The 45,129-nt window shown below is 45.6% G+C and carries 38 protein-coding genes and 1 pseudogene; 11 read left to right on the top strand and 28 right to left on the bottom strand.

The annotated features are described in order from the left end of the window. Window positions 1–95: 95 nt before the first annotated feature. Window positions 96–485 carry a hypothetical protein gene (locus LGT40_RS05890; RefSeq protein WP_226070010.1) on the bottom strand — a complete coding sequence of 130 codons (390 nt, stop codon included), beginning with the start codon at window positions 483–485 and terminating at the stop codon, window positions 96–98. A gap of 501 nt (window positions 486–986) precedes the next feature. Continuing rightward, window positions 987–2,348 carry an MBL fold metallo-hydrolase RNA specificity domain-containing protein gene (locus LGT40_RS05895; RefSeq protein ID WP_226070008.1) on the bottom strand — a complete coding sequence of 454 codons (1,362 nt, stop codon included), beginning with the start codon at window positions 2,346–2,348 and terminating at the stop codon, window positions 987–989. 379 nt (window positions 2,349–2,727) lie between these two features. On the opposite strand from LGT40_RS05895, the gene LGT40_RS05900 reads away from it, so the two are divergent. Next, complete coding sequence (locus LGT40_RS05900; protein WP_226070006.1) at window positions 2,728–2,943, top strand: hypothetical protein; 216 nt, start codon at window positions 2,728–2,730, stop codon at window positions 2,941–2,943. Between the two features lie 75 nt (window positions 2,944–3,018). On the opposite strand, the gene LGT40_RS05905 is transcribed toward LGT40_RS05900, so the two are convergent. From LGT40_RS05905 to LGT40_RS05920, 4 genes and pseudogenes are all read right to left on the bottom strand, one after another. Then, window positions 3,019–3,768, bottom strand: coding sequence for a YcnI family copper-binding membrane protein (locus LGT40_RS05905; protein ID WP_226070005.1), 750 nt, complete (start codon window positions 3,766–3,768; stop codon window positions 3,019–3,021). A gap of 59 nt (window positions 3,769–3,827) precedes the next feature. Then, on the bottom strand, window positions 3,828–5,840 hold the full coding sequence (rep, locus tag LGT40_RS05910) for a DNA helicase Rep (protein WP_226070003.1): 2,013 nt from the start codon (window positions 5,838–5,840) through the stop codon (window positions 3,828–3,830). Window positions 5,841–5,846: 6 nt separating this feature from the next. Further along, window positions 5,847–7,349, bottom strand: a pseudogene (locus LGT40_RS05915) (YifB family Mg chelatase-like AAA ATPase). A 163-nt stretch (window positions 7,350–7,512) separates the two neighbouring features. Then, window positions 7,513–9,627, bottom strand: a complete 2,115-nt coding sequence (locus tag LGT40_RS05920) for a TonB-dependent siderophore receptor (RefSeq protein WP_226070002.1) — start codon at window positions 9,625–9,627, stop codon at window positions 7,513–7,515. 428 nt (window positions 9,628–10,055) lie between these two features. Between LGT40_RS05920 and LGT40_RS05925 the strand changes: the two genes are divergently transcribed. Beyond that, window positions 10,056–11,219: a DUF481 domain-containing protein gene (locus LGT40_RS05925; RefSeq protein WP_226070000.1), complete on the top strand. Its 1,164-nt coding sequence runs from the start codon at window positions 10,056–10,058 to the stop codon at window positions 11,217–11,219. 336 nt (window positions 11,220–11,555) lie between these two features. Here the strand turns inward: LGT40_RS05925 and LGT40_RS05930 are convergent, their stop codons facing one another. From LGT40_RS05930 to LGT40_RS05970, 9 genes are all read right to left on the bottom strand, one after another. Continuing rightward, window positions 11,556–12,431 carry a LysR substrate-binding domain-containing protein gene (locus tag LGT40_RS05930; protein ID WP_226069999.1) on the bottom strand — a complete coding sequence of 292 codons (876 nt, stop codon included), beginning with the start codon at window positions 12,429–12,431 and terminating at the stop codon, window positions 11,556–11,558. Next, window positions 12,419–13,435 carry a phosphonate dehydrogenase gene (locus LGT40_RS05935; RefSeq protein ID WP_226069997.1) on the bottom strand — a complete coding sequence of 339 codons (1,017 nt, stop codon included), beginning with the start codon at window positions 13,433–13,435 and terminating at the stop codon, window positions 12,419–12,421. The genes LGT40_RS05930 and LGT40_RS05935 overlap by 13 nt, the downstream gene beginning before the upstream one ends. A 9-nt stretch (window positions 13,436–13,444) precedes the next feature. After that, window positions 13,445–14,251, bottom strand: a complete 807-nt coding sequence (gene phnE, locus LGT40_RS05940) for a phosphonate ABC transporter, permease protein PhnE (protein ID WP_226069996.1) — start codon at window positions 14,249–14,251, stop codon at window positions 13,445–13,447. 9 nt (window positions 14,252–14,260) lie between these two features. Continuing rightward, a complete protein-coding gene (gene phnD, locus LGT40_RS05945; RefSeq protein ID WP_226069994.1) occupies window positions 14,261–15,124 on the bottom strand; it encodes a phosphate/phosphite/phosphonate ABC transporter substrate-binding protein in 864 nt (287 codons plus the stop codon). Continuing rightward, window positions 15,124–15,972, bottom strand: coding sequence for a phosphonate ABC transporter ATP-binding protein (phnC, locus tag LGT40_RS05950; RefSeq protein ID WP_226069993.1), 849 nt, complete (start codon window positions 15,970–15,972; stop codon window positions 15,124–15,126). The genes phnD and phnC overlap by 1 nt, the downstream gene beginning before the upstream one ends. Before the next feature lie 183 nt (window positions 15,973–16,155). Next, window positions 16,156–16,470: a pyrimidine/purine nucleoside phosphorylase gene (gene ppnP, locus LGT40_RS05955; RefSeq protein WP_226069992.1), complete on the bottom strand. Its 315-nt coding sequence runs from the start codon at window positions 16,468–16,470 to the stop codon at window positions 16,156–16,158. Between the two features lie 45 nt (window positions 16,471–16,515). Then, entirely contained in the window at window positions 16,516–17,268 is a 753-nt protein-coding gene (locus LGT40_RS05960) for a hypothetical protein (protein ID WP_226069991.1), read from the bottom strand. A gap of 38 nt (window positions 17,269–17,306) precedes the next feature. Beyond that, the gene (ubiK, locus tag LGT40_RS05965) at window positions 17,307–17,555 is read right to left on the bottom strand and encodes a ubiquinone biosynthesis accessory factor UbiK (RefSeq protein ID WP_226069990.1); all 249 of its coding nucleotides are present in this window, start codon (window positions 17,553–17,555) and stop codon (window positions 17,307–17,309) included. 77 nt (window positions 17,556–17,632) lie between these two features. Next, window positions 17,633–19,093, bottom strand: coding sequence for a helicase HerA-like C-terminal domain-containing protein (locus LGT40_RS05970; protein WP_226069989.1), 1,461 nt, complete (start codon window positions 19,091–19,093; stop codon window positions 17,633–17,635). Window positions 19,094–19,283: 190 nt separating this feature from the next. Here LGT40_RS05970 and LGT40_RS05975 point away from each other — a divergent pair, with 190 nt between their 5' ends. Then, entirely contained in the window at window positions 19,284–19,721 is a 438-nt protein-coding gene (locus tag LGT40_RS05975) for a Z-ring associated ZapG family protein (protein ID WP_226069988.1), read from the top strand. Here the strand turns inward: LGT40_RS05975 and recD are convergent. The 6 genes from recD to LGT40_RS06005 all read right to left on the bottom strand — a co-directional run bounded on the left by recD (window position 19,718) and on the right by LGT40_RS06005 (window position 30,178). Next, on the bottom strand, window positions 19,718–21,466 hold the full coding sequence (gene recD, locus LGT40_RS05980) for an exodeoxyribonuclease V subunit alpha (protein WP_226069987.1): 1,749 nt from the start codon (window positions 21,464–21,466) through the stop codon (window positions 19,718–19,720). The two genes, LGT40_RS05975 and recD, sit on opposite strands and share 4 nt — an antisense overlap. After that, window positions 21,463–24,942, bottom strand: coding sequence for an exodeoxyribonuclease V subunit beta (gene recB, locus LGT40_RS05985; RefSeq protein WP_226069986.1), 3,480 nt, complete (start codon window positions 24,940–24,942; stop codon window positions 21,463–21,465). Before recB ends, recD begins: the two co-directional genes overlap by 4 nt. Beyond that, the gene (gene recC / locus LGT40_RS05990) at window positions 24,939–28,139 is read right to left on the bottom strand and encodes an exodeoxyribonuclease V subunit gamma (protein ID WP_226069985.1); all 3,201 of its coding nucleotides are present in this window, start codon (window positions 28,137–28,139) and stop codon (window positions 24,939–24,941) included. The genes recB and recC overlap by 4 nt, the downstream gene beginning before the upstream one ends. A 75-nt stretch (window positions 28,140–28,214) precedes the next feature. Beyond that, complete coding sequence (gene blaOXA / locus LGT40_RS05995) at window positions 28,215–29,015, bottom strand: class D beta-lactamase (RefSeq protein ID WP_226069984.1); 801 nt, start codon at window positions 29,013–29,015, stop codon at window positions 28,215–28,217. Window positions 29,016–29,093: 78 nt separating this feature from the next. After that, window positions 29,094–29,384, bottom strand: a complete 291-nt coding sequence (locus LGT40_RS06000; RefSeq protein WP_226069983.1) for a DUF5640 domain-containing protein — start codon at window positions 29,382–29,384, stop codon at window positions 29,094–29,096. A gap of 11 nt (window positions 29,385–29,395) precedes the next feature. Next, window positions 29,396–30,178 carry a hypothetical protein gene (locus LGT40_RS06005; RefSeq protein WP_226069982.1) on the bottom strand — a complete coding sequence of 261 codons (783 nt, stop codon included), beginning with the start codon at window positions 30,176–30,178 and terminating at the stop codon, window positions 29,396–29,398. Between the two features lie 200 nt (window positions 30,179–30,378). Between LGT40_RS06005 and LGT40_RS06010 the strand changes: the two genes are divergently transcribed. The 5 genes from LGT40_RS06010 to LGT40_RS06030 all read left to right on the top strand — a co-directional run bounded on the left by LGT40_RS06010 (window position 30,379) and on the right by LGT40_RS06030 (window position 33,778). Next, window positions 30,379–31,173: a metallophosphoesterase family protein gene (locus LGT40_RS06010; protein ID WP_226069981.1), complete on the top strand. Its 795-nt coding sequence runs from the start codon at window positions 30,379–30,381 to the stop codon at window positions 31,171–31,173. 40 nt (window positions 31,174–31,213) lie between these two features. After that, window positions 31,214–31,354: a hypothetical protein gene (locus LGT40_RS06015; protein WP_226069980.1), complete on the top strand. Its 141-nt coding sequence runs from the start codon at window positions 31,214–31,216 to the stop codon at window positions 31,352–31,354. A gap of 15 nt (window positions 31,355–31,369) precedes the next feature. Beyond that, window positions 31,370–31,825 carry a DUF4112 domain-containing protein gene (locus tag LGT40_RS06020; RefSeq protein ID WP_226069979.1) on the top strand — a complete coding sequence of 152 codons (456 nt, stop codon included), beginning with the start codon at window positions 31,370–31,372 and terminating at the stop codon, window positions 31,823–31,825. A 91-nt stretch (window positions 31,826–31,916) separates the two neighbouring features. Next, on the top strand, window positions 31,917–32,684 hold the full coding sequence (locus LGT40_RS06025) for a type 1 glutamine amidotransferase domain-containing protein (protein WP_226069978.1): 768 nt from the start codon (window positions 31,917–31,919) through the stop codon (window positions 32,682–32,684). Between the two features lie 107 nt (window positions 32,685–32,791). After that, window positions 32,792–33,778, top strand: coding sequence for an alpha/beta fold hydrolase (locus tag LGT40_RS06030; RefSeq protein WP_226069977.1), 987 nt, complete (start codon window positions 32,792–32,794; stop codon window positions 33,776–33,778). 69 nt (window positions 33,779–33,847) lie between these two features. Here the strand turns inward: LGT40_RS06030 and LGT40_RS06035 are convergent, their stop codons facing one another. Next, window positions 33,848–34,390 (bottom strand): cytochrome b, encoded by a 543-nt coding sequence (locus LGT40_RS06035; protein ID WP_226069976.1) that lies wholly within the window; start codon window positions 34,388–34,390, stop codon window positions 33,848–33,850. A gap of 29 nt (window positions 34,391–34,419) precedes the next feature. After that, window positions 34,420–34,992 (bottom strand): hypothetical protein, encoded by a 573-nt coding sequence (locus LGT40_RS06040; protein WP_226069975.1) that lies wholly within the window; start codon window positions 34,990–34,992, stop codon window positions 34,420–34,422. A 434-nt stretch (window positions 34,993–35,426) separates the two neighbouring features. Here LGT40_RS06040 and LGT40_RS06045 point away from each other — a divergent pair, with 434 nt between their 5' ends. Genes LGT40_RS06045 through LGT40_RS06055 form a run of 3 tightly spaced genes read left to right on the top strand, consistent with a single transcriptional unit; the run spans window position 35,427 to window position 37,818 of the window. Further along, on the top strand, window positions 35,427–36,200 hold the full coding sequence (locus LGT40_RS06045; RefSeq protein ID WP_226069973.1) for a 5-oxoprolinase subunit PxpA: 774 nt from the start codon (window positions 35,427–35,429) through the stop codon (window positions 36,198–36,200). Further along, window positions 36,200–36,892, top strand: coding sequence for a 5-oxoprolinase subunit PxpB (gene pxpB / locus LGT40_RS06050; RefSeq protein ID WP_226069972.1), 693 nt, complete (start codon window positions 36,200–36,202; stop codon window positions 36,890–36,892). Before LGT40_RS06045 ends, pxpB begins: the two co-directional genes overlap by 1 nt. Further along, a complete protein-coding gene (locus tag LGT40_RS06055; RefSeq protein WP_226069971.1) occupies window positions 36,889–37,818 on the top strand; it encodes a 5-oxoprolinase subunit C family protein in 930 nt (309 codons plus the stop codon). Before pxpB ends, LGT40_RS06055 begins: the two co-directional genes overlap by 4 nt. A 72-nt stretch (window positions 37,819–37,890) precedes the next feature. Here the strand turns inward: LGT40_RS06055 and LGT40_RS06060 are convergent, their stop codons facing one another. The 5 genes from LGT40_RS06060 to LGT40_RS06080 all read right to left on the bottom strand — a co-directional run bounded on the left by LGT40_RS06060 (window position 37,891) and on the right by LGT40_RS06080 (window position 44,941). Next, entirely contained in the window at window positions 37,891–38,466 is a 576-nt protein-coding gene (locus LGT40_RS06060; RefSeq protein ID WP_226069969.1) for an antibiotic biosynthesis monooxygenase, read from the bottom strand. Between the two features lie 211 nt (window positions 38,467–38,677). After that, window positions 38,678–40,144, bottom strand: coding sequence for a hypothetical protein (locus tag LGT40_RS06065; RefSeq protein ID WP_226069968.1), 1,467 nt, complete (start codon window positions 40,142–40,144; stop codon window positions 38,678–38,680). Window positions 40,145–40,296: 152 nt separating this feature from the next. After that, complete coding sequence (locus tag LGT40_RS06070) at window positions 40,297–41,001, bottom strand: NYN domain-containing protein (RefSeq protein WP_226069966.1); 705 nt, start codon at window positions 40,999–41,001, stop codon at window positions 40,297–40,299. Between the two features lie 170 nt (window positions 41,002–41,171). Beyond that, entirely contained in the window at window positions 41,172–42,938 is a 1,767-nt protein-coding gene (locus LGT40_RS06075) for a UvrD-helicase domain-containing protein (RefSeq protein WP_226069965.1), read from the bottom strand. Next, a complete protein-coding gene (locus LGT40_RS06080) occupies window positions 42,935–44,941 on the bottom strand; it encodes an ATP-dependent nuclease (RefSeq protein WP_226069964.1) in 2,007 nt (668 codons plus the stop codon). Before LGT40_RS06080 ends, LGT40_RS06075 begins: the two co-directional genes overlap by 4 nt. Window positions 44,942–45,129: the final 188 nt, after the last annotated feature.

Below are 45,129 nucleotides of genomic sequence, written 5' to 3' on the forward strand. Positions count from 1 at the left end.
CTCACTGAATTACATGTCGCCAGTTGAATATGCAAAACAGGCCGCATAAAGTAACCAAATCTCATCAAGGGATTGGTACTAACTCAGGGGAAAGGTCAGTCAGAGAATGAAGATGAAAATTCCTTACTGCTGACAAGTGTAAAGTTTTCATCCATCAGGTCGAATATATTGGCACAGCTCTTCTTTAGAACAGCAAGGTAGTTGCCAGTCTCAATGATCAATATAAATGCATAAACCGTGTCTTCGAAATCATCGTCCAAGAAGTAAACTGGCCGATTAGAAGGAAACACTCTGACCGAATAGACAAAACTTAAATTTAGATCATCTACATTCCTTTCCTGCCTAAATTGATCAATTACAAATTCACTATCGGGATTCATATTATCAGAGGCAGTGTCGATGATACTTCTAACTAATTCATCCTCTACAGGCTCATCGACTCTGTAAAATTGTGCATTCTTAGTCAATCTGAGTCTTTCTGGCACTATCCTGCCTCCTTCCTAACAATATAAATGAGGTCTGCGACCTCATAATAATTATTAACGTGAATGGGTCATAATTATGCCGAACCAAATTCGCGTCAAATAATGCTATGAAATAGTTAATTTTATTCAGGTGGATTTTTACCGATTTCATTAATCGTGAATGATTTACGATTAATTTTCTGCCTGAGCAGGCTTGGAATAGTGATGTGAGTTGAATATCCATATCGGTCTCAAAAACGTGAGATGGCTCACAATTTATAGTTTTTTCAAGATCAGCACAAGTATCTGATTTGTTTGGAGTAAAGCATGGCAAAGTCGATATTCAACACACGCATCACGCCATATTCCAAAAATATCTGCCCTACGTGGCTCTGTGGTTAACCTCAAAAGCGGTTGCATCCAAAGATGTATTTTCAAAAACTCATCGGCACATTGTTTGTAATGAGAGGCCGGGCCCGGTTGATGAAAAGCCTAGCCAGTTTTTTCGCCTGAGTTAGGCAATTAAATATCCACTTCTTCAAACAGTTCTGGCACTTCGGCATCCCAGCCGAATTTTTCGGTGATGTGTTTACGCATGGTGTCGCTGGCGACTAATTCGCCGTGGGTGACGTAGACTTTATCCGGCTTGAGATTGCCCTGCCCTAACCAGGTCAGAATTTCGTTGTAGTCACCATGGGCAGACATGGAATCCAGATTATGGATTTCGGCTTTTACTGGCCAGTAAGCACCATGGATTTTGACGGATTGGGCCCCATTTACCAACGCATCACCACGGGTGCCAGGGGCTTGGAAGCCCGCGAAGACAATACTGTTGCGTGGATTCGGTAATAAGGTTTTAAGGTGATGCAGCACTCGACCGCCGGAGGCCATACCGCTGGCCGATACAATCACACATGGATAGCGCATGGTATCCAGTTCGATGGCTTCTTCTACGGTGCGGATGTACTGAGTTTGATCATCAATCAGCGCGCACTGGCTTTGATCCAGCTTATGTTCTTTGTGGTGTTTGATGAAAGCTTCAGTGGCCTTGATAGCCATCGGGCTGTTCAGGTAGACCGGCAATTCGGGGATCTTGCCTTCTCCCATGAGTTTATGCACCACATACAGCAGCATTTGTGCTCGGCCCACGGCAAAGGCTGGCATCAGCGTGATACCACCACGAGCTGCGGTTTTAGTAATGATTTCTGCCAGTACAGCTTCGGGATCTGATTCACCATGGAGGCGATCACCGTAGGTGGATTCACATACCAGTACATCTGCGTGCTGCAGTGGTTCGGGCGGTCGCATGATAATGTCGTTTTGTCGTCCCACATCACCCGAAAATACCACTGTTCGGTCTGAGCCTTTGTGATGAACATGCACACAGGATGAGCCCAGAATATGTCCCGCGGGGGTAAAGCTGACTTCAAAGCCTTTTACCGGCTCAAATATTTCGTGGTAATGCAGGGATTCGAAATGTTTTAAGGCTTCTCTGGCGTCTTTTTCGGTAAATAGCGGTTCAGGATTTTTGTGTTTTGAGAACTTCTTACGTGCAGCATATTTGGCATCTTCTTCTTGCAGATAACCAGCATCTGGCAGCAGCACATTACACAGCTCGTGTGTGGCCTGAGTGCAGTAGATTTTGCCTTTGAAACCGTTTTTTACCAGCGCTGGCAAATAGCCGGAATGATCTATATGAGCATGGGTGAGTACCACGGCATTGATGGTTGAAGGATCGACCGGAAACGGTGCCCAGTTACGCCGCCGCAAGGTTTTCACCCCTTGATACAAACCACAGTCCACCAGTAATCGGTGGTTATCATCAGAAAGCAGGTAGCGGGAACCGGTTACTGTGTTTGTACCACCGAGAAAGCGAAGTTTCATGTACGTTTGATCCTTGTCTGGCAATTGCTGTTAGCTAATGAACAAGTTTACTGTGATTAAGCTTATTAACTTTTGATATGGGTCAAATCTTTGGTGAACACCTTTTTCTCAATTTATACGCCAAACAGTAATCATGATAAAACTGTTTTCCGTATTACCACTTTCTTAAACTCGCCGGATATTGATCATATTGATGCAGATTAAGTGTGAATCTATTGATATGTAGTACCGTCTAATTGAAACAGCATTTACTTGTTGTGATACTAGAGCGTGGTTATTTAACTTCATCTGTTCTGGCTAAATCCAGAAATCAAAGCGTTTCAGCCTTCTATTACTGCAAGATAGATGTTCTCTTTAATAACCTTAAGGAATCAACATCATGACACTACAGCAAATAAATCAACAAAAATCAGCTAGCATTTCGACGCTTATTGCCGCTTCTTTGCAGCTCTCTAAAGACGAAGACAAAGAAGAGAAAAAATCGCCTCAAGTTCCGGATCCTTCGGAAGGCACTTATCAGCCGGCAGATGACCCGGATGATGATAAACAGAAAGAGGCCGAAAAAGCGCCTCCTATGCCGCAGCCTCCCGCTTGAGTGCTAACAATAGAAATAAAAAAAAAGGCCCAGTTTTAGTTCTAAAACCGGGCCTTTTTATTTAGCTAATATGAATTAGTGATGATGATGGTGATGTTCACCTGTGCCATCCACCACTTTTACAAACGGTGCCGGGTATTGCAGTAGGGATTGTCCATGGCCAGCATGAGCAGAATGATCCATTTCATCCGCTTTGTCCGTCATATCCATTTGCTGATCATGCTGATGTTGATGGGCTTTCGCGTGATCATGTTCAGCAGAAGGTTCTGGTTTTTTCTTGGGCTGATCTTGCTGATATTCTTCGTCCAGCTCTTCCACATCTTCCATCATATCGATCACGCCTTCCGGAGCAGGTTCTTCTGGCATGGTCTTTTTGGCTGGTTCGGTTTCCGCAATCTGATCCCATTGTAATTCACCAGATTCACATTTTTGGGTGACAGGAAAATACAGCACACTGGTCGCACCAACGCCAACACGGCCCCGGAAGATAAATTCATCAAAATGATTATCGCTTAATGTATTTCCCGACCAGGTAATTTGTCTGACGGCTTCGGTTATTTCGATACCATCGCGAAAGAACGGCCGTTCGATCGGCTTTTTCACAATTTCCACCTGCCAGCCAGCTTTGGGCATTGGTTGGGTAAATTGCAGTCCTTCAGGAATATCTACAGTAATCGCTGTGGTCGCAGAAGCATCACAGCCTTGGGTAACAGTCAGCACACCTTTATAGTAGCTGCCACTTTCGGCTTCTGTTTGTTCCAGCATGACATGTGCATTTGCCAAACCTGGAATCAGCATCGCCAAATAGAGAAGTTTTGTTTTCATATTTTCCACCTTAGCCGTGGGCGAGATAACGCCCACAAATGAATAATCAGATCAATATGTTACTTAAGCATATCGCGAATATTGGATAAATGGGCTTTGCCACGCTCTTTTCGTTCTTCTGGATCAACCTGTGTTTTTTCGGTCATCCAAATCAAATCTTCTGGTGGTAACTCTCGAAGGAAACGACTTTCTTCACAATCCACCTTTTCGCCATAACGCTTACGGGTGTTTGCCAGTGTCATGACCAGGCTGCGTTGCGCCCTTGTAATGCCAACATACGCAAGACGGCGCTCTTCTTCAATGGAGTCTTCTTCGATACTGGTGCGATGCGGCAGAATTTCCTCTTCCATACCGACAATAAATACATGTGGAAACTCCAGTCCTTTTGCCGCATGTAACGTCATTAAATGTACTGCATCCGCCTGATTTTCATCAGCCTGCCGATCCATAATATCCATCAGCGTTAAACGGGCAGCAATATCGCCAATCGATTTTTCTTCGGTATCCTGATCAATCATTCGTTCGATCCAACCGACCAGCTCATCAACATTTTCCATGCGGCGATTGGCTTTATTGGGATCGCCACTGACTTCTTCCAGCCAACCACGGTAATTGATTTCCTCAATCATATCCTTGATGGCATCGAGCAGATTGCCACGGGCAGCGCGATCAGCAATATCAATTAGCCAGCGGGTAAAGATTTCCAAGTTCTGCACAGATTTAGCCGGCAGGCTTTCGGCGAGTCCCATTTCAAAGCAGGCACCGAACATGCTGGTGTTACGTTTGGCTGCGTATTCACCCAGTGCCTGTAATGTAGATGAACCAATACCGCGACGAGGGGTATTTATGACCCGTAAAAAAGCATTATCGTCATCCTGATTGGCCAGCAGACGCAGATAGGCCATGATGTCTTTGACTTCGACCCGTGAGAAAAACGAGGTGCCACCGGTCAAAAAATACGGCACATTATGTTCACGTAAGACTTTTTCCAACGAGCGGGATTGATGATTGCTGCGATACAGAATCGCATAATCCTTGAAACTCGCCTGATGTTTGAGCTTGTGATAGAGCAGTTCGGAAATGACTTTTTCCGATTCATGCTCATCATCACGACAACCAATAACCCGAATCGCATCACCCTCACCCATCGCGCTCCACAGTTTCTTTTCAAAAATATGGGGGTTATGACTTATTAATGTGTTGGCAACACGCAGAATACGGCCCATCGAACGATAATTCTGTTCAAGTTTGATCAATTTTAATCGGGGAAAATCCGTTTGCAGTTGCACCAGATTTTCGGGTCGGGCACCACGCCAGGAATAAACTGATTGATCATCGTCCCCTACCACGGTGAGCTTTTCACGGATGCCGACCAATTGTTTGACCAGTTCGTACTGACAGCCATTGGTATCCTGGTATTCATCGACCAGCAGATAATGGATTTTCGCCTGCCATTTCTGCAAAACATCACGATGTTCACGAAACAGAAGCACCGGTTTTAAAATCAGATCATCAAAATCCACGGCGTTATAGGCCTGCAAAGCCTGCACATAACGTGGATAGACCTTGGCAGCAAATTCTTCCTGGGCACCATCGGCTATCTGGGCGGCTTGCTCGGGCAGGATCAACTGGTTTTTCCAGTTGGAAATCATGTTTTGCACTTCCTGAGCATGATCGCTGTCGGCGGCAAAATCCCGCCCCATCAAATCGCGAAACACGGCCAGTGAATCCTGGGCATCAAAAATAGAAAAACCGGGGCGATAACCTAATGATTTACCATCACGACGCAGAATGTTCAAACCAAGCGTATGGAATGTTGAGACCATCAGACCACGTGCTGAAGCCTGTCGGGTAGACATCAGATCAGAAACCCGTTCTTTCATTTCACGAGCCGCTTTATTGGTAAAGGTTACGGCGGCGATATTGCTGGCTTTGATGCCGCATTGCTCGATTAGATAGGCAATCTTACGGGTAATCACCCGCGTCTTGCCACTGCCGGCACCGGCTAATACTAACAACGGTCCATCGATGTAACGCACAGCTTCCCGCTGTTGCGGATTGAGATCTTTCACTAAATATTAATTCGCTGTGTCGAGGCGTCGATAGCCGATGGCTTCTGTTAAATGAACTGTTTGAATGGTGGATGAACCGGCCAAATCCGCAATGGTGCGGGCAACTTTTAAAATACGATGATAGGCCCGAGCCGATAGTCCAAAACGGCTGATGGCATTTTCTACTAATTGAAAATCCTGATCTGACAAGGTGCAAAAAACCTCTAGTTCTTTATGTTGCAGGGACGCATTGGCTTTGGAGGCACGTTCCAGTTGAATCTGTCGCGCTTGAATAACCCGCTGCCGAACCACTTCACTGGACTCCGGTGGCACATCATCAGGCTTAGGCCGCAACAGTTTTTTATCCACTGCCGGCACCTCCATCAACATATCAATGCGATCCAATAACGGGCCGGAGATCTTACCACGGTAACGCCTGACTTGCTCCTCTGTGCAATAACATCTTGCCTGCCCCAGATAACCGCATGGGCAGGGATTCATTGCGGCAACCAATTGAAATCGTGAAGGAAATTCTGCCTGATTGGCAGCGCGGGATATCGTGATTTTTCCTGATTCAATTGGCTCGCGTAAAACTTCTAATACTTTACGATCAAACTCCGGGAGTTCATCCAAAAATAATACGCCTTGATGTGCCAGCGAAATCTCTCCCGGTTTAGGCTGGCTGCCGCCACCAACTAAAGCCACAGCAGAAGCGGTGTGATGTGGTGCACGAAAAGGTCGTTGCATCCAGTTTTCTACCTGAAATCCGGCAGAGGATATTGAGTGAATGGTTGCCGTTTCAATCGCCTCCTGCTCAGTCATTGGCGGCAGGATTCCGGGAAGACGACTTGCCAGCATGGTTTTTCCAGTACCGGGAGGTCCAGCGAAAAGTAGGCTATGAGATCAGGCAGCAGCAATTTCTAAAGCCCGTCTGGCGGATGCCTGACCACGCACATCAGCTAAATCAGCATAGTTATTTTGAATATGCTGATATTGGTTGATATTAGCTGGTAAGCGCAGTTGATCATGCAAATGAGCACAGACTTCCAGCAGCGTTTTGGCAGCAAAACTCTCACCCTGCTTGGTAAGCGCTGCCTCTTCGGCATTCTCAAATGGCACCATCAATTGTCGATTGGCTTCAGCCGCCGCTAAAGCCGTGGGTAACACACCACGAACCGCCCGTAATTCACCAGTCAGACCCAACTCACCAATAAACTCCATATGACTTAGTGATTGCAACGGAATTTGATTGGAAGCCGCCAGAATGCCAAGCGCAATCGGCAAATCAAACCGCCCGCCTTCTTTGGGCAAATCAGCCGGGGCAAGATTGATGGTGATACGTTGCTGAGGAAAAGTGAACTGGGAGTTAATCAACGCCGAACGAACGCGATCCTTGCTTTCCTTTACTGCTGTTTCGGCCATGCCGACAATCGACAAACTGGGCAGACCATTAGAAAGATGCACTTCAACGGTCACTGCCTGAGCATAAATACCGGTCAAAGCACGACTGTAAACCGTGGCAATACTCATATTCCTTCCCTGGAAAATTAGTGTGTGTTGATTCTAGACGATTAAAGCTATGTGATGAAGGCCAAAGGTGACTTAATCAAAACTGGTTATCAGTTTCCTCCATCAATAATAAAAAGGAGGTCAGACATTTTACATGTCTGACCTCCATGATCCGCAGATAGGTTTACCAGTTGTAATTGACGGTTGCCAGGACTTCACGGCCTGGATTGTAATAATCGGCAGTGCCTGATCCCACTACGTGTTGCTCATCAAACAGGTTACGCACGTACACCGTTAAATCGGTATTTTGATAAAACTCATAACTGAATGAAGAATCAACCAAAGTTGCTGAATCGCTCTTTGCTGAATTCACCGCATCGAAGTAGTACGATCCGGTATAACGAACACCAAGGCCCAAACTCATGGCTTGAGCCGGAAATGTGTAATGCCCCCAAACTGAAGCCATTTGTTTTGGCGCAGCAGTAAATTCATTACCTTTAATAGAAGAGCCATCACGTAAGGTGCCACTTACTACTTCTGTCTCCATATAGGAATAAGCACCAGTTAAGCTGAAACGATCGGTTAATTCTACTTTGGCCTCTAGATCCAGCCCTTTTACTCTTGATTCACCAATTGTCTCCCGTTCAATCGATCCATTTTCTTGTACAACAGCGATAGTGACATCGTCTTTGCTCAGATCATAGATAGCCATTGAATAAAGCGCGTTTGAACCAGCAGGGGCAAATTTCAAGCCCACTTCATATTGCTTTCCACGCTCTGGTTTTACACCAATTGATGGAGGAGCTACCGATTCAACCATACTAATATAAGTGGACACTTCGTCTGTAACTTTATAGGTTAGCGCGCCACGCAATGATGTTTCAGTTAAATTATCCGACGTTTCGAATCCGGTAATATCCGTACTTGAAAGATCCATGTGATCAGTACGAACTCCAGCGGTAACAATAAATCGCTCAGCAAATGACAAGTTTTGTTGTAGGAAAAAAGACTCCGTGGTGTACTCCTGATCATTAGCACTATAGGGTGCCGGAAGATTCGTAATACCGCTGTAAACTGGATTTGCAATATTGATAGGAGCGACTACAGTCTCATCATAAATACTACTGTCTTCGGTAGATGCATCACGATACTCAACACCAATGAGCGTACTTGTATCAAAGTGCTCAAAGCGAGCATCATATTGCACAATTGCGTTACCTATTAGCTCCTGAGCTTGACTGTCTGTCCCAAAATAAGCTCTGTTTGCCCCTGCAGCGCTTGATGTGCCAGTCAAATAGGCATAACCAAAATCATCGGTTAAATCGCTGTAGCGCAAATTAGCACGAACAATAAAACCGTTATCAAAGTCATGGCTGAACAAACCGGTTATGCTGGTGCGTTCTACATCCTGAGAATTGAAATCGGGTTCACCATAAAACTCATCGCGGTCATACTCTCTGTCTTTAGGATAACCACCACTGTTTGGTGTGCTATCACGGTTCAGATAATCCAATAATAATGTGGCTGAGGTGAAATCTGTTGGCTCCCAGGTAATGCCGCCCAAGAAGAATTCATTATCGTCTTTGGAATAATCGTATTCGCGTTCGCTGTCCTGAAATTTACCGGTAAAACGGTAAGCCACCGTTTTGTCTTCATTTAAGGTGTCACCGACATCAATACCGACTTCCTTACGGTCAAATGAACCATATCGGGCATAACCACTGCCAAACTGCTCGAACTTTGGTGTTTTGCTGACAAAGTTAACTGAACCGCCTGGGTCAGCAGGGCCAAACAAGGTTGAGTTTGCACCGCGCAACACTTCAACACGCTCAAAGGCATAAGCATCTTCACGAACACCGCGCATTGATCCTAATGTCATACCATCACGATATGTCGTGGCCTGAAAGCCGCGGATCTGGAAGTAATCATTACGATCATCAGTACCGTAAAAATCCGTGATAATACCAGGCGTGTATTGCAGCACTTCTTCGGTGGTGCTGGCGTGACGTTGCTCGATTTCTTTTTCTGTGATCACAGACACCGATGCTGGCGTATCAAGAATGCTGGTTGCGACTTTGCCGCCTACAGAGATTTCCTGAGCAACAATGGAGTTTGCATCATCATCAGCAAGAGCCTGAGTGTTAACGATAATAGGGGAAAAACGATAAACTTCTTTATCACTCTCCTCCTGCGCCATAGTACTCATTGGAACTGTCATAAAAGGGGCACAAATAAAAATTGCAGCTGCATTACGTTGCATGGGGGTAAATTTTGCTATGAAAGTTTTTTTATTTCTCATCAGGGAATTCATCTTCAGCACTTGTAAATGGAATTGTCGTTTTTTAGCGACAATTAATTAATGAATTATCGTATACGCAACAAATAGTGTCAATAATAATCTAAATGAAATTCATTAGCATCTACAGAAAAATAAAATCTGATTTTTTTCGGTACAAATTGGCACTTTATCGTTAGGTTCTTACTCTCTGCATGGTCATGCAGTAATGAATAGTGTTTTTATTTCACGTAATTTTCACATTGCATTTTTTAGGGTCTTTTGAAGTCGTTTTTCCAAAACCGCGAATAAATCGTTTAGCTATCTTCTTCCCACAGCCGATTTATATCGTCGTGATTTCGCATCCTTGGTAAAGCATTTTTGAATCAAAGGTTATCCAAATAATTATCAGTCCAGATTCACGGAAGACCTTTACCAAACATGGAGAAATCATGCTTCAACGTCGATTGAGCACCGCTATATCCTCTATTCTACTTCTCACCTCCACCAGTCTATCGGCAGATCAGATTCTGCTTGATGATGGCAGCATTCTTAAAGGTTCTATCAAACAGATTTCAGAAGGCAAAGTTATTATGGATACCGCCTTTGCCGATGAAGTGACCGTTGATTTTAATCGGGTGACACAAATCAGTACCGATCAGAAACATCTGATTGAACTGGATAGCAGTGACCGGGTTCTGGGCCAGTTGACGGTTAATGAACAGGGTCAGCATCAACTGACTGGTACAGCATTTGGCACAGTGGATATTGATCCAAAACGCATTAATACATTGTGGGAAACAGATGCCGCTAAACCACAAGTCGCCGAACTGGAACAAAAATATCAGCAGGAAATTGAGCAAATCAAAACCACTCAGGCACAGGAAAAAGCTGAGTTAGAAGAAACTTACACGGCAGAAGTGCAGCAACTTAGAGCCGAACGCGAAGCGCTGCTGGATCCGTGGAGCGGGAATCTGGCGTTTGGTGTTCAGGGAGCCAGTGGTAATACCGATCGGATGGCAGTGACCGGTCGCGGTGAACTGAATCGGGAGACGGCAGATGAAAGAATGGGCATGTATCTGGAAATCAACTACGCCAAGGAAGATGACGAGCAGACTGAAAATGAAAAACTGGCTGGGATTAAATTAGAACGCGATATCAGTGAAAATTACTTTGCGCGTGGCAGTGCCGATTTTGAGATTGATGATTTTGAAGAACTGGATTTACGCGCCATTACCACCGCCAGTCTGGGTCGGTTTTTTATTCAGGAACCGGATTTAATCTTTAAAGGCTTTGCTGGTGTCGGTTATCGGTTTGAGAGCTATTCCGACGGCACGACTGAAAAAGATCCAACCGGGGTTTTAGGATATGAAACCAATTACAACCTGAACAGCCGGATGAATCTATTTCACGATTTAACCTATTACCCCTCGTTTAGCAGCCCCGGACAAAATTATCTGCTGGTCACCAATTTTGGTGCTGAAATGCCGATCACCAATGATGAAGCCTGGAAACTACGTGCCAGTCTGCGTAGCCAGTACAACAGCCAACCCGCACCTGATGCCGAAACGACCGATACTAATTATCGCTTGAATCTGGTGTACGACTGGGATTAAACGCCTTAGGGTCTGTTGATCTTTCAGAGCCACCACTGCTGGAGGCTATTTTTTGTCTCACAAGGCGGAAATGATGCGATGTAGTTGCTCTACATAAGTCATTTCCAACGCCGTGAGGCGGAAAAATAGTCCCAGCCCTGCGGGTTGTGACTGAAAATGCACCACTCCGCGTTACTCGTCGTTTATTTAGAATAACTACAAAAACGCCAGGAGCGTTTTTGAGCGCAAGCCCCAAAGGGGTGAGATACAAGGATGTATCTCACAAACTGCTCTCCTCCCGCCTTGATTGGTGTATTTTCAGTCACAACAGAGGCGGCTATGAAAGATCAACAGACCCTAGGGATTACCCTGTAGCAGGTAATCGACAAAATCCGGCCGTTTATATTGAACGGTCGGATGTTGTCGCCAGACCAGCTGAATGGATTTTGTTAAGGCATTATCTTCTACAGGAATGGCCGCCAAACTGCCGTGTTTCACTTCATCGCGAACCGCTGATGCAAACACCAGTGAAATCCCCAACCCGGCACGAACTGCCTGTTTAACAGCCTCCGTACTGCCTAGTTGCATCGTGACGGTAGGCATTTGTTGAAAATCCTGCAAATAGGCTTTTAATAAACGCCCGGTGCCGCTTCCCTGTTCTCCGCCTATCAGGTTTAATCCCGCCAGCATGGCTTTACTGATCGATGGCAGCTTTGCCAGAGGATGATCGTTTGGGGTAATCAGTACCAGCGGTTCTGTTTTCCAGATTTGCGAATCAAAGCCGGCTTTAGGCGACCACCACTCCATGAGCGCCATATCAATTTCAGCATTTTCCAGTTTTTCGGCGACATTGGGATTGCTATCTATCAGCAAATCCAGTGGGTCAGACTCAACCGTTTTATCCTGCAAATACTGTCTCAAGTATGGCTGTAACAGATAAATACCGATATTGGAGCTGGCGCCCAGCTTCAGTGAGGGTTGCTGCACAGCCTGTAATGCTCTTTGTTGGATGCGTAACATGCTTTCCGCATAGGGCATCAGTCGTAAAGCATGCTCTGTCGGCTGACAACCACTTCGCACGCGTTTTATCAACGGTACGCGGAGCATCTCTTCCAGTTTTTGTATGTGCTGTGTGATTGTCGGTTGAGCCAGACCTAATTGATTGGCAGCCGCCTGAAAACTGTGCAGCTCAATCACGGTAATCAGACTTTTCAGCCAGATCAGGTTGAGCATGTTGCTTCCCTTTTCTCAGTTAATTGATTTGCCGGATCCAGTGGCTGTTCGTTCTGCAACACCCGGATAATATTTTCCGCAGCGCGTTTTTCAATGGCCAGCCGAACCTTACTGACTGCTGAACCGATATGAGAAGTGAATAGCGTATTGGTATGCGCCAACAGATCCTGATCAATCTCATCAGGCCGATCCTCGCGGGCCCAGTCTTCCATTTCAAACACGTCGCTGGCATATCCCGCCAGATGGCCCGTATTCAGCATACGTAAAACGGCTGCTTCATCGACAACCGAACCCCGACAAGGATTAACCAGAAAAGCACCCGGCTGCATCTGCTGCAAGCGCGGTTGATTGATCAAATGCTGAGTTTGTACGTTTAAGGGCAGCGCCATAATCACAATATCGGCTTGTACAAGCGCTTCATCCAGTGACAAGAACTCCAGATTTAATGCCGCCTGTTTTTCAGCTGACAAAGGCTGTTGATCGGTATAAATTAATTTTGCATCCCAGCCTGACAACCTTTTTGCAATGGCCTGACCAATGGCTCCCATACCGATAATGGCAATGGTGGAACCTTCAACCCCGAGACCATAAAACTGTGGTCGCCAGCCTTTAAAATAACCACTGCGTATATGCTGATCGGACGCTCGAATATGGCGAATGAGACCCACCATCAGACCGATAGTCAGCTCTGCCGTAGGTACGGTCAACAGATCCGGTACAAAAGTCAGCCAGACATTATTTGCCGTGCAGGCTGCGACATCAAAATTGTCATAGCCTTTTAATGCCGCACCAATGACTTTTAATTTTGGGCAGCGCCGTAAAAACTCTGCATCCACGCGATCCGGCATAAACACCATCAAAGCATCTGCATCATGTGCCAGCTGGATGGTATCGTTGCGTGACAGACTGCAGGAGGTCTGATTGGCTATCACATCACAATGCGGTGCCAGCATCTCCAGCACTTCATCATGAACTCTATGGGTAATGACCAGTTTTGGTTTCATTGTCATCCTTTACTTGAATTTTTTACGTAATACGCCGCTTAGTGCATCCACCAGCGTGACCATCAGCAGAATCACCAACAAAATCGCTAACACTTCCTGATATTGCATAATGCGCAGCGACCCCATCAGCTCAAAACCGATACCACCGGCACCCACCATGCCCATCACCGTAGAGGCACGAAAGTTATATTCCCAGCGATAAATTGCTACATCGGCAAACTGCGGCATGACCTGTGGCAGAATCGCGTGATAGAGCACCTGCATTGGCGAGGCACCCGCCGCTCGGGCCGCTTCAACCGGCGCTTCGTCCACATGTTCAATCGCCTCAGCAAAGAACTTGCCGACCATACCGATCGAATGCAATGCCAAGGCCAACACACCTGGTAATGCACCAAAACCGACAGCGGCAACAAAGATAATCCCCATAATCAATTCCGGAACCGAGCGCAGCGCATTTAATACAACGCGTGCCAGCTGAAACACCACACCATGTGGCGAAGTATTGCGGGCTGCCAGAAAAGCCATCGGTACCGAAAACATCACCGCAATCGCGGTGCCGGCAATACTCATTGCCAAGGTATCGAGTAATGGCGAAAACCAGTTACGGATATTCGTAAAATCAGGTGGAAATGATTCGCCAGCCAAGGTGCCAATTGCCGGTAAACCATTTGCCAGTATCTCGAAGTTGAGTACATTGACATACCAGGCAGCCAGCAGAATGATGGCCATTAAGGCCATCACTTGCAGGGTTTGACGTTTCCAGCGCTGACTGTAGCGTTTCAATACGTCTGAATGTTGGAGAATTTGGGTATTCATAAATCGCCCTTACATCTTGGAAAAATCAAGATTCAATAATTTGCCCATATCACGAATGACGTCATAGTCGGCATCGGTAATGGGTGCAAATCCCTCGGCTTTGAAGTTTTTCAGTACTTCTGCATCATCCAGCTTGATAAATGCATCCTTGATTTTCGCTTTCAAATCATCATTCAGATTAGAACGCATGGCCCATGGATACTGCGGATAAGGTTTGCTGTGACCCAGTACTTTTACCTTGGCAGGATCAATCAGGTTACGTTCGACAACATAATTGAAAATCACTTCAGACAGACCACCGGCATCAGCATTACCACTGGCAACATTTACCGCGACAGCATCGTGCGTACCGACAAAATGCTGCTCATAATCAGTTTTAGCTTTGATACCACCCTCTTCCAGTAATACCGTTTTGGGAATCAGGTGACTGGAGGTAGAGGCACGATCACCATAAGCCATTTTTTTACCTTTAATGTCAGCATACGATTCGATACCTGAATCAACATTGGCAATCAGAATGGAACGATAGGTTGGAACACCATCAATAACCATGGCAGCAAATGGTTCGATTTCACTTTTGGATTTGGCCATCACATATGACAGAGGCCCGAAATACGCCAAATCAATCCGGCCAAAGCGCATGGCTTCGATCATTGAGGAATAATCGGTGGTCACAATCAGTTCAACTTTTTTATTCAGTGTGGATTCAAGATAGTCTTTTAAGGGTTGATTACGTTTGATGAGTTCTGATGCATTTTCATCGGGCAATAAAGCCACTTTTAAGGTATCCGGATCGGCATCAGCGGCCATGCTCGGGGCGATGGCTGTCACCAGAAGCGAGGTGGCTAACAGTAATTGTTTAAACAGTTTCATCAGGCAATCTCCAGTTGTGTTGCAGTTTTAGTAGGTAAACGTTCAGGGGAAGACTTGGGTTGGCTATCTTTGGCAGATTTACTTTTTTCGACCGGTTGCTGATAAATCAACGCCAGATGTGTGTCATCAAGCTGTTGTGGTGCGGCGTCAAACACGACTTGGGCGTTAGCCAGCCCAATAATGCGATCAGCAAATCGTTTGGCATACTCAAGTTGATGTAATGAAACAACGGCAGTAATGCCATCTTCGCTGCAGATGTGTTTTAGCTGGGACAACACTTTTTCGGAAGTCGCCGGATCCAGACTGGCGACCGGCTCATCCGCCAGAATAATAGTTGGCTGCTGGGCTAGCGCGCGAGCGATACCGACTCGCTGTTGTTGCCCACCGGATAATTGATCAACACGTGCCAGCGCTTTGTCAGCCAGACCCACCCGATCCAGACAATGCAATGCCAGCTCCAGATCATGCTTGGGCATTGGCATCAGGCTTCGCCAGAAGGTGTGATAGCCAAGCCTTCCCATCAAGACGTTTTGCAGAGCGGTATGGCGCAGGATTAATTGGTGGTGCTGAAATACCATGGCTGTTTTACGGCGATGACGCCGCAAGGTACGTTGATTATCCAGTGCGCCAAACTCGGCGGAAATGACCTTGCCAGAAGTCGGTTTGACCAGATGATTCAATGATCTTAATAACGATGATTTACCGGCACCTGATAAGCCCAGCAGCACATTGAATTCGCCCCGTTGAAAATCGAGTGAAGTAGTTCGTAACGCTTCAATCCCGCCTGAATAAGTAATCCCCAGATTATCAATAGAGAGAATCGGCTGAGGTGTCTTGCTTGCAGTCATATCATCACCTTTCGCAATATTAAGTCCCGCAGTATTGCGGTTTACAATCGAATGCTAAGGTTTGTGTATGACCAAAAAATGAAGATTAGATGACGATTTAATGACAAAGAGTGTTTTAACAGGCATAAAAAAACCGCCGTAGCAGCGCATACGGCGGTTTAGCAAAATCAGTTTAAATAAAATCTAATCGAGATAACTGCAGCAATAATCCACTAATTCGGTGATTTCGATATCAAATGAAGAATTGGCCGGCACATTGAAAGACTGGCCATAAGTAATCGGTGTCCATTCACTATCGCCATCCAGACGGTAACGTAATTGACCGGCGAGAATTTCCATTAATTCTGCTTTCTCGGTACCAAATTTATATTCACCGGGCATCATAATGCCGAGGGTTTTATAACTGCCATCCTCAAAAGTGACTTTACGGCTGGTGACTTTGCCATCGAAATAGATATTAGCTTCACGGGTTACCGTGACATTTTCAAATGTAGACATACGATTCTCTTGAGTAAAAATGGGAAGAAATATACGCCTCCGTTATCACTGTGTCATCCAGTCTTTCATCTCTTTAAAGCCTTTAGGCACCTCATACTCGTAAAGTTTATCGGTTTTGGTTTCTGTCCAGGTGGCCCCGTTACGATCAACATAGTGAATGGTATCGTCATCCTTTTTAATCGCGTAATGGACATAGGGACTGCTGGAGGTCGGATCAGTAAACACAAAACCATGCTGTACTTTTAACGATACATCCCGATCCACACCTTTCTGGTAAGTACCCAATACCGGTGTGACTCGCCACCAATAATAGTCATAACTGCTGGCGTTATTTTTATATTCCATCGCCCGGATATGTTTGGCCCCTTGCGTATCAGCTTCTTCATACCAGTAGCCATCCAGCGTCTGGCCACTGATTTGGGGTGGCCGAACAAAGTTATACAGTCCATTATTAAAACTGAAAGTCTGCTTGTCCCAATCTATTTCTGTGGTGATGGTTTTATTGGTTTTTTTACTGCTTTGGGTCGGCGTCATCGTCAATTGATTGCTATCGGTTAATTCAACCTGATAGGTGTTTTGTGGATCAGCCTCTCCAGTTGGAGAAAAGAAAGCCATACCATTTTCGAAGGTTAACACCCCACGTCCAGACGTATCGACCCACTGTCCTTGCAGGTTTTGCTGTTGGTCTTGACTGATAGTCGCAGCAGCTGCTGAAGCGGTGTCAGCTTGAACACTTGTCATCATCGGCATTGAAAACAGCAAAGCTGCTACCGGGAATAAAATTCCGGATTTATCCATTTTCTCTCTCTTTCTTTAATTTATGGGTAAAACGGTTTTTATTTATTGATAAGTTGTTCGAGTTCTGCGACCCGTAACTCCAAGGCTTCAAGTTTTTCACGGGTGCGAAGCAGGACCTGAGATTGCACTTCAAACTCTTCACGTGTCACTAAATCTAATTTATTGAATGTAGAGCTCATTGCCGCGCGAATATTTTTTTCAGCATCATCACGCATTTGTAATAGACCGGGAGGTAAAGCACGGGTGATGGTGTCTGCAATTTCATCAAATTTTTTGGGATCAATCATAATCATTCCTTAGTTGTGTATTTGATTGCTATTCTACGGCAATCTTCATCGGACTCAATTTAACGCAGATTGTTCAGCTATTTGCCACTTAACAAAGAGCCTAATATCCCACGTACCAGCCGCCTGCCAATCTGGCTGCCTACAGAACGCATCGCACTTTTGGCAAACGCTTCAAAGACAGATTCACGATTACTTTTGCGTGCTGGCTTGGCGGTTTCTTTGGCGGCTTCAGTTTGTTCAGCCAAGGCTTTTTGTTGCATTTTTTCAGCGCGTTCAGCAAGGATCTCATGTGCTGACTCCCTGTCCAGTATTTTTTCATATACCCCAGCCACCAAAGATTGTTGCATTAACTGCTGACGTTGCTGTGGAGTGACTGGCCCAATCTGGCCTTGTGGCGGCTTTATCATTGTTCGCTGAACAATCTGTGGCCGCCCTTTTTCATCCAGCACCGATACCAATGCTTCACCTACCCCCATTTCAGTGATGACTTCAGCCGTAGAAAACGCAGGATTATCGCGAAAGGTTTCTGCAGCTGCTTTGACCGCTTTCTGATCCTTGGCAGTATAGGCCCGTAAGGCATGCTGAATACGGTTACCTAACTGGCCCAATATACTGTCCGGAATATCGGTCGGGTTCTGTGTTACAAAATAGACGCCCACCCCTTTGGAACGAATTAACCGCACCACTTGCTCAATCTTTTCCAACAAGGCTTTTGGTGCATCATCAAATAATAAATGCGCCTCATCAAAAAATAACACTAGCTTGGGTTTTTCCGGATCACCGACTTCGGGTAATTGTTCAAACAACTCGGCCAGCAGCCACAATAAAAAGGTGCTGTATAACTGCGGTGATTGCATTAATTTGTCAGCCGTCAGCAAATTAATCATGCCTTTACCATGCACATCGGTCTGCAATAAATCATCAAGGTTCAACACCGGTTCAGCAAACAGCTTGTCCGCACCCTGCTCTTCCAGCACCAGTAGTCGTCGTTGAATCGCGCCAACACTGGCTGCGGAGATGTTGCCATACAGGGTTTGGAATTCACTGGCATTTTCAGCGACAAATTGCAGCATGGCGCGCAGGTCTTTCAGATCCAGCACTAACCAGCCATTGTCATCTGCTACTTTGAAAATCAGGGTTAATACGCCTTGCTGCGTATCATTGAGATTCATCAATCGCGATAATAGCAACGGTCCCATATCAGAAATGGTGGTACGCACAGGATGTCCTTGCTCGCCGAAAACATCCCATAACGTGGTGGGGAATCCTGAAAACTGGAAGTCTTCCAGTTGCATTAAGGTGACGCGTTCGCTGATTTTGGGATGTGGCTTACCAGGCTGACTGATGCCAGACAAATCACCTTTAATATCTGCAGCAAACACAGGCACACCGATCTGACTAAATGCCTCGGCCAGTCCTTGTAAAGTAACCGTTTTTCCGGTGCCGGTTGCCCCTGCGACTAAACCATGGCGATTGGCCATTTGTGGTAACAAAAAAACCGGCTGATCCGCCTGTCCTACAAAAATGGGTTGTGCCATATGCTCTCCTTATCTGCACATCCGGGATATTCAATGTCCAATTATGGTCGTTACTATACTGTGGTCTACAGGTCCTGTGTTTGCGGACTATTCTGATGCAAGCTATGCTGTAGCTATCAGCACGGGTTCACCACAACACCGTCACATTTAATAATAAGCTTTTTAGTAAAGATTTCATTAGGGATTTGTCATGACATCAATTGAAATATGGGCCATTGGAATTGTTGCAGTAGTTATTGCAGGGATTTTGGGATTTCTATTGGGTCGGCGGCAACCCGTGGGCAGCCCGGAACAACTGAAACAACTCACTCAAGCGCATGAGCGTCAATTAGCGCAAACTCAAGCGGAGTTAGATGCCTACCGTGAAGAAGTGCATAGCTTTCACGAGAAAACAGCGAACCTGTTTGTTTCCATGGCAGCACCTTACAAAGAAATGTTTGATCATCTGACAGAAGGTTATGACAAACTCGGCAACTTCACTGAACGCAAGGTATTACCTGACCGTGCCGGTGCTTTGCTCGATGGTCCGGAGGCAAATAAACATATTCCACCTGAGCTGACAGAAGATTTAAAACCGAATCCAGATTACGTAAGGGCGAATCCAACGGCGGTACAAAAAGATTACTAAACGTTTCCAGCGTTATGTAATAGCTTCGACAAACCACTTTCCCGTTGATGTCGACGCTGGACCGCCTGCTGTAAAATTGCTGGCGTCGATAATATCTGTACCGTTTGCCGAGCTCTGGTCAGAGCGGTATAGATCAGCTCTCGGCTCAATACAGCTGAATCCTCTTCTGGTAACAACAAGGCGATGTGCTCAAACTCTGATCCCTGGCTTTTATGTACGGTCATCGCAAACACCGTCTCATGTGCCGGTAATCGGCTCAGCGGCAGCCAGCGTAATTCACCACCAAACAGAAAACAAGCCTGCAGCTCACCATCCGCATTAGGTAACACCATACCAATATCACCATTGAACAGATTTTGCCGATAATGATTCTGGGTAATCATAATCGGACGTCCGTAATAATAGGGCTGGGCGGTTCGCCATCCTCGTTTTGCCAGCAAATGCATCATCATTTGATTGACCGAGTACACAGACTGGGCGCCGTTTTTGACCGCACATAACATCCGAAACTGTTCAAACGCCTGTATACAGCTCTCAGCATTGGCCCGCTTCTCAACTGCGTGAATATAAGCCTGATATCCTTGCAACAACTGGTTATGAATATGGTCGGGGGATGGAGCTCGTAAAGCCGAAACAGCTTGATTGTTTAATAACTGCCCGACTTCATCTGCATCACCCTGATTAACCGCCGTGGCCAGCAGACCAACCTGCCCTCCCGCAGCAAACCGATAACTGTGCTGCAATTTGACCAGACTATCCTGTAGCGGATTTGCTCCATGGGTAGCGGGCAAATCAATATCGCTGATTTGTTTTACCCAGGATCTGAATTCAGCTGAAAAGTCTGGCTGATCAGCACATAAATTGGCCAGGACGGCTCCTGATTCAACGGAGGCCAATTGATCGCTATCGCCCAATAAAATCAATCGGGCATGCAGTGGTAGGGCTTTTAGCGTAATCGCCATCAGATTAATATCAATCATTGACGCTTCATCGACGATCAACACATCCACGGGTAAGGGCCGATCAACGGAATAACGTCCCTGATCAAATCGTGCACTGATTCCCAGTAACCGATGCAGCGTTTTCGCGACAAACTGCTCACCGGTATGTTGACTGATGGCCTGCTGTAACCGGGCTGCAGCTTTACCTGTCGGTGCCGCCAGCGCGATACGTGGTGACGATTCCAGCAACTGCAAACATTGCAATACTTTTAGAACCACAGTGGTTTTGCCTGTGCCCGGACCACCGGAAATCACACAAAACTGATGCCGTAATGCACTTAAGACCGCGACTTTTTGCCAGTCAATATCAGGGAGATCATTTTGCCATTCCGCCATAAAGTTTTTCAGGGAGGCGTTATCAGGCAATACATCGCTGACATTGAGACGTTGTAGTATGGCCTGGGCAACCTGCTGTTCTGACTGCCAGTAACGATATAAATACAGCAAGCCATCAGCTGTCAAAATCAATGGCTTAAACTCACCGGGCTGACCAACGACATCACTGCTATGCAAGCTACTGCGCCAGCTGGAAGCCTCCGGTAAAACACTTTGAATTGACGGATTCGGCGAGTTGAATTGATAGAGATTCAAACAGACATGACCTTCACTGATGGTTTCACTGAGAAGGCCCGCAGTCAGCGTCACCAGGGGAGCTTCTGTCTGTTGTTGGCGGCCGATATAGGCGGCAAATTGATAGGCCAGCTCTGAAAAACCCGCTTCTCGCAGCAGATTCAACGGCTTCATACGTCACCTGCCATTAAGCGATCCAGTGCAGCCAGTAATGATCGATCTACGCGATCAAAATACACACCGGTTTGTGACCACTCCGGATGCATGCCGCGTAAAAACAGATAATAAACACCACCAAAATGTTGTTCCGGATCATAGTCCGGTAACCGCTGTTGCAGGTGTCGATGCAGTGCCAGACTGTAAATCAGATACTGTAATGGATAGCTATGACCCAGCATGGCATTTTGTAATGCCTCTCCTTGATACTGCTCCGCTGCTGTCCCCAGATAATTTGATTTGTAATCGGCAATATAAAAACGGCCATCATATTCAAACACCAGATCGATAAAGCCCTTCATAAAACCTGTTAGATCCTGAAAATACAGATCATTCGCCAGTTTATGCCATACCGAATCATCAGCAGTTTGTTGCAAGATATTTTTCAATGCCGCCATATTCAAACCCGCTACCGGGAAATAAAAGGCCATTTCATTAATGCGTTGGCTTGCGGGTAAATCAGATAATCGTAAATGACTTAGTGCATCTAATGGTGTATTCAGTATTTCCTGTAACCATTGGCTGACCACGTCCAACCATTTTGCATCCAGCCCGAATTGCGGTAGTAATCGCTCAACAGTTTGGGCGATTTGTTGTGGCCCTGCCGAGTCAAACTCAATATTTTCCAGACACTTATGCAGAAAATTACCGGCCTGTCGGCCACGTTCAAAGGCAAACCTATCCATAACATGTCGTTTCACATGAGCTTCACTCACCGTGGTCACAGGCTCGGCATCATAGTCAGGTTGTTCGGAGACATGACCACGACTTAACAGCGAAAAACTCCCAATACGCCAGGGCTTATGAATAACAGCATTGAACATTCTTGGTTGATAGGTCGACGTATTGGATTGCTCACCTTGATAGATAACGGGTGCTTCAGCCACATAATCCGAGACTGCGATATTGCCAGCACTGTGAATGGAAAGTTGCTGTAAATCCTCACGCATATCCAGGGTATTTTCGGGATGTAACAACTGATACAACGCGGACTGCTGGATCTCTTTAACATTTCCCCAAACGATGACACAGCGTTCTCTGGCCCGGGTCAAGGCGACATATAACAAACGAAGGGCTTCTGCCTGTTGCTCTTCTTCAGCCACTTGCAGCGCTTCTGATAATAATGGCTCTGCCAATGCCACACTGGGTTGATAGTGGTTTTGCGGATCATGAAACTCCACAATATCGACTTTGTTTTTGGTTATTCTGCTGGTCCAGTTGAACGGGCAAAACACAACCGGATATTCAAGACCCTTACTGGAATGTATAGTCATGATCTTGACCAGCGCCGCATCACTTTCCAGCCTCAGCTGTGCGGTTTCATCTTCGGCAGCACTGGCTTCCTGTTGTCTGGCAAACCACTGGCTCACCGCTTCAATATGATGATTCTGCCTGGCAGATTCGGCCTGGATCAACTCGGCCAAATGCAGAAAGTTGGTCAGTTGTCGCTCACCATCGACTTGTGCCAATAGTCGCTGTAGCCCTTCATCCCACTGCAATAAAGAGCGAAACATTGCCATAAAACCTGACTGTTGCCAGCGTTGTTGTAGCAGTTGCAGTTGATCCATCAAACCATTCCAGCGCACTTCATCCTGCTGAATGGCAAAAAGCGCAGCGGCAGAATATTGGAATAATGGCCCGGCCAGTAAGGTGCTAAGACGCTGCTGATGGTCTGGCTGAGCCAGGGCCAGCAACAGACAATAAATATCGGCGGCCTGTTTAGAGGCAAATACATTTTCCTTGCCTTGCTGCACACTATTAATGCCCCGCAACCGTAAAGCCTGCTGAATTAACTGAGCTTGTCGGTGATTAGGCACTAACACGGCAATATCCCCGCCAGTGACAGGACGGGATTGATGCGAAGATTCATCCAGCAATCGTGCTTTATTTTGTGCCGCGAGATTCAATAAATGCGCTATTTGGTTAGTGGTGACTTCGACAGAAATCGCCGCCATAGCTTCTTTGGTCAAGGGTTTATCGTTGTCTACATAACAGAACTGCAAAGCCGCTTGCTCGCCTTCATCCACCTGCAAAGCCGGTTGCTCATTGCGTGAGGCATCCACTTCAACAAACGGGATCTGTTGATAGATAAAAGGTGCTGGCTTTTGCATAAACAGACGATTGACGGCTTCCACCAGCGAGATATGAGACCGCCAATTCTTGCCTAATGTGTAGGTTTGCTGCGCAGCTTGTTTGGCCTGCAAATAGGTGAAAATATCGGCTCCCCGAAAGCTGTAAATCGCCTGTTTCGGATCGCCGACAAAAAATACCGGCAAACCACTGTCTGCAAACACCCGGCGAAAATTATCGTATTGCACCGGATCGGTGTCCTGAAACTCATCGATTAATGCGGCTTTGAATTGTTCGCGCAGCCGGCTAACCAACCACTCACCTTGTGGACCTTGTAAAGCCTGCGACAGATTAATCAGTAAATCATCATAAGACTGCACCTGTTGCTGTATTTTCTGTTGTGGCAACTGTTCACGGATAAAACTCAGCAACTGTAATCGCAGACGTTGCAAAGCCAGTGCATTTTGATTTTGATAATCACAAAAGGCCTGATAAAAATCTTCACAGGCCTGCCAGAACTCGGGGTAAGGCAAATCCTGCCCCGCCACCAGGGCATCCTGCAATCGTTCCATGGTAAAGCGATCAAATTGCTCGAACACGGTAGAAGGCAACCCACTCTCACTGAGCAGGTTTTCCAACATGCCCACCCAGGAGGCCACCCAATCTGCGCGGTATTTTTTACCGCTGAGGATTTTTTTATTATTCAACATCGCAATATAGTCATCACGATGCTGTTGCCATAGTTGTTGTATATTTTCAAAAAGTTGGCTCGCAGCCTGTTTGGCTTTGAGAGTATCCACTTCGGGCAATGGCTGGATCTGCAGATACGGTTTTCCCACCAGCTGCCGAATGGATTGTAGTAGTGCTTCGGGGGTTTGTTTTTTTGCAAGTAAAAATGCACTGAAATCGTTGTCAGATTGCACCACCACTCTGCGCCAGAAGTCATCTGTCACCGACAGTAATAACTCACGATCATCGCCAATCAAATCCATCTCAAATGGACTGCCGGATTCAAATGCAAAGTCTTTCAAAACCTGCTGACAAAAGCTGTGGATGGTATAAATCGCCGCTTCATCAAAACTCTGAATCGCCAGATCCAGGCGTTTGAGATCCTCAGTACGCTGTGGCTGTTTATCCAGAATCAGCTTACGTTCTTCACTGAGTTTTTTACGTAAGCGATCGCGTAATTCCTGAGTTGCGGCCCGGGTATATGTCACCACCAGAATCTCATCAACATTGAGCTGATGCTCCAAGATCAATCGCAGATATAAGCCCGCCAGCGTAAAGGTTTTACCGGTGCCGGCACTCGCTTCAATCAGATTAACGTCATGTAACGGAGTGGTTTCGAGATCAAACTGTTTCATAGTTTGTCTCCCTCCATGGCATCCCAGACAGGTTGATAAATACGCAAACTTAAACGTTGGAATTCATCGGTTAACGGTGACTGCGTAAATAATAATTGATGATAGGGATCGGCATCCTCACCTGCAGTAAACCCGGACGTCCAGGCCTTGAAGGCTTCTTTTTCCGGATCAGCTTTACCGGCATTCAATTCAGCTGAAGCATAAGCCAGGCTGGTTTTCGGTAAAAACGGCACAGGTTGATGTATGCCCTGCCAGTAGATGGCCAATAAATCTGCCAGATATTGTTCTGGCTGCTCCACGGGCTGCAGCAAAACATAGTTGTCTTCACATTGCAGTTGGCTTTGTAATGCCACGCCTTGCGGTCTGAGACAATTGAGCACCAAATGCGAACACCACACTCCCAGCAAATCTTTGGCTTTCATTTTGGCCAGTCGATAATGTAAAAGTCCAGCTGTGGAGAGGCCTTCAAGTTGGCCTATAAGCGTAAAGTCCTCACAATCAAACTCAAATGCCAGTGGTGCCAACGGCTCAGCCGTTCTTAATGGCTGGAGTCTTTCAGTAAACGCATCGACGGTTTCCAGCTGCTGTTCGAATAACAGCTCACCAAAATGGCCGTGCGGTAATATGCCGCTGGCATTTATAACCGGCTGGATCTGTTCCTGCTGCATTTTTGCTAAACGACCATCCAGCATCTGCTGGCGTATTGACCAGGCCTCAAGCCCGTCCAGCACAAAAGGTTCGCGGATCTCCAGTGTGGCATCATCACTTTCATAAAATATGCCTAAGCGTTGTTGTGCCAAATACTTTGCCGGATGACTGAAAAACTGTATTAACTGCTTGAGGCTGACAAACCGCCAGCTTTCATCGGCTTCAGGCAATGTCGTATCAAACCAGTTCTCGCGGTCAACCTGCTTTTGCGGAGGCGGACAGGCTTCAGCGTTAAAACTGAAAAGTGCACTATCCTGTCCGGAAAAATATCGTGTGCTGAAAGCCTGCAAGGGATGCTGGGTAAGTAACTGCTCCCAGATCTCACCACCCTCAATAGTCTGAAAACGGCGACTTAACACATCGGCAAAATCACTGACCAACACCGACGGTGGTATCAGCGAATTATCATGAATGCTGGCCCCCACATAACTGATATACAAATGCCGGTTAGCTGACAGAATAGCTTCCAGAAACAGATAACGATCATCATCACGTCTTGAACGGTCACCCGGTCGATAATCACTGGAAAGCAGATCAAATCCGGGTTTAGGCTGGCGCCGCGGATAACTGTTGTCATTCATACCAATCAGGCAGACCACATCAAACGGAATACTGCGCATTGGCACCATGTCACAGAAAGTAAGACCTCGTCCCATAAACTGGTGCTCGGCCCCCGGCAGTTCGATATGCAAACTCAACCAGTCACGCACTAAATCAATGGATAAGGTCTGTACAAAATCCACTTGCAAAGCAGCTTCGGTTAATGAATTGATGCCCTTTAACACTGCATCAAGCTGTAACTGTTCGTTTTCATCACCTATGCTGAATAACCGGCGTAGCCAATCAGTCAACACCATTTGCCAATCGATGGGATTACGAGGTCTGTTAAGCACGTCACGCAGCTGCCCCAGCTGCTCGATAAAGCTATTTAGCTGTGCCATGAGTTGAGCCCGATCACCGGAAATACCACTGACAGGAAGTTGATGGTTAAACAACTGCCATTGATCACGTTCCGCTGGAGGCAGTGCATATCCCAGCAATAATCGATCAAGACCAGCTCGCCAGGTGTTGGCATCCAAAGGCGCAAGGCCCAGCTTTTGTTTATCGTGAGCGTCTAATCCCCAGCGAATATGGGTTTCTCGTAGCCAATCACGAATCACATCCAATGAAGTGTGATCCAGGTTGAACTGACGTTGAATCGCCGGACATTCCAGCAAACGCATAATGGTTTCAGCATCAAACCGGGATTGAGGCAATGCCAGTAAATCTGTAAATGCCGAAATCAGCGTTTGCTGTTGTGCATCACCGCGATTGGCAATGCTGAAAGGAATATATCGCTCAACCGGCTGACTGCTGAATACGGCGTCTATCGCAGGCGCGTATTTTTCAATATCCGGAGTCATCACTACCACATCGGTAGGCGATAACTCGGGATATTTTTCAAACAGGTTGAGTAATTGATCGTGTAGGACTTCTGCTTCACGCAGAGCACTGTGACAGCTGTGAACCTGAACTGAATCATCATCGGTCGAGACCGTCAGCTTCTCATTATCGGTATCGAGTTGATAAATATCCTGTTTCAACTGGCTGAGTAAATCGTTGGCCTCGGGCTCAAGATAAAACATTTCGGCTTCATGAGGCATCGCCTGTAGCTGTTCAAAAAAGGTTTGACCAAGCTTTCCCAGACTAGCCAGTAACGGGTGCCCGTTAGTCGTGAATTCATTTTCGTCATCAAATAACAAACGTTGTTTTGCCTGAGATTTCTGATTAACCAGATCTCCCCAATACCCCTCACTGGGTGACAGAAAATAAATTGAAATCTCGGTAAACTCAGCAATTTGTGCCAGCAAATCCAGATAAACAGGTGGCATCGCTGTGAGTCCAAAGACAGCGATTCGAGGCGGTAAGATGGAGGTTGGAAACTCTTTGTTTTTGAAGGCTTTTTGCATCTTCTGCAGTAAACGCGCCCGATGCATCGGTTCAGGGTCAGCCTGCGTAAGCAATTGCCATAAAGCACCTTGCCAATTGCCCGCTTTCCCTGATTCCCATTGCGCGATCCAATCCGGGCGATACATCAGATACTGGTCAAAACTATCGGCAATCCGTTGTGCCAGATCCAGCATTTTACGTGAGTCATCAGTCTCACCAAGGTAGCGACCGATCGCTTCAAACTCGGGCTGTTTTTTGATCGTTGGCAACAATTCGAAAATTTTCAGACTCATTGCATCAGTCGAATAAGGTGACTCACGCGGGATATCCGGCCAGACCTTGCGAAATAACTTCCACAACCAGGCCGATGGAAATGGAAACTCAAGATGTGCTGCGATCGATTGGTTGGAAGCGAGGAAGAGATTAAGCCAGCGCGCCAACTCATTACTCTGCACCATTATCGTTTCAGCCTGTAATGGTGGTAAAGGATTCTGTTGTTGGGTTTCAGCCAGATGTGCGGCCAGCTGCGACATCGAATTGCTGTAGATCACTTTCAGCATGGCATCCTACCCAAAGTTAAAAACCCCATTATCCTCGAATCCAGATCATTCATCGAATCACGTTTAAATTTATATTTATTCAGCAGGGAGTGCATCAATGGATTGCAGAACCTTGCGAGTAATCGCTTCGCGTTTAGGTAAGTCCTTAAGCCGGTTTGGGGTACCGATATTCAAGGCAAAAAATACGGGCCCCGTAGGCCATTCAACCCAGCCAACCCACCAGCCAATCTGTCCTTCCCATCCGCTTTTGGCCCGAAGTATCCACTCTTTTCCGGCTTCGACAATCATTATATCTTTCACCAAAAGCTGATCCGCTTTATCAAACGGCAACTCATTAAAATAAAGACGTTGCAGAAAACGGATCTGCTCCTGCGCGGTAATTCGCAAGTTGCCATCTATCCAGTAAGTGCTGGTATTACCCGTGGGATCTGCATTGCCATAGTTGATTTTGGTCAGATATTCACGGGCTTGATCCAATCCAATCTGCTGAGCAAATATCTCATAAACCCATACCGCGGAATTTCGCATGGAAGATCGCAAATCCTGATCCTGATTATGCATGGCAAAGGCTCGTTTCACGCCATCCCAGGGAAATATTTGAAATTCATCTTTTACGACACCCGCATCCAATGCAAACAAAGCATGAGGGATTTTAAAAGTGGACGCCGGAGGCAACCGCTTTTGTGAACGAATTTCATTCAGCACCATCAGCTTTGCATCATCATGTCGTTTATCCAACACCACTATGGTGCCTTGTGCAGCTTCATTATCAAAAATCACCTGCCAGTCAGAACGCGCTTCACTATTCAATTGAGCAAAAGCGTTGCTCGCGCTGAAAAGAATAAAACCAAGCAAACCCACCACAGGGATATTCATAAAAAACTCCATTGATGTTTAACTATAAAAAAGGCGCCTAAGCGCCTTTTTTATGTAGGTCATAGTAAATTACAAAACTTATTCCTGCTTGATCAAATAAACATCTTTCAACCCTTTAGGTGACAGTGAACCATCATCATTCACCACCAGCACCTCTTCACTCTCTTCGCTCAAATCAATGAGTATCTGATCACCCTCCAGTTGATAGTCATATTCCTGCATCTGACCTTGTTCTCGAATCTTCACTTTGCCGTTCGGTTCGAAAACATAGTGATAGATGCCATTTGCATCGGCATAGGTGCCATCCAGACCGGAGCCGCATGCCGTCAACCACACTGCTAACAAACTGATGATTACTATTTTTTTCATCGGAGTCGTCCTTATAAAGTTGGTTTGGTACTGCTGCCCAAACGGGCTTCAGTGGCTTCTTGTTGCAATTTATCAACCCATTCCATTGATTTAAGATTGGCTTTTACCCAGGTCGGCGCATCGATCATGGTGGCAGTCACTCTGGTAGCCGGAGCGTCAGGCTGAAGCATGCCCATGTCATACACTAGATAACCTGCACAATCGTCAACACTGGTGAGTTTGGTATTTTGAAAACGGTCCAGAAAATAGCGCTTGCCACCGGATAAAAATATGCTTCCCATGATCTGATCAATGTTCGGTGACAAAACCAGATTGTTGGCTGCATAACAATTCTGTTTGCCCTCCTCTATCCACCAGACCAGACGACCATTGATAGTCTGGGGTTCGCCATATTTCTCATTCAGGGCGGACATATACTGCCCTATGGTGGTCGGATTATTAAGGGTCTTAATAGTGCGTGTGATTGCAACCACCCGCTGCTCTTCCGGAGGTGAATTGAACACCACCACAAAACTGTCCTGATCGCGGCCCTTTTCACCTCGCACTTCCTTACCGGCTGTCACGCTATGCAAAAAAGACTCGGTATCATGAAGCTCAGCCCCATCGAAATACTGAAAATACTGATGTTTTTGTTGAACACTTTCCGGGATAACGCCATGAGCCAGTAAGGTTTCCTCCACTTCTTCAACCGTCATCCCCAGTTTCAATCCGACGATATCAAATTCATCAGCCAATAGCGGCGTCATCAAAGTAAAACCCAAAAAGCCCAATATAACTCTGGTAAGCTTGTTCATTATTCCCCCTCCTTGCAATTCTCAGTGAATGAACAGAAATCATATTTAAGGGATTATTCGAGAAAAGACAAGCACTTAAATCACTTTTAAAAGAGGCGTTGCTTTACATTAAGGTTAAAATAGCGGGAACTCAGGAGAATGATGAATATGAGACATAATGAAATGTCTTAACTGTATTCAACACTATTAAGAGGTGGTGCATGAAACGGATTTTACATATCTCAGATCTGCATTTTGGGCGTTTAATACCCGAAGTCGCTGATGCACTAAAACAAAAAATAATTGCGTTGAATCCTGAGCTGATTGTGATCAGCGGTGACCTGACACAGCGGGCAAAAACCAGTGAATTTATTCAGGCCGCAAATTTTCTGAATGATCTGCCCTCGCCGTACTTAATTATCCCCGGCAACCATGATTTAAGTACTTTTCGTCTGCATGAGCGCTTTCTCTATCCCTGGAAAAAATGGCAGCGCTTTATTGCCGCCGATCTGGAGCCTGCAACTGAAACCGCAGCTTATAAAGTCATCGGTATTAATACCGCCAGACGAATCGGCCATTCATCGGACTGGTCAAGAGGCCGTATTGATGCCAGTCAAATCAAACGTGTTCAGGACTTTTTTGCCTCAGCATCTGCTCAGCAAATCCGGATATTAGTTGCCCACCATCCTTTCTGGCTGCCCACCGGTCATGAACACCGGGGTTTGATTGGCGGCGCAGATCCGGCCATCGAAAAATTTCAGGATAATGGGCCGGACATCATTCTCAGTGGTCACGTACATCTGGATTACTGTCATGTTCATGGCGGCATTATTGTTTCACATGCTGGCACCACAACTTCCGATCGATTATTGGAGGGTTATCCCAACAGCTTCAATATGCTTGAGGTTCAACCGGAGCATATTCTGATTTCGCGTTATCACTGGTCAAAGGGCGAATTTGCTTATCTCACCAAGCAATCTTTTATAAAACAGTCTGATGGCTGGTACGAGCAGTAACCTGTGCATCACTCTGACAGACATAAAGCAGCTGAATAAGATGATTCTCGAATTAGTCGAGGTTAAAGTACACTCACGAAAAAGGTGGTTAACTGTGGCACTGGATGATGGGGAGGTGAAACGTCAATCGCCTTTGTGTTATCCGTTTTATCAACAAGGCTTACGTGGTGACCCCATTTGAAAAGGAAATCGAGTCATGAAAACAAAAAGTCGCTTTATTGAACGGTTGAGTTGGTTTCTCGATGAGAGCATTACTCTACCGGGTGGTTATAAAATCGGTCTGGATGGTTTTATCGGCTTGATTCCTGGGGTGGGTGATTTTATTGGCGGTTTGCTCTCCAGTGTCATTATCTACAAAGCGCATCAAATAGGTGTGCCACGGATGGTTTTAGGCAGAATGATCATTAACATGATTATAGACACCGTTCTGGGTGCTATCCCCATCGCCGGTGATGCATTTGATTTTATCTGGAAAGCCAATAAACGTAACGCCGTATTGCTGGAAACCTACCAGCAACAACCACAGCAGGTTTATCGCAAATCGCTGATCCAGAATATTATCTTTATCGCCGTTTTATTGGGCATTCTGGTGCTAATGATTGCGTTAATCAGCTGGGTTATCGGTTTAGTCATCACCGCAATAAACAGTTAATTGGCTATTTCAAAATTATTCAAGGTATAACAGGCGGTCATACCAGTAACCATCTATGTGGTGGACTACTCCTCACCGAAGAGGAAACATTATGCTCAAACTCACTTTAAAACGTTTCAGCTTGCTCGTGTTGATAGGAATCATGCCCTTCAGCGCCTACGCCAGCGAAAATGTCTTAATCGTGGTGACCAGTCATGGCTATATTGGTGAGGATGAAGCCAATAATGATGGAGAAACCGGCTACTTTCTCTCTGAAGTTAGTCATCCCTATTACGAGTTCAAAGCCGCCGGCTTTGATATTGATATCGCCAGTCCAAAAGGTGGTCTGCCACCGATGGATCCGGGCAGCTATAAACTGTCAGATGATGACAACAATCGTTTTATGAGCACAGGCGAAGACTGGCAGAAAATGGAAGCAACCTTATTGCTAAGAGATATTCAGGCAAAAGACTACAGTGCTATTGTGTTTGCCGGTGGTCATGGCACGATGTGGGATTTTCCAGATAATGCCGACATACAGCGGCTCGCCAAAGAAATTTATGAAAGCAATGGCGTCGTTGCGGCTGTTTGTCATGGCCCGGCCGCTCTGATCAACGTAACACTGTCGGATGGCAGCTACCTGGTTGCTAACCGTACTGTCAGCGCCTTTACCAATTTCGAAGAGCGTATTGTCAGACGCTTTGATGATATGCCCTTTTTACTTGAACATCGTCTGGCACAACGTGGCGCCGAGATTAATAAGTCCTGGCTGCCATTCATGGAACAAGTCAGTGTGGATGAGCGACTGGTAACCGGACAAAATCCAAACTCTGCACGCGCCATGGGTAGCCAGGTTGTGCAGCTATTACAGAATCGCTAGAACTGTTCGCTTACACTCCATCACGCCCGTCCTGCGGGCGTTTTTATTTGTGGTGAACTTCATTCAGTTTGAATGGACTGACTGAATAGTATTGACGGAGAAATTTTATGTCGCGTTTGTTGTATCTGGTTTTTGCGCTTTTTGCCCTGCCCGTTTTCGCCTCTGAAAAGCATTACGGTCCACGTCTGGAAGGCTTTGACTACCCGTTTGCTGTTCACACTTTTCAGCTTGACTCACAAGGCCAGTCTCTAGAAATGGCCTACATGGATATTCAACCTGAAACGGCTAATGGCCAAACGATCGTGCTGCTGCATGGTAAAAACTTCTGCGCTGCCACCTGGGAAAGCACTATTCAGTTTTTAACAGATAACGGTTATCGGGTTATCGCGCCCGATCAAATCGGATTTTGCAAATCCAGCAAACCGGCACATTATCAATTCAGTTTTCATCAATTATCTGCCAACACCTCAGCGCTACTGAAGCAATTAGCGATTGATCGTTACACCGTGATGGGACATTCAATGGGTGGCATGTTGGCAACTCGGCATGCCTTACTTAATCCTGACAGGGTTCAACAGCTGGTGCTGGTCAATCCAATAGGACTGGAAGATTGGCTGGCCAAGGGTGTGCCCTATCAACAAATTGATGACTGGTATCAAAATGCCTTGAAAACCAATGCAGAGGGCATTCGTCAATATCAGCAAAACACCTATTATGCAGGCACTTGGCAAGCCGAATATGATCATTGGGTAGAGATGCAGGCCGGCATGTTCCGTGGCCCGGGAAAAGAAATTGTCGCCTGGAACTCAGCCCTGACTTACGACATGATTCTGACGCAGCCGGTGGTGTATGAATTTAAAAATCTACAGGTGCCAACTTTATTACTGATAGGTGAACAAGATAATACGGCTGTCGGGAAAAAACTGGCACCGAAAGACAAACAATCCGAGCTGGGTAATTACTCCAAAATCAGTCGCGATGTTGCTGAGCAAATTCCCCATGCCAAGCTGGTGACCTTTGAAGATTTAGGTCACTCTCCGCAAATCCAGGCACCTGAACGTTTTCACCGTGCGCTGATTGAGCATTTGCAATAATCTTGAAGCATCCGTGTTCATAAAAAAAGGGCCGTTAAACGGCCCTTTCTTTACTGATTAAACTACGTTTTACCAACGCATCATCCGTCTGACAATCCCGTCATTACGATAGGAATGGTAAATCGCCCCGCTGACATGCACGGCGACTAATGCCAATAGAATCCATGCGGAGTAAGTATGCAACTCACCCCAGAATTCATTCATATCTTCGTTGGCTTCAGCAATGCGTGGCAGAGTAAAAGACCACCACACCACGGTATCCCAACGCGTATGGGCCGATGACAGATAACCCGAGATACACACAAAAAAGATCAGTCCGTAAATGGCAATGTGCGCCAGAATGGCTGATTTATGCATCCATGGTGTCATGTCCTGTTCAGAAGGCGGTGCAGGCGGATATTTAAATCGCATGTACAACATAATGAGCAGCAGTACCACGAGGGTCAGCCCGATATTTTTGTGTAATTGAAATGGGAAAGCCCGGAATTGAAGTTCCTCAGATGGTAAAGGTAACCCCATCATCCACCAGCTTGATATGAAGAGAAAAAATATTGAAACGGCCAGTAACCAGTGAAGGACCACAACCGCTCTGTTAAAACCTTGTCTTTGCATAATATCTTCCAATTAATTATTTGTGAGAATTAGGCAACGTCGCGATGAATGCGTGCCGCTTCAGTATGTCGACCAGCGAGGGCGCCGACCAGTAACATCAAATGCAGTAAAAACCACAGCAGGATGCTCCACAGATACATAGCTCGCAAGATGGGTCCAGCATTCACGACGGTGGCAAATTGCAGTAAATCGACTATCGCCAATCCAGCAAATACCACTATAGCGGCCGTAGAAGACCAGGAAGTGTAATTCACCAGTGCACCACCGATAATCACTGACGCAAACGCCAGAATTGTGCCGATAGTGGCCAGCGTCATCATCGCTTCCGGGAATCCCTCAGGAGTAGCTTGTACAACCCCTTCAACGTAATCGACAAGAAATTCACACTGCGCCAGTGTAATGCCTTCTTCATCAAGCTCACCTAACGGACAATCTGCCGCAGGCATTTCGCCCGAAGCCGGCATATTGGAAGTGATTACTGATTGTTTCATGAGCTCTGTACCATGCATGGCTGTCAGAAAAACACCCAGCATGATTGCCACCACACCAAGAATACTGGCCCAGTTAGGCGTAGAGCTATTATTAAGATCATTGGATACCATAAGCACCTGCCCTAAATTTTTATAAATTGATTATTATCGAACAAAAAACGGTACCGTCTGGATGACGTTTACCACTCTCTCCTTGTGGCCTTGCAGTGTTTTCATAACCATCACTTTAGTGACGATGAAATCTCCACATGACCGGTAAACGTTTGACAACTCAAGCACATCGGTCACTTTCGTTCAGACTTTTCTCTCGCTTTTTACCGATGCCAGGGCTAGTTGATCTTGCATAGCCCCACTGTTGTGTCTGAGTCTGCCAAACGAATAAGACCTGTGACACGCAGGGTTTTTATAAGTTCATATCACAGGAATTACGCCCATTAATAATAAAAACAACTATTAAACTAACTCAACTATTAAGACAAATTTCTGTCCCTAAAATAAGTGTGTATCCTTTCACTGTTACTAATCGTACTGAATCAGTTTGAATCATGAAGCAAAGCCAGATCCCAATAAAAAAACTGCTACTGAACTGTGATATGGGCGAAAGTCTCGGACCATGGTCTATGGGGATGGATGAGCAAGTGATGCCCCTGGTGGATATGGCCAATATCGCCTGTGGCTTTCATGCTTCCGATCCGCTGACCATGACACGCACGGTATTACTGGCAAAACAATTCGGCACGCAGATTGGTGCGCACCCCAGCTATCCTGATTTAATCGGCTTTGGTCGTCGCAGCATGCAATGCACCCCACTGGAAATTACCGCTATGGTGCAATATCAAATCGGTGCGTTGGATGGCATCTGCCGGGCGCATGACACGGGTGTTACTTATGTCAAACCCCATGGTGCGCTGTATAACGACATGATGCAGGACCACGATATTCTGCGCGCTATACTGGAGGCTATTGCTTCCTACGATAATAAGCTGCCGTTAATGGTTCTGGCCTCCACTGATAATCATAAAACCGCGTCGATCGCTGCCGAATTTGGCGTCAATTTGTTATTCGAAGCATATGCTGATCGGGCTTATGAGAATAACGGTTTGCTACGTCCGCGCACTCAACAAGGTGCGGTATTCCATTCGGAACAGCAAATCCTTGAACAAGCCTTATTGCTGGCCACTGAAGGTAGCGTCATCAGCCACGATGGTCAGCGATTAACACTTGATGCCGATACATTATGTGTACATGGCGATAATGCAGAATCGGTTAAGGCTGTTCAACATATCCGCAACGCGCTCAACAAACTCTACCAATCGTAATGAAACCGCAATGGCAAATTGAACATGCAGGACCAGATGCCGTTTTAATCCGGTTTGGTGAACAAATAAACACCGATCTCGTCCCCGTTATTCGTGCAGCAACCAAACGGCTGCAAAAAGAATTACAGGAAGAAATTCGTGGGCTGGTGCCAAGTTATACCACCCTCATGCTTTGCTATGATCCGCGTAAAAACGACTTCCCCGCCATTCAGGATAAAATCCAGCAGCAGCTTGCCAAGCTGGATGTCAGTCAAAGCGAAATGGGCAAACTGATCGAAATTCCGGTGTGGTATGACCCGGCTGTCGGTCCCGATTTACAGCATGTCGCCGACTTTCATCAAATCAGTATCGATGACGTCATTCGACGTCACAGTGACACTATTTATCATATCTTTGCCATTGGCTTTGCGCCGGGATTTGCCTATATGGGCAATGTCTCAAATCAACTTGCGACACCAAGATTACAAACACCACGACCTCATGTTGCAGCCGGCTCTGTGGCCATCGCCGATCAGCAAACAGCGGTTTATCCTGTCAGTACACCCGGTGGCTGGAATATTCTGGGCCGCACCACAATGAAAATGTTTGATCGGCAAAACCCCAAACTTTGTCCGGTTCGCCCTGGCGATAGAGTGAAATTTGTCCCGGTCAGCAAAGACGAATTTCTGTTGGCAGGAGGCCAGCTCGAATGACGCAGTCGGGATTGAAAGTGATCAAACCCGGTGTGTTAACACTGGTTCAGGATCTGGGGCGTTTTGCCTATCAACATATTGGTCTTTCACCCGGCGGTGCTGCCGATGAGCATGCGTTTTTATGGGCAAACCGCTTACTCAGTAATCGGCCTAACAGTCCTGCGCTGGAAATATGTTTTGGCGGCTTACAACTCGAAGCATTCGCCAAAACCAATATCGCCATCACCGGCGCAGAGATGAATGCCACCCTCAATGAGCGTCCCATTAAAAACTGGCAAACGCATACTCTCAACGTCGGTGATAAGCTGAAATTTGCCCATGCGACCTCCGGAATACGCAGCTATCTGGCGATTCAGGACGGCTTTCAGTTGCAGCCCAGCTTTGGGTCCGTCGCGACGGTGATGCGTGAAAAAATGGGCGGACTGGATGGTGACGGCAGTCCATTGAAAGCTGGTGACTTTTTACCCTGCACAGAACATAAACCTAAATTAACTACACATGTCCCGCCGCTATTTATCCCGGATTATCAGCAACCATTAATTCTGAGCGTGATTCCCAGTGAACAGACGGATCAAGTTGACGCAGCCGAACTGGAAAAGCTGTATCACTGGACCTACCGTATTTCGCCACAAAGCGATCGCATGGGGATTCGGCTGGAAGGTGAACCAATCAGGCCTAAATTGAACGGTATTATTTCTGAAGGGATCGCCTATGGCACCATCCAACTACCACCAGATGGGCAACCCATCATCCTGCTGAAAGATCGCCAGACCATGGGCGGCTACCCTAAACTGGGCACGCTGTTTGTGCTCGATGCATTTCTACTCTCTCAACAACAAGCTCATACCGAAGTCAGATTTACACAGATGTCGTTAGAAGAAGCTCAGGAAAAACTGCGTTATTTCTATCGCTTTTTTGGGGCGTAGTGATTAACAAAGCAGATACCAGAAAAATGACGTTGCTGGCACGTTGTTGCAAATTCACAAAGTTACTTTTACCTAACAGCCGCGAAACAGCCAGGCATGAATCAACTTGGTATAGCGTGGCATCACCACATAAACCATCAGCAAGACTGCAATACCGGTGATAATCAAGGTATCCAGATAATGATTGTCAGGCAGTCCCAATTTGTGAAGTGGCAGAAGTAAAAACGGCAATATCAACACCAATGGGTAAATAGCTGACCAGGTGACCAGCGCCTGTTTCCAGCGAATGGGAACCTTGGTATTCGCCTGCTCCGGGGTAAACCAGAAATCCAGCCCGCTATTAATATAAAAATCGTCGCCTTTCACCAGCAACGGTGAAACCTGAGCTATCAACTCACTGCGTTTGGCCGATTCCATCCAGCCACGTAAATGTGACTGCGTATCAAAACGGATAATAATCGTATAGGTTTCGGTTAATCCCGCGATGGGCCGGATAACGTTTAAATCCAGATGCCCCGGCGAACTCTTACAATGCGGCGCAATTTCATTTAACCATTCTTCGTATTCGGCATGTTTGTCCTTATTAACCTGATGAGTAATTACTGCTGTCGCACCATGGGTTAACGGATCCACACGATTTTGTTGCATAACCTTTTCCTAAAATACAAAGTGGTTGGATAAATGTTTGACCAACAAAATATCAAGTCATGCGGTTTTTATAAAATCTTATCGTAGAGAGCCAAATGATTTAGGGCCAGTGCAAACATGTTGAGTGTTTACACTGGCCCTAAATATTCAGCTGATGTAGGTCGAACGCTAAGTCGTAATAGACCTAATGATTAGTTCGTCCTCAGGACGATTAGCCCAACAGACGTGCCCGACCAGCCCACAGTCCAAAAAGACCGAAAGCAAACAGCGGTAATGCTGCTGGTAACGGTACTGCACTTGGATTCATAAACTGACTGGCAAGCGCTTCGGTAGAGAAAGAGCCATCCGTGCCAAATGTCCATGATGAGAAGTTTGTGAATTTTCCTGAGAACAGCTCATCACCAGCGATACCGAAGGACATGTAAATCAACGCATCGGTCATATCAAATGACAAAATATCAGCCAGCGAAAAATCATTAAAGAAAACACTGTTCTCACCCCGGCCGCCGTCAAAAATGCCAGTACTTAACATGTTAGAGGTCAACCCATCGACAACCAACATATCATCACCAGCACCAAAGATAACATCGCCGATAATCTCGCTGTTTCCAGACAGTAGCAAGCTACTGTCACCCTGATTTGGAGCAAACTGAATGGCAGTGCCTGAACGGCCAACCAGAGTGCCACTGTTTTCAATAGTGATCTGAGATGTGCTGGCACCATCTGTACCAATTGCATGAACGCCTTCGATATAACCTTCATTGATAATGGTCAGCGGACCCGCTTCACGGACTTCACCTACTGATGGCTCATACAGTGAGTCTACGTCGATGCCGTTACCGCCTTCCAATGGGTCACTCAAAGAACCTGTAGAGACAATGGCGCCTGTTGCATGGTTGTGCACTTTACCTTCATCGATGTCGATACCGTCATCAGAACCGATGATCACACCGTAGTTATTGGCTTCACCGCTGGCAAATTGCACACCGTCTTCATCGTCAGTCGCACCAGCATTGGTCCAGGTCTTCGTATCGGCATCCCAGGACAAGCCATTCAAACCAATGGTGCCGTGGTTTTCAAGAGTGAAATCTTCACGCGCTTCAATAACTTCTTCACCGCCGCGTAATGTTCCATGGTTAATCACGGTAGTACCTGGGCCACGGCTTTGAATGGCACGACCATCAGCACTTTCGATCAGGCCATAATTGGTAATATTAGCGTTTTCAAGTGCGAAATCGTTATCCAATCTCACCGCTTGATTTTCAGCAGAGATAACGCCGGTTTCACGATTAATCAGCGTGAAATTATCCGCATCGTCCTGCAGACGAATACCGCGGTCACCGCCACTAATTGTGCCAGAGTTGTCGATGGTCAGGTTGACACCCTTGCCACGGATCGCATCATCATCGCCACTTTCAATCAGACCCTGATTGTTCAGTGATTGGTTTGAACCTTCCAATTGCACTGGACGACCGCTTGCACGGACAATCTCAGCACCGCTTTGAACAGTCACTGACAGATTGTCTCTATCATCATCAATATTGCCACTATCAGTCGGGGTGCAGATCAGCGTGGGAGAATCGATAGTGCCACCAGGAATACAAGTTGCTGCCATTGTTGGCGCGTTATACAGAGCCGCCAGCATGGAAACGAAAACCAATTTATGTGTGTTTTTCACGTAACCTCCAAGTCAGATATGAACATCGGACTTGAAGATAGTGTTTTATTGTGACAAATCCATGAATTTTAAAATTAATGTGAACTAAGGCACATACACAAAATTGGAAAACTGATATTGGCCTGGTTAGCCAGCCCTTTGCGCTCATCAATTTATTTATTTCGTACATTGCGTACTAAAAACGAATTACCGGGGCCACGTTTTAGCTCAAATAAATCAATGGCTTTAAACAGGCTGCTGAGATTTTTAAAACCATAATTTCGAGTATCAAACGAGGTCTTATTCGAGATATTTGCTCCAACAGGCCCAAGTGCCGCCCAGCCGTCTTCGTCTTCGGTTGCCTCAATCGCTTGCCGCAGCAAATGAATCAGTTTGGTATCGGATTTTATATTTTTGGGTTTAACCGCTGTTTTAGTGATTTCTTTTTCCTCATCCAGAAAAAGAAACTTAGAGCACGCATTAACAAATGCCGACGGTGTTTTCCGCTCACCAAAGCCCAATACCACCTTGCCTTCAGCTAAGGCTCTGGTCACCATCGGCGTAAAATCACAATCCGATGACACAAAACACATCACATCAATCTGCTTGGTATACATCACATCCATTGCATCAATCACCAAAGCGATATCTGACGCATTTTTACCTTTGGTTAAATCATATTGCTGGATGGGTTGAATGGCATATTCATGCAACAGATCTTCCCAGGCCTTTAGCGTAGGCGACTTCCAATTGCCATAGGCTTTACGAATGGTTACCACACCATAGTTTGCGACTTCGCTCAGGACATCTTCAAACTTACTTGCGGGCGCATTATCCGCATCAATAAATAACGCGATTTTCTGTTTTAATTCATCCATGTTTGCACCTCAAGCCAGTATAGATTTGTTGATGGTTAGCTTTCTATTAATACCCGTTTTTATGTCGAATTTATCACTGATAGCCTTATGATCTTCATTTGGATCTCGCCCTTTCGATTCAAAAGTAAATCAAGTTGACTACCTCATAATCCAGTCCACTTCTGAGGCTACTAAAGGACTAGCGGGTTCCCAAAAATATTATCTTTACCAAAAATCTGTTCAAGTGCCAAAATTGCCTCTAGGGATAACTTTTGGGTGAAAAGTAAGGTGAGGTTGTGCTTTGCACGGGAGCAACTTACGTAAAATAAATTTCGATTTCGCTCAAAGGTATCTTGCTTATCAATTGGATAAGAGCCATACATCCACTCCAACATTTGATTCCAGTTATATTGGTTCCAACCTCGGCCAAAGATTACAAGCACATTATCAAACTGAGCACCTTTTACACCATGCTTTGTTGAAAATGGGGTCTTATCTTCAATATAGGCACCCAGACCGGAAATTTCTTGATAAGTTATAGAGCGAAACTGACTAATCTTGCGAACAAACTTCGCCTCATCTTCTTCCAACTCACTGAGTGACTTTGACGCTAAGCTTTTGAATTTTATTTCTGAATCTTCTATTTTCGACGGAATTCTTGGTGTTTTTGTCTCAGTCAAAAGATCCAGCATATCGCCAATAGTTCCATGAGCCTTAACTTGGAGAGCTTTATCAATGTTTTTAAGCCAATTCGTTTTATCAGATTGACGCTTTAATTGAGGATGATTCTGCGCCTTAATTTGCAGCAACTCGCCATACTGTTTATGCTCATAGGCATATAGGGTAGGTTCGACAACCTCAAGAAAGAACTTTATATATTTGTCATTCTTTTTTAAGTAATCGTCCGTGTAAGAAAAGCAGTCTGCTAAATTTTTAAAATTCTGCTCACTGGCGATAAAGTTATTGGTTAAAAACAGAATTTTTGTCTTTTCGGAAGACAAGTCCCAACCATCTGCAACCATCAGTGATTTCGTCTTTAAGATATAATCCTTTACGTCAGATTCTGGAAGGTCATCTTTCCAATGCCCACCACCCTTACCATCTCTTCTAACACCATCCCAATCATTGGAATGAAAAATCTTTATGACCCCCACTGAGTTTGGATTCGATTCAGCCTGCGGGAGCTCTGGTCGCATTCTGTTCAGACATTCCACTATGTTTTTATCCGATCGAAAATTCGCCTTTTTTCCTATTTCTACTATTCTTCCTTTGGCACTGGAAATCAAACCGCAAGCAGAAGTACCGTATATTTTTTGCCAATGGTCACCAAAAAGACCAACAATAACACCAGATTCGTTATCTATAAGATTGCCAACAATGCTGTCGGCCAGCATGCGATCAGTGTCCTGATATTCGTCGATAAACACTATAGGGAATTTACTTCTTAGCAGTTTTTGAAATTTTGGATAAGAAAGCATGCGAGCCATCAATAAAACTACATCATCATGATGCAAAGTGATTTCTCTTTCGTTAATCGAAGGAAATCCCAGTTCGTATTTAACGCTTTGCACGTTAATACCAGGAGAATCCGCTATTCTTTGCACCCACTTTTCACCTAGCTCAGGGATATGCTCTCGCAACTTAACTTGATAAGTTTGTAAAATGTTCCAACAAAAAGCGTGGATGGTATCGGAGAAGATAACCGGGTGGTGGTCTGTTCGATCTTTGATTTCGTTTTTTGCTACGTTGGTGTATGTGATACAGGCAATTTGCTGGCGATTATTTAACAATGTATCGGCTTGGCGTGAGATCAGATATCTAATAGATTCTATTAATGAATAGGTTTTGCCAGCACCCGCACCTGCTTCCAAGCGAAAGCACAAATTGTTATCGATACAATGCCTGATTTGTTCAAGGGCCTCGATAGAAGCCTGTTCAGCCGGCCCTACACTCATCATATTTGCTCGCCCTCGGAATTGCCTGAAACATCTTTATCTAACCATTTCAGTCCCTCACGAATATACTTAGGGACCACCCATTCTGTCTGGTCAATTGAATATTTAATTGCAAAGTTTGCCTTCCCATCTTTAGCTTCCTTTTCCGCTAATTTGATAGCCTTTTCTTCCATTTCTAAAGTGGTGACCCCAGTTAGGTTAAATTTGGCCTGATTTGCAAATACAAAAGCGTCTTCAAAGCTTCTACCACAACAGGTATGTCCTTCTTCAGGAACCTGATAGGTAATTCGACGACTTCCAGACAACTTTTCAGCATCTGTCTTATCCTTCAACTTCTTGAACAAAATATCTCTGCTCCGATCGAACCATCTGTTTATTCCTGGATTAGACGATCGAAGAGCTTGCGTTGATGGGCATGCTACATAAGATGTCCGCTTTCCATTTTTGACGGGTCTGGTTCCATCAATATCAGTAATAACAAGAGTTTTTAACTCGAGAAAATCCAGAAATTTGTAGAAATGATGAGCATAGGCTCCTCCCACCTCGACTACCGACATATATTTCCGGCGTAGATTGCACTGTTCAGTGTCATCAATCTTCTTGATCATCTCTGGCAAAAGTATTCGTTCGGTGGCCCCTTCAATTAAAATCGCTCTATCCGCAAAATAAAGGTCACATTTTGTGAGCGTTAAATACTTGTGCAGAAATTCCTTATCTGCCCTTGACTCTTCACTACAAAACGCTTCCGCCAAGTCTTTAACTTTGGTTTGCTTACCACTTTTGGAAAGAAAATAACGCACTTTGCTAAAGTCAGCCTCGTTAGCGATATGTGACGAGTGGGTACTAACAACAAATTGTACAGGCCATACATTTCCATCATTCAGCTGCTTTTGAAACTCTTTAACTATTTCCTCTAGCTGCCGAATGAATACTTCCTGCATTTGAGGATGTAGATGTGCTTCAGGCTCTTCAATAAAAATTAAATGACCTTTGGGAGGCGTAATTTGCGACTGAAATTCTCTAAAATATTCATAGATTCTGAAGAGAATGAATATCAAATTACGGATACCCAGACCGTTGTAGGTTTCGGGCAAAGAAAAATGATCCTCTCCTTCATAAAATACCCTAGTATTACTTTCTAACAGAGACTTTACATTCAATTCGGTGGCAGCACTTAAGTTGGGATCTTGCAGCCCCGGATAACCGAAAATATTAAGTGTCGGCAAAAGTGCTTTAACTTTCTCTTGAAAGTCAGTATCTACTTTTTCCTGGAGTGCCTCGACTACCTTATTGATCTCTTCAGATTTCGCTTTGAATGCCTCAGGCGCACCAGGACTGTTAGCGCTTTTGAAGATATTTCCTAAAGACTTCCCAAGTACATCTCGTTCATTGTGAGTTTCGTCATCGAGCCCTCTCTGCGCATTGATCAAGCCTGACAGGATTAGCCGTTTAAATGATGCAAATTCTAGCCTAACTTTATTCTCGTGGTTAGTCGGCTCAATTGCATATATCACAGGCTCATAATGCTGATTTATCGATCCTTTAAGATCTGAGTAATAATTCTTTCGATTGGCAAGATCAAGCGGATGAAAAAAATCTTTAACCTTACCGTCCTTCAACTGGTAGGAAACCAACACACAGGTCTCAAAGAGCGTATCGTCGAGATCGATGATAAAGTCGCCCAAAACTCCGAAGTCGTTTTCATTGTCCTTATAGTCAAGGCTAAGCTCTAATACTATCGTCGGCATTAAAGAACGAACTTCTTGATCTTCAGCAGAACTCTTGAAAGCTTTCAGAGCTTCTTCAAATTCTTTAAGACATGATTGATTAAAATCCTCATACCGGACTTTCGTGCCTGCTGGATTCAAGAAGCTTCGGAAAATTTCTGCAAATGAGGTCTTTCCTGTGTTGTTGCGCCCGACAATCAAGGTTGTTCTATCATCCAACGTCAGATTAACGTCCTTGAGCAATCGATAATTTTTTATTCGGATTTTTTTAATCTTCATAATTCTTCCGTGTGCCAAAGCAAAAATATCAAAAAATCAGCTAACACTATTTCATTTATTCAATCCATTGCGTGCTGTGACTTGAATATTCGGGTTCTACCCCGATTTTGCGGACACTTCAAAGAAGCCTGATAATGGGCAAAAGGAGTGTTTATGTCGAAGAGAAGAAAGTACAGTACTGAGTTCAA

This window comes from Methylophaga pinxianii, assembly GCF_020447225.1.
Lineage (GTDB): Bacteria > Pseudomonadota > Gammaproteobacteria > Nitrosococcales > Methylophagaceae > Methylophaga > Methylophaga pinxianii.

What these genes read in the sequence shown, in the direction of transcription:
- LGT40_RS05895 (WP_226070008.1), bottom strand. Translation starts at nt 2,348, where the DNA reads ATGAAACTTCGCTTTCTCGGTGGTACAAACACAGTAACCGGTTCCCGC.
- LGT40_RS05900 (WP_226070006.1), top strand. Translation starts at nt 2,728, where the DNA reads ATGACACTACAGCAAATAAATCAACAAAAATCAGCTAGCATTTCGACG.
- LGT40_RS05905 (WP_226070005.1), bottom strand. Translation starts at nt 3,768, where the DNA reads ATGAAAACAAAACTTCTCTATTTGGCGATGCTGATTCCAGGTTTGGCA.
- LGT40_RS05920 (WP_226070002.1), bottom strand. Translation starts at nt 9,627, where the DNA reads ATGAGAAATAAAAAAACTTTCATAGCAAAATTTACCCCCATGCAACGT.
- LGT40_RS05925 (WP_226070000.1), top strand. Translation starts at nt 10,056, where the DNA reads ATGCTTCAACGTCGATTGAGCACCGCTATATCCTCTATTCTACTTCTC.
- LGT40_RS05930 (WP_226069999.1), bottom strand. Translation starts at nt 12,431, where the DNA reads ATGCTCAACCTGATCTGGCTGAAAAGTCTGATTACCGTGATTGAGCTG.
- LGT40_RS05935 (WP_226069997.1), bottom strand. Translation starts at nt 13,435, where the DNA reads ATGAAACCAAAACTGGTCATTACCCATAGAGTTCATGATGAAGTGCTG.
- phnE (WP_226069996.1), bottom strand. Translation starts at nt 14,251, where the DNA reads ATGAATACCCAAATTCTCCAACATTCAGACGTATTGAAACGCTACAGT.
- phnD (WP_226069994.1), bottom strand. Translation starts at nt 15,124, where the DNA reads ATGAAACTGTTTAAACAATTACTGTTAGCCACCTCGCTTCTGGTGACA.
- phnC (WP_226069993.1), bottom strand. Translation starts at nt 15,972, where the DNA reads ATGACTGCAAGCAAGACACCTCAGCCGATTCTCTCTATTGATAATCTG.
- ppnP (WP_226069992.1), bottom strand. Translation starts at nt 16,470, where the DNA reads ATGTCTACATTTGAAAATGTCACGGTAACCCGTGAAGCTAATATCTAT.
- LGT40_RS05960 (WP_226069991.1), bottom strand. Translation starts at nt 17,268, where the DNA reads ATGGATAAATCCGGAATTTTATTCCCGGTAGCAGCTTTGCTGTTTTCA.
- ubiK (WP_226069990.1), bottom strand. Translation starts at nt 17,555, where the DNA reads ATGATTGATCCCAAAAAATTTGATGAAATTGCAGACACCATCACCCGT.
- LGT40_RS05970 (WP_226069989.1), bottom strand. Translation starts at nt 19,093, where the DNA reads ATGGCACAACCCATTTTTGTAGGACAGGCGGATCAGCCGGTTTTTTTG.
- LGT40_RS05975 (WP_226069988.1), top strand. Translation starts at nt 19,284, where the DNA reads ATGACATCAATTGAAATATGGGCCATTGGAATTGTTGCAGTAGTTATT.
- recD (WP_226069987.1), bottom strand. Translation starts at nt 21,466, where the DNA reads ATGAAGCCGTTGAATCTGCTGCGAGAAGCGGGTTTTTCAGAGCTGGCC.
- recB (WP_226069986.1), bottom strand. Translation starts at nt 24,942, where the DNA reads ATGAAACAGTTTGATCTCGAAACCACTCCGTTACATGACGTTAATCTG.
- recC (WP_226069985.1), bottom strand. Translation starts at nt 28,139, where the DNA reads ATGCTGAAAGTGATCTACAGCAATTCGATGTCGCAGCTGGCCGCACAT.
- blaOXA (WP_226069984.1), bottom strand. Translation starts at nt 29,015, where the DNA reads ATGAATATCCCTGTGGTGGGTTTGCTTGGTTTTATTCTTTTCAGCGCG.
- LGT40_RS06000 (WP_226069983.1), bottom strand. Translation starts at nt 29,384, where the DNA reads ATGAAAAAAATAGTAATCATCAGTTTGTTAGCAGTGTGGTTGACGGCA.
- LGT40_RS06005 (WP_226069982.1), bottom strand. Translation starts at nt 30,178, where the DNA reads ATGAACAAGCTTACCAGAGTTATATTGGGCTTTTTGGGTTTTACTTTG.
- LGT40_RS06010 (WP_226069981.1), top strand. Translation starts at nt 30,379, where the DNA reads ATGAAACGGATTTTACATATCTCAGATCTGCATTTTGGGCGTTTAATA.
- LGT40_RS06015 (WP_226069980.1), top strand. Translation starts at nt 31,214, where the DNA reads ATGATTCTCGAATTAGTCGAGGTTAAAGTACACTCACGAAAAAGGTGG.
- LGT40_RS06020 (WP_226069979.1), top strand. Translation starts at nt 31,370, where the DNA reads ATGAAAACAAAAAGTCGCTTTATTGAACGGTTGAGTTGGTTTCTCGAT.
- LGT40_RS06025 (WP_226069978.1), top strand. Translation starts at nt 31,917, where the DNA reads ATGCTCAAACTCACTTTAAAACGTTTCAGCTTGCTCGTGTTGATAGGA.
- LGT40_RS06030 (WP_226069977.1), top strand. Translation starts at nt 32,792, where the DNA reads ATGTCGCGTTTGTTGTATCTGGTTTTTGCGCTTTTTGCCCTGCCCGTT.
- LGT40_RS06035 (WP_226069976.1), bottom strand. Translation starts at nt 34,390, where the DNA reads ATGCAAAGACAAGGTTTTAACAGAGCGGTTGTGGTCCTTCACTGGTTA.
- LGT40_RS06040 (WP_226069975.1), bottom strand. Translation starts at nt 34,992, where the DNA reads ATGGTATCCAATGATCTTAATAATAGCTCTACGCCTAACTGGGCCAGT.
- LGT40_RS06045 (WP_226069973.1), top strand. Translation starts at nt 35,427, where the DNA reads ATGAAGCAAAGCCAGATCCCAATAAAAAAACTGCTACTGAACTGTGAT.
- pxpB (WP_226069972.1), top strand. Translation starts at nt 36,200, where the DNA reads ATGAAACCGCAATGGCAAATTGAACATGCAGGACCAGATGCCGTTTTA.
- LGT40_RS06055 (WP_226069971.1), top strand. Translation starts at nt 36,889, where the DNA reads ATGACGCAGTCGGGATTGAAAGTGATCAAACCCGGTGTGTTAACACTG.
- LGT40_RS06060 (WP_226069969.1), bottom strand. Translation starts at nt 38,466, where the DNA reads ATGCAACAAAATCGTGTGGATCCGTTAACCCATGGTGCGACAGCAGTA.
- LGT40_RS06070 (WP_226069966.1), bottom strand. Translation starts at nt 41,001, where the DNA reads ATGGATGAATTAAAACAGAAAATCGCGTTATTTATTGATGCGGATAAT.
- LGT40_RS06075 (WP_226069965.1), bottom strand. Translation starts at nt 42,938, where the DNA reads ATGATGAGTGTAGGGCCGGCTGAACAGGCTTCTATCGAGGCCCTTGAA.
- LGT40_RS06080 (WP_226069964.1), bottom strand. Translation starts at nt 44,941, where the DNA reads ATGAAGATTAAAAAAATCCGAATAAAAAATTATCGATTGCTCAAGGAC.